The organism is Actinocorallia aurea, assembly GCF_054783995.1.
Map to the genome: position 1 here is coordinate 505,868 of NZ_BAAGPQ010000002.1, position 56,621 is coordinate 562,488.

Genomic DNA, 56,621 nt, shown 5'->3' on the forward strand with positions numbered 1-56,621 from the left:
GCGCCGACCCTCGACCAGCCGGTCCTGCCGCTCGTGTCCACGACCGCGCATCCCGTCGTCGACCCCGAGCGGGGCTGCCTGTGGTCGGTCAGCCGGGACGTGATCTCCGGGGCGGTCTCCGTCATCCGGTACGACGGGGTGGGGCCGCGCGTCGAACGGTGGCTCGTGGAGAGCGCGTCGCTGCCGCAGTCCACGCACACGATCACCCAGACGCGGGACTGGCTGATCCTCGCGGACACCGCGTACAAGGTCGACGTCCAGGAAATCTTCGGGGCGGACCGGACGGTGGCCAACAACCCGGACGGGCCGGTCCTGCTGATCCGCAAGGACGATCTCGTCGCGGGCCGCCCGAGCGTCCCGTGCAAGGAGTTCCGCCTCGCCCCGGAGGTCAACCACTTCTACGCGCGCTACGACGACTCCGACGGCGTCGAGATCCTCATGGAGCACTCCCCGGGGGTGGACATCGGGATGTACCTGCGCGAAGACGACGTCGACGCCTACGGCCGCCCGATCGACCCGGCGCTGCGCGGCATGTACTGCCACGGGATGAGCCCGACCGTCACCGCGCTGCTGCGCTTCGACCCTTCGAGCGGCCGGATCACCGAGCGGGCACGCGCCCAGGACCCCGCGCGCTATTGGCAGGCGGAACTCTCGGCGATCGACTGGTCGTTCGAGGGCCAGCTGGCGCCGACCGTCCACCACCTGATCTACCTGGGGTTCCATCCGGAGGCGATCAACCAGAGGGCGCTGGCCAACTACGGCGACAGGATCGACCGGAGCGCGTTCCCCGAGGCGGAGACCCCGTCGATCCTCGTCACGCACGACCGGGAGTCGTTGAAGGCGCTGCACGAGTGGACGTTCGCCCTGGACGACTACCCGACCTCGCCCTCGTTCGTCCCGCGTTCGCCCGGTGCGGGAGGTCGCTCCCGTTATGCCGGGGCTTCGCCGGGCGGCCACGACGGCTACCTGCTCGTCCTGGTCCACAACGACGACCGGTTCCGCCTCGAGCTGTTCGACGCCGCCGACGTCGCGCGCGGGCCCGTCGCCGTTCTCGCCCCGCCGCCGGGCCGCACCGTGCCGTTCATGATCCATTCGGCCTGGATGCCGGAGGCCCGCACCGCGCCGGACGTCCCGCGCCACCATTTCCGCGACGACCTCGACCACCGCCTCGACGCGCTGCCCGAACCACTGCGCGCCGCCGCCCACCGCGTGGCCGAACTGCTGCCCTGAACGGCTGATGGGCGGATCAGGACGCCTTTGTCCTGATCCGCCCATCTGTGCCAGAGAAGCGCTCCCCAGCGCTCACCCCTCCCCAACACCCGATGAGACGCCGCCCGCGGCCGGAAGGTTCGGAGGGTTCGCCCGGAATCTCTGGACGGAACCCGAACACCTCGGCTCCAGCGGACATATGGCCCCGGGTGCCCGGGAAGCGGAGACGGTGAAGAGCGCCGATTCGTCCTCTCCTTGGCCATCGCCGAGCCCGACTGCGGGCCGGGACGGCCAAGGAGGGACCTACTGCTCGCACCCGTTTCAGGGCGCGTTGTGCTGTGCCGGCCACCGCCCCTCAGGCGGCGGGCCGGATCGGGGGGAGGTGCTTGTTACGGGTTGAAGATGCTCACGCCGCCAGGGCCGACGAGCAGCCCCAGGACGATGAGCACGATGCCCAGCAAGATGTTCCGCTGAGCAATCAGCACGTAGATCCCGTAAATCACCAGAACCACTGCAATGAGCCACAAAATAGTACCCATACCTTCTTCGTAACCGTTTCGAGATCTGTCAAACGTGATTCGACCCCGAAGGGGACACAGCACACATCGCATGAGAGCGTGGTACGCGATCAAGACAACGATTGAGGGGAGCATCATGCCTCTGGAAGGCGAGTACGCGCCGAGCCCGTTCACCCAGGCCGCAGAGCAGGTGGAGGTGTACGAGCGGACGGGCGGCGCGGAGGGCAACACACTGGCCGGCAAGCCCGTCATCATCCTGACGACCCGGGGCGCCAAGACCGGCAAGATCCGCAAGACGCCGCTCATGCGCGTCACCGACGGGAAGAGCTACGCCGTCGTGGCCTCCATGGGCGGGGCGCCGAAGCACCCCGTCTGGTACCACAACATCGTCGCCGAACCCGACGTGCTGCTCCAGGACGGGCCGGAGCCGCGCGAGTACCGCGCCCGCCTGGCCGAGGGCCTGGAGCGGGACCAGTGGTGGCAGCGGGCGGTCGAGGCCTGGCCCGCCTACGCCGAGTACCAGACGAAGACGGACCGGAAGATCCCCGTTTTCATCCTCGACCCCGCCTGACGCGACGGCGCGGGCACCTCGCCGGTGCCCGCGCCACTTGACAGCGCGGATATCTTCGATATATCGCTAGCACATCGCTGACATATCGAAGGAGTCGCCATGGCCGACCGCCGCGGCACGAAGCCCTACCGCACCGTTGTGCTCCGCAAGGAGCAGCTCACCCCGCACATGGTCCGCGTGGTCGTGGGCGGAGACGACCTGAAGCAGCGCTTCCAGGCCGGGGCCTTCACTGATCACTACGTGAAACTCCAGTTCCCGCGCGCCGATTCCCCGGTGCCCTTCGATCCCTCGGTGATCCGGGAGACGCTGCCACGCGCCGAGTGGCCGATCACGCGCACCTACACGGTCCGCGCCTGGGACGCGGAGTCCGCCGAACTGACCCTCGACTTCGTCGTGCACGGCGACTCGGGCATCGCCGGACCGTGGGCCGCCTCCGCAGAGCCCGGAGACGAGCTGTGGCTGGCCGGGCCGGGCGGGGCCTACCGCCCGTCGGCCGACGCCGGATGGCACCTTTTCGCGGGCGATGAGAGCGCCGTGCCGGCCATCGCCGCCTCCCTTGAGCAACTCCCCGAGGGCGCCACCGCCATCGCCTTCCTGGAAGTCGAGTCCGCCGAGGAGGAAGTGCCCCTTCCGTCACGCCCCGGCCTCACCGTCACCTGGCTGCACCGGGGCGACACCCCCGTCGGCGAGAAGCTCACCGCCGCCGTCGAGGCCCTCGACTTCCCGAGCCGAGACGTCCAGGCCTTCGTCCACGGCGAAGCCGGCCTCGTGAAGGCCCTCCGCCGCAACCTCCGCGTCACCCGCGACCTCCCCCTCTCCCAGCTCTCCATCTCCGGCTACTGGCGCCTGGGCGCCGACGAAGACGGCTGGCAGTCCTCCAAGTCCACCTGGAACGCCCAGGTCGAAGCCGAAGAATCCGCCACCCTCTCCTCCTGACCCCCACCGAAGCCCGCTGCCCCGCAGCGGGCTTCCCGCTTTCCCCAAGACAGACACCCACCCCAGCGCGAACCCTGAGGCTGATCACGGGGCCGGGCTTCTCAAAGGCGCGGCGAAGGCGGCGAGGGGCTGAACTTCACGCACGACCGTCGCTGATCGCGGGGCCGGGCTTCCTGAAGGCGCAGCGAGGGCGGCAGCGGGGCCGGCCTGCACACGCGACTGCCGCCGATCACGGGGCGGAGCTTCTCAAAAGCGCAGCGAGGAGACCGGTGCGCTGGGCTCCCGAACGACTGCGGCCGATCACGGGGCGAAGCTTCTCAAAAGCGCGGCAAAGACGACCTGCGTAACGGACGCTCCGGCACGTCGGCACATTCGCGACTTGGCGGTTGGCGACTTGGTGCGGGAACTTCCCGAAAGGGTCGGATACCACCAAACCCGTTTACCTAAACAAAAGGGAGTTTTTTCCCTGAGGTGGACGGGGGGCGTGGGGGGGCGGAGCCCCCCCACATCGGGGGTCTGGGGGTCGCCCCCCAGAAAGACCAAAGGGCCGGCGCGCGAAGCAGCGAAGCTGCGAGCACACCGACCCTCGGACCTTTGGTAGCGGGGACAGGATTTGAACCTGCGACCTCTGGGTTATGAGCCCAGCGAGCTACCGAGCTGCTCCACCCCGCGTCGTTGTGTTCAAAGACTATGGGGTGGAGCAGGGTTACGCAAATCAGTTGGTGGGTGATGGGCTGGGGGTGGTGGTGGGTTCGGTGGCGTTCGGCTCGGTGGTTTCGGCCTTTTTCTGGACTTCGACCAGGTTGTTGATGGCCTGGCTGAGTTTGTCCTGGGCGTCGGCGTACTTCTTCAGGTCGCCGCTCTTGAGCGCGTCCTGAGAGTCCTGGAACGCCTGCTTGACCGCGTCGATCGCCTGCTGGAGCGACGGCGACGTGCCCGGCGCGGTCTCCGGCCGGTCGGTCGTGTCGTCGCTCTTGGGGACGTCGGTGCCCGGTTGCAGCACCTGTTGGAGCGCGTCCTCGAAGGTGGTCGCGAAGCCGATCTTGTCGCCGAAGCTGACCAGGACCCAGCCGAGCACGGGGTACTTCGCGCCGGTCGCGGACTGCTGGTACACCGGCTGGACGTACATGAACCCGCCGCCGAACGGGAGTGTGAGCAGGTTGCCGTAGACCACCTGCGTCGTGCTTCCGGCCGGACGGTTCAGGACGGGCGCGACCTGGTCGTTGCCCTTGAAGGTGTTCTGCATCTGCCCCGGGCCGAGGATCGACACCTCGCGTGGCACTTGGAGCAGGCGCAGTTCGCCGAAGTTCGCCGAGCTCGGATCGCTGTTCGCGGCAAGGAAGCCCGACAGGTTCGTCCCGTTCCTAGAGACGTAAGTGGACGTGAGGGAGAATCCGGGCTGTTCCGGCTCTGCCTCGTCCTCGCGCGACGGCATCTGGAGCGTCAGGTAGAACGGCGGCTCGGTGATGCTGGCCTCCGTCGGGTCGACGGGGATCTCCCAGCTGTCCTGGCCGTCGTAGAACGACGACGGGTCCGTCACGTGGTAGCTGCGCAGGACGCTGCGCTGCACCTTGAACATGTCCTCGGGGTAGCGGACGTGCGAGAACACCTCGCCGCCGAGGGTCTTCTCCAACTCGGCCTTGCTCTTGACGGTGCCGGGGAACGCCTTCTGCCAGGTCTTGAGGATCGGGTCGTCCTCGTCCCACGCGTACAGCGTGACGGTGCCGTCGTAGGCGTCGACCGTGGCCTTCACCGAGTTGCGGATGTAGTTGATCTCCGAGCCGGGCTGCCGGCCGACGGCCTGCCGCTCGGTGTTGGAGTCCCGCGTGGTGTCCTGCAGGTTGATCCGCTCGGAGTACGGGTAGCCGTTGGAGGTCGTGTAGCCGTCGACGACCCACACGATCCGGCCGTCGGCGACCACCGGGTAGGCGTTGCCGTCGACCGTCAGCCAGGGGGCGGCCTTCTGGACGCGCTCGCGGGGGTTCCTGTCGTACAGGATGCGCGACTGCTCCTTGATGTCCCCGGACAGCAGGATGTTGCGGTCCCGGAACTTCAGCGCGTACGACACCCGGTTGAAGAAGGAGTCCATGCGGACGCCGCCGGTGCCGTCGTAGGTGGTGCGGGGGCCGTTCGGGTAGTCGAGTTCCTCCTGGACGCCGACGATCGAGTAGTCCGGGGACTGCTCACCGAAGTAGACCTGGGGCTTGTCGATGGCGAACTGGCACTCGTTCGCCTTCGTCTTCACCTCGCAGGACTGCGGCATGTCCGAAGCCGTGTAGACCGGGCCCTTGCTCTGCGGGTCGACGGTGTTGCCGGGGGCCGCCACGAACCCGTAGCCGTGCGTGTAGGTCAGGTGCTCGTTGACCCAGCCGGACTGGCTGCCGGGCGGGCCCGTCAGCTCGCGGACGGCGATGAGGGTGTCCTGCGTCTTGCCGTCGGCGTCGGGGTAGCGGTCGATGTCGAGCGGGTCGGAGAAGGTGTAGTAGCCCTGGAGCTGCTGGTTCTGGCGGAACGTCGGCGACAGCAGGGTCGGGTCGAGCAGCCGGACGTTCGGGATCGTCTCGGAGTACTTCTCGACCTCTTCTGCGTCGGGCTGTTTGGTGGGCGCGTAGTTCTGCTCCTGCACGCCGGCGACGCCGAACGCCTCCCGCGTCGCCTTGATGTTGCGGTCGATGTAGAGGCGCTCCTTGGCCAGCTCGTTCGGCTTGACCTGGAACTGCTGGATGATCAGCGGGTAGACGCCGCCGACGAGGACCGCCGACAGGACCAGCAGGCCGAAGCCGACGCCCGGCAGCATCATGCCCTTGCGCCAGATGTTGACGAAGAACAGGATCGCGCAGATGAGCGCGATCGCCGCGAGGATCGTCTTGGCCGGGAGGACGGCGGTGACGTCGGTGTACCCCGGGCCCGTCACCTTGCCGCGCTCGGAGTAGGCGAGGCCCCAGCGGTCCAGCCAGTAGGCGATGGCCTTCAGCAGGACGAACAGGCCGACCAGGACGGACAGGTGCGCGCGCGCCGAAGGCGACGCCTTGTCTCCCGGGCCCTGAAGGCGCAGCCCGCCGTACAGGTAGTGGACGGCCACCGCGGCCAGGACCGACAGGACGACCATGACGAACAGGAAGCCCATGATCAGCCGCAGGAACGGGTACGTGAACACGAAGAACGACACGTCCATGCCGAACTGCGCGTCCTTCTCACCGAAGCTCGTCCGGTTCATGAAGGCGAGCCACGTGCCCACCTGGCCGGCCGCCGACAGGCCGGTGAACAGGCCGATCGCGCCGAGCAGGGAGAAGAAGACCGCCTTGCGGTGCGGATCGACCGCCGCGCGGTAGCGCTCAAGGCCCTGCTGCTCGACCGACACGGGCCGGTAGGCGGGCCGCAGCCGGTAGGCGATCACCATGTTGGCGCCCACCGCCGCGGCCATGAGCAGCCCGCCGAGCACGAACAGCAGCACACGGGTGCGCAGCTGGGTCGTGAAGACACCGGAGAAGCCGTCGCCGAGCGAGCGGTACCAGAGCAGGTCGGTCCAGAAGCCCGTCACGATGAAGAAGAGGGCGACGATTACGGCCAGCGTGATCAACACCGGCGCGAGCAGCCGCGGTCTCCCTTCGGGGACACGCCGCCCGCCCGGGCGTGGGGTTCGGAAGCTCACCGCTTCCCTCCGATTCCTCAAGTTCCAGCCAGCACTATGAGCAACTTACCGACATCCCGCGCGGTTCCCGATCCAGGCATCGGCTCGGCAACGGAAGAATGGCCGCATGACCCCTCTCGAAGAGACCGTGCGGAGCATCGAGGCGCAGACCGGATGGGACGGCCCGCCGCGGCTGTTCGCGCTCGTGGAGACAGGTGAGCTGCTGCGCGCGCAACCGGAACTGGCCGAGCAGCTCGGCCTCTCCCCGGACGACGCGCTCACCGCCGTCGACCAGGGCGATCTGGAGGACGGCGACATCGGCGCGCTGCTGCCCGGGATCGTGTGGCCGCCGAACGTCGCCGGGGTCGCGCTGGCGATGGTCCGGGTGACGCTGCCACCGGAGGTCGAGGAGGAGATCCCCGCGGACGGCGACGCCGTCGAGTGGGCGATGCGCCATCCGCGCCACGAGGAGCTGCGAATCGTCGCGGGCGCGCTGCGCGACGGGGCACGGCACGCGGTCCTGCGGATCCGCAGCCACGAGGAGGAGCTCCTGTCGGCCGAGGACCTCGTCCCGGACGTCACCGACGCGCTCGCGCAGACCCTCCTGCCCGACGAGGTCTGACGGCCCGGCCGGGATCACCCGGGCCGGGTCGTGTGCTTGTGCTGTGCCGAAGAAGGTGCGTCAGCAGGCGGGGAGCTGGCCCTTCCCGTCCTGCAGCGCCTTGAGGCTCTTCACCGCGCTGTCCATCGTGTCGGCCTTGATCAGGCGCAGGCCGTCGGGAGCGGCGGACTTGGCTTCGGCGCAGTTGCCCTGCGGGACGAGGAAGTCGGTGGCCCCCGCGTCGCGGGCCGCGATCATCTTCTGCTGGATGCCGCCGATCGCGCCGACCTCGCCGTCCGCGGTGATCGTCCCGGTGCCGGCGATGAACTTGCCGCCGGTGAGACTGCCGGGGGTGAGCATGTCGTAGATCGCGAGGGAGAACATCAGGCCCGCGCTCGGCCCGCCGATCTCTCCGACGTTCATCTTCACGTCGATGGGCAGGACGAACTTGTCGACGAGCTGGACCCCGATCACCGCGCGCTTCTGGCCGTCGGCGGTGGTCTCCCCCATCGTCAGCTCGGACTTGCTCTCCTTGCCGTCGCGCACGATCGTCAGGGTCACCTTGTCGCCGACCTTGTAGTGCGCCAGCTTGTCGGTGACCTCGGTCGCCTTGGTCACCTTGGTCCCGTCCACCGAGATGATCTTGTCGCCGGCCTTGAGGACGCCCTCGGCGGGCAGGCCCGCCTGGACCTTGCCCACGTAGGTCTCGCTGCCGAGCGGCTTGCCCATCTGGGTGAGCGCGGCGGCGACGGCCGTCTCCTGGGAGTCGGCCATGAGGACGGTGTTGGCCTCCTCGACCTGCTCCGCCGTCTCCCCGGGCGGAAAGATCGTGTCCATCGGGACGACGGCGCGCTTCGGGTCGATCCAGTCGCGCAGCGCCCGGTACAGGGTCGGCGGGTTGTCGGGGTCGCCGGTGTAGGCGACGGTCGTGAAGTTCAGGTGGCCGTCGTCGGGATAGGTCTGGGCGTCGACGATCTCGATGAGCGGCTTCTTGGTCTCCGGGTTCACCCCGAGGGTGTTCAACGTCGGGCCCGGCTGGAGCGAGACGTACGGCACCGGCAGGACCGCGCCGACCAGGGCCAGGAGCAGCACCACCACGGCGACGACGGAGAGGGTCAGCGCCCGCCGGTGCGGGAGCTGCCCGCGGAGCGACTGCACGACGTTGGAGACCATGCGCGCAAGCCTACGACCACCTCACAGCCTGTGCGCCAACCTTCGTTTGCGCACCGCCCCCTCCTCGGAGGTCCCCCGCACACCGTCCAGTCCAGACGATGGAGGGGGTTCGCGCCGTTGACGACCCCCGGGCGACCACCGCCTCTATGAGGTGGACGGTTTCCAGGGATCTGGGTCGCGCGTTGGTGACCCGGCCCGCTGCCAGCAGGTCCGGAGCCCTGTTCAGGGCCTTGGAGGGACGAGGAGACGGGGTCCCTGTCGGGCGAGATTGATCGCGGCGTTCAGGTCCCGATCTCTCTGCAACCCGCACCGGTCGCACTGGTAGACCCGCCGGGAGAGGGGGAGTTCCGTGGCGCGGTGTCCGCAGGCCGAGCAGGTCTTCGACGAGGGGAACCACCGCTCGGCGTGCACCACGGTTCCATGTCTCCAGTCGGCCTTGTAGCCGATCATCTGGGCCAGGGCGGCGAAGGAGGCGTCGGTGAGAGCCTTGGCGAGCCTGCGATTGCCCATCATGCCGCGGATGTTCAGATGTTCCAGAACGAGCTGGTCGTGGTTGTTGACCAGCAGGTTGGACACCCGGTGCAGCAGGTGTCCGCGGATCGCGGCGGTCTTGGCCTGGAACTCCCGCACCCCCGCAACCGCCCGCCCATGGCGCTTAGACCCGGGCTCTTTTCGGGTCAGGCGGCGCTGCCTCCTCGCGAGCCCCTCCTGGCGGCGCTGGAAAGTACGGGCCGCTGGAACGCGGAGGACCTCCTCTCCCTGGTCGGTGGCCGCAACGACCAGATCGTTCAGCCCGAGGTCGACGCCCACCCACCCGCGGCCCCGAGCTCCTGCGTCGCGTGGCGGGTGGTGACGGGAGGCGTGCAGGTCGGGAGCCGCCACGGTGATGGCGATCGCCCACCTGTTGCGCCGCCATCGGACGGTCACCGAGCAGATGCGGGTGCGGGGAGTGCCGTCTGGGCCGGGGCGCAGGAGCCGCCGCAGTCGGCGGGTGTCCTCCTTCACTCCGATCAGCCCGAGCTTCGGCAGCCGCACCGCCCGCGGCCTGTCCGTGGCACCGACCTTGATGGCGTCGTTCTTGTTGCGGATCCGAAAGCTGTACGGCGTGCGGTTCTTCTTCTTGAAGACCGGGAATCGCATTCGCGGCCCCGACCGGGCACCCGACCGGGAAGCTGAGAACGCCGCCAGAGCGGCCGCCAGATCCGTGACGGCCTCCTCGAACAGGACCGCCGGGATCCCCAGATGCCAGGTGTGGCCTCCCAAGTCCAAGGCCTCGCGCTTCCAAGCGTTCACCGCGTTGATCAAATCGAATCGCGACCATGGCACCACCACCTCGAGATCGACCTCGCGCGCGGCGAGCTGGTCCTTCACCAGAGCGAGAACCCGGTTGTAGGCGGAACGAGCGGCTCCCCCGGCCGTCCGCAACAAGTCATCCTGAGCGGCCGTGGGGGTGAGCGTGAGCGAGAACGTCACCATGCGCGACATGTCCATCACACTACACACCGCGACTAGAACAAGCGATCGAAATCCCGAAAGTGGATCCCGTCGCTCAGACGATCGATGGTCGGCTCATCCGTCGGGCCTCAGCAGGCGCCGACCCACTCCGACGTGCCGTCGGTGAAGTGCTGGTGCTTCCAGATCGGCACCTCGTGCTTCAGGTCGTCGATCAGGCGGCGGCACGCCTCGAAGGCCTCGCCGCGGTGCGCCGCGGCGGCCGCGACGACCACCGCGTGATCGCCGATCGCCAGATCGCCCACCCGGTGGACGGCGGCGAGCGCGACCACGGGGATGTCGGCGGCGACCTTCTCCATCACCTCGCGCAGCCGGTCCAGCGCCGAGGGGTGCGCACTGTAGGAGAGCGCGGTGACGGCCTTTCTCTCGGTGCCGTCCTGGGCGTGGTCGTTGTCGCGGACCGTGCCCGCGAAGAACGCGGTGCCGCCCGCCGCGGCGTCCTGCACCGCGGCGACGACCTCGTCGACGGACAGAGGCGTCTCGCGGATGTCCAGCAGTCGGATGATGCTCACGAGGAGAAAATACCGCTAGATCCTTCGGCGCTTGCGGGCGCGGCGGACCGCGGCCGCGGCGCCGATCACCGCGACGGTCGCGCCCGCCGCCGTCGCCATGGTCGCCTCCTTGCCGCCGACCCGGCGCCCGACGACCGCGTGGCGCCCCGCGGATTCCGCGAGCATGGCCCGCAGCGCCGCCTCGTTGTCGTGCTCGGGCTTCCAGCCGGACGCGCGCAGCTTGGCGCAGTCGACCACCCATGGATAGACGACGTAGTGCAGGTCGGTGGCGGGCGCGGGGGTGAGGCCGAGGCGGTGCAGCCGCTGCGCGGTGCCGAAGGTGAGCGAGGCGGGCAGCTCGAACCCGGACTTCCCGGTGATCTTCTCGACCTCCTCGCCGGTGAGCGAGCCCTCGCACCCGACGGCGATGGCTCCGGACACCTCGCCGAGCGCCGCGAGCTCCAGCGCCGAGACGAGATCGTCGACGTGGCAGAACTGCCAGCGCGGCTCGACGCCCTTGGCCCGGAGCAGCCTGGGTGCCTCGAAGTGCCGGGTGACGACGGTGTCCACGCCGGGCCCGGCCAGTGAGGCAGGCCGCACGACGGAGATCCGGAGGCCCGGGTGCAGTCGGCTCGCCGCGAGTTCCTCGATCTCCAGGAAGTCGCCCGCGACGGAGGTGTCGGGCTCCGCCCTCAGCGGGGCGCTTTCCGGCAGGGGCAGCGGATTGTCCTCGGAGGCCCCGTACACGGCGGCGGAGCTGAGCAGGATCGCGTCCTTGACGCCCGCACCCGCCGCGCAGGCGATCACCGTCTGGGCGCCTCGGACGTTGTAGGTACGGCGTTCCTTCGGATCGGTCTCGGGCGAGCGGTCGACGTCGACGTGCACCAGGACGTCCACGTCGGAGAGGCGCCGGGCGAGCGCGGGGTCCCGGATGTCGACGACGCGCCAGACCGCTCCGGGCACGTCACCGCGCCTGCCGTCGAGGGCGATCACCCGCTCGAACCTGCCGGACGCCGCCAGGCGCTCGGTCAGGGCCTGTCCGATTCCGGACGCCGCGCCCGTGACTGCGACTGTCCGTCGGTCCCCTGTGCTCATGGCGAACGCCCCCCTATGCGGCCACGGCTCGCTCCGGAAAGCGACTACCTTTGAGGTTATGGCCTTTCCCCGCAGCCTAAGGCGATTCTGATGGGCGACACTCCTTTCGGCTTCAACCGACCCGGCGACGAGGACGGAGACGACAAGCCCAACGACCCGTTCGGTATGGGTTTCGGCATGCCCGGTATGCCCGGTGGCGGCGGTGACATGTCGCAGTTCGCCGACATGCTCCGCCAGTTCGCCGACATGCTCAGCGGCATGGGCTCCGGCGGCTCCGGCCCGGTGAACTGGGAGATGGTGCGCAACATCGCGCGCCACCTCGTGGTGGAGGCGGGCGACCCGTCCGTCGTCGACGCCGAGCGCCGCCAGGTCGAGGACGCGCTGCGCCTCGCCGACCTGTGGCTGGACGAGGGCACGACCCTCCCTGCCGGGATCCGCTCTCCCAAGGCGTGGAGCAGGTCCGAATGGCTGGAGGAGACCCTCCCCGTGTGGGAGAAGCTGGTCGACCCGATCGCCGAGCGGATGACCGAGGCGATGGGCGGCGCGATGGGCGGCCCCGAGAACATTCCGCCGGAGATGGCGGCGATGGCCGGGCCGCTGATCGGCATGGTCCGCCAGATGGCCGGCGCGATGGTCGCGGGCCAGGCCGGGCAGGCGCTCGGCGCGCTCGCCAAGGAGATCATCGGGTCCGCCGACGTCGGCCTCCCGCTCGCGCCCGAGGGCGTCGGCGCGCTGCTGCCGTCCGGCGTCGCGGCCTTCGCCGAGGGCCTGGAGATCCCGGCCGACGAAGTGCGGCTGTACCTCGCGCTGCGCGAGGCCGCCCACCAACGGCTGTTCGCGCATGTGCCGTGGCTGCGCCCCGCCCTGCTGAGCGCCGTCGGCGACTACGCGCGCGGCATCAACGTGGATCTGTCGGGCCTTGAGGAGAAGATCTCCGGGCTCGACCTCAGCAACCCGCAGGCGATCCAGGAGGCCCTGGGCGGCGGCGAGATCCAGCTCACGCCGGAGGAGACCCCCGAGCAGAAGCTCGCGCTCTCCCGGTTGGAGACCCTGCTCGCCCTGGTCGAGGGCTGGGTCGGCGTCGCGGTGTCGGCCGCGGCGACGAACCGGCTGCCGAGCGCCGACAGGCTCGCCGAGGCGATCCGCCGGCGCCGTGCGACCGGCGGCCCCGCCGAGCACACCTTCGCCGCGCTCGTCGGCCTGGAACTGCGCCCCCGCAGGCTCCGCGAGGCCGAGTCGCTGTGGCAGTCGGTCACCTCGCTCAAGGGCGTGGACGGCCGGGACGCCCTGTGGAGCCACCCCGACCTCATGCCGACCGCCGGCGATCTGGAGGATCCGGACGCGTTCCTGCACTCCTCCGGCGACGAGTTCGACCTGTCCCAGCTGGAGGGTCTGCCCCCCGCGGAGGATCAGGGCGGAGACCGGACCGGAGACCAGGGCGAGGACAAGGGCGACGAGCCGGGTCCGCGTTGAGCGTGCTGCACACCGACGCCGTCCGGGTGCTGACGGGCTGGCGGGCCCCCGAGCCCGCCCAGGAGGCGATGCGCGAGGAGTTCCTCGGCCACCTGTCCCGGTATCCGGACGGCATGTGGCGGGCCTGTCGGCCCGGCCATCTGACGGCGAGCACCCTGGTGCTGAGCGCGGACAGGTCGCAGGTGCTGCTCACCCTGCACGCGAAGCTGAAGATGTGGCTCCAGATGGGCGGCCACTGCGAGAGCGGCGACGCCACGCTGGCCGCCGCGGCGCTGCGCGAGGCGACCGAGGAGTCGGGGATACCCGGGCTCGTGCTCTCCTCCACGCCGGTGCAGCTCGACCGTCATCCGGTGCCGTGCCATCCTGGAGGCTCCTGGCATCTGGACGTGCAGTACCTTGCCGTCGCTCCCGAAGGGGCACGGCACGCGATCAGCGCGGAGTCCGACGACCTGCGCTGGTTCGACCTCGACGCGCTGCCCGACCTCACCGATGCCGCCCTGCGCTCGCTGGTCGCGCGCGCCGCGGTCGCCGGCTGAGGGGGATCAGCCCGTGGCCTCCAGATGGGGGGCCGCGGCGACACCCTCCAGGTAGCCCCTGGCCCGCTCCGTCTTCGGATAGCGGTTGACCAGGCCCCAGAAATAGGCGTTGTGCGTGGGTTCGAGCAGGTGGGCGAGCTCGTGCACGATCACGTAGTCGACGACCCAGGCGGGCATGCCGCGCAGCATCGTGGAGATCCTTATGCTGGCGTCGTCAGGCGTGCACGAGCCCCAGCGGCTGCGCTGGTTGGCGGCCCACCTGACACTGACGGGCTGCGCCGCGCCGTCCAGGTAGCGGGCCGACAACCGCCTGGCACGGTCCAGCAACTCCTCGTCACAGGACGGGGGACGGGATTTGCGCTCACGGCCCTCCAGACGCTGGAGGATGCGGGCGATCTCGTATTCCTCCTCGGCCTTCGTCAGGCGGGAGGGCAATAGCACGATCGTTTTGTCGCCGTCGCGGTATGCCGACACTGTTCTCCGGCGTCGGGCGCTACGGCGGACCTCGACGTTGGGGGGCACATGCGCAACCGTAGCCGAAAGTTTCGGTTTTCCACAGGCCCGGACCAACGTTTGCCCAGGTAAAACCTGACAAACGCCCCTTAACACCAACGGTTTTCCACAAGCTACTGACCTGCATGGGCTAAACGTGATATACAACACTCCCCGCCCCTAGAGGTAAACTCATACTTACGTCTCCACCGTCACGTTGTGGCGGGAACGAGGCGGGATCGCGGAGAATGAGGCCGTGAGCGACCTACCCCTGCGCGCCGTGACGCGAACCGCCAAGCTGGCCGCCCTCCCCCTGGGCTTCGCCGGCCGCACCGCTCTCGGCCTTGGCAAGAAGACCATCGGACGGTCCGCCGAGGCCGTCGCCAACGAGATCCAGACCCGCACCGCCGAACAGCTCTTCAAGGTCCTCGGGGAGCTCAAGGGCGGGGCCATGAAGTTCGGGCAGGTGCTGTCGATCTTCGAGGCGGCCCTGCCACCGGAGATCGCCGGGCCCTACCGCGCCACCCTCACCAAGCTCCAAGAGGCGGCGCCGCCCATGCCCGTCACCACGGTGCACCGGGTCCTCGCCGAGAACCTCGGAGAGAACTGGCGGGACGAGTTCCAGTCCTTCGACGACAAACCCGCCGCGGCCGCCTCCATCGGCCAGGTCCACAAGGCGGTGTGGAAGGACGGGCGCGAGGTCGCCGTCAAGGTCCAGTACCCGGGCGCGGGCAAGGCCCTGATCAGCGACTTCAACCAGCTCGCCCGGGTCGGCAAGCTCATCGGGGTCCTGTTCCCCGGCGCCGACATCAAGGCGATCCTCGACGAGCTGAAGGTCCGGGTCCGCGAGGAACTCGACTACACCGTCGAGGCCGCCTCCCAGTCCGCGTTCGCCAAGGCATACTCCGGTGACCCCGACTTCCTCGTGCCCGAGGTGATCGCCCAGTCCGGCACCGTCCTGGTCACCGAATGGATCTACGGCACCCCGCTGTCGCAGATCATCGCCAAGGGCACCAAGGAGCAGCGGGACAGGGCCGGGCTGCTGTTCGCCAGGTTCCTGTTCTCCGCGCCCGCGCGCTGCGGCCACCTGCACGCCGACCCCCACCCCGGCAACTTCCGGCTCATGGACGACGGCCGCCTCGGCGTCATCGACTTCGGCGCCGTCGACAGGCTGGAAGGCGGCCTCCAGGAGGAGATCGGCACCCTCATGCGGATCGGCACCCTCGGCTCGCCCGAGGAGATCGTCGAAGCGTGCCGCGCCGAGGGCATCATCCGCGACGGCGTCGAGGTCGACGGCGAGGCGCTCGCCGCGTTCATCGAACCGCTCGCGGTGCCGATGAAGGCCGAGACGTTCCAGTTCAGCCGCGAATGGCTGCGCGACCAGGCCGCCCGGGTCACCGACCTGCGCCCCGACAACGTGGTCCGCTACCTCAACCTCCCCAACGACTACGTCCTGGTCCACCGCACCATCGGCCTCGGCACCGGCGTCCTCTGCCAACTCGAATGCGAAGGCCCCTTCCGCGCCGAGGCCATCCGCTGGGTCAAGGGTTTCAGTGTCTGAGTCTGATTGCGCCGCCTCCGGCGTCGCGTGATCGGGCGCTTAAGATCCCTGGACTGCCCCTCCGGCCCTTGGGGGCCTACCGGGCAGCCCAGGGGCGCCCGATCACTGGTCCTCGGCCCCGGGGGGCCTGCGGCGTGCGACTTGCGCGGTGCGAAAGGCTGGAAAGCAGTGAGGCACCCACCTCTTTTGGCGGGTGCCTCACTGTCTTTTCAGCGGCCGATCAGCCTGCGGAGGCCGCTCATGCGGATCCTCGCCTCCTGGCGGGTGGCGCGGCCGGTGTCGACGGCGGCCTGGCGCAGCGCCTCGCGGCGGCTGCGGCGGACCTGGGCGGCCCACTGGAGCGCGGCCACCTCGTCTTCGAGCCGGCGTATTCGGTCGTGGTAGATCTCTTCAGCGATCAAGCTCATGGTCTTGGCTCCCGTACTGGGGGCGGGGGCCGGGCGGAAGCCCGGCACCCGCGCTTCGGTGCGCCGTGCGGCGCGGAGGTCGGTCGGTCCGGTGGTCATCAGGCGGCCACTTCGGTCTGGGCGGGGTTCTTGCGCGGACGGCCCCGGGGCCGCTTGCGCGCGACGATCTCGCCGCGGACGAACAGCTCGCCACCCCACACGCCCCACGGCTCGCGCCGCTCGACGGCGCTGGCGAGGCAGCTCTTGCGGACCGGGCAGTCCACGCAGAGCGCCTTGGCCAGCTCCACGTCGGCGGGCGCCTCGGCGAAGAACAGCTCGGGGTCGGTGCGGCAGGGCAGCTCTTCGATGGCCGCGAAGCTCGGCTGGGGCCCCTGGATGAGGTTCACCCTCAGTCCTCTCGTTGGATCTCAACGTCTTTGTCGTCGGGGTATCTCGGGCGGCCGTTCCCTGGCGGAATGAGCTTCGGGAAACAAAAAGGCCGCGGATCCGGTGCTCGGATCCGCGGCCTAGAAGCTCACACTCGGTCGTCTAGACCGGTGGCCTCCAGCTATACGGAGCCATTGCACCGAACTTGTCCTGTCGGACACGCGTCAGCAGGGATTCGCCGCCATCAAGCGCCGATCCATAGCCGAACTGCTCTCCATGCCTCACGGCGGGGGCGCAGACGATCTGCGGGAAGGCGGCGGCGTCAACGGGCATGCCGTTGCCCAAGGTCGGTTCGACCACGGGCCGGGCGCTGACGGTCAGGTTGCCGATGGGCATTTTGATCGTGTTCCACATGACGCTGTCACCTCCTTCAGAGGGTCCGGGCCGCGCGCTGAGCGCGGGGCTGTTCCAGTGCTGCGAAGAGCCTACGAGAAGACTCGAGAAGTCTTCAACCTATTTTTGAGCTGGGGTTTCTCACTATCTCGAAAGAAAATCGAGCCCCTCAGAGGTCGCTGACGCGGACCAGGCCCTCCTGCGCGACCGAGACGACGAGGTCGCCCGTCTGGGTGAAGACCTGGCCGCGGGCGAACCCCCGGGCTCCGCTCGCCGAGGGCGTCTCCTGCACGTACAGCAGCCATTCGTCGGCGCGGAACGGCCGGTGGAACCACATCGCGTGGTCGAGGCTCGCCCCGACCGTCCGGTTGTCGCCCCAGGCCAGTCCGTGGTTGACCAGGACGGTGTCCAGAAGCGTCATGTCGGACGCGTACGTCATGAGGCAGACGTGCAGGGTCGGGTCATCGGGGAGCTTGTCGTTGACCTTGAGCCAGACGACGGACTCGGGCGTGGCCAGTTCCGGCTTGCCCTTGGCCTCCCACGTCAGCGGGGTCGCGTGCCGCAGATCGAACGGCCGGTGCGCCATGAACTGCTCGGCGATCTTGGCGCCGAAGAGCTTCGAGAACCGCTCGAAGCCGGTCGGCAGCGTCTCGGGGTCGGGCGCGGCCGGCATCGGCGTGTGGTGGTCCGGGCCGTTCTCGGGCACCTGGAAGCTCGCCGACAGCGTGAAGATCGCCTTGCCGTGCTGCACGGCGACGACCCGCCGGGTGGAGAAGGACCTGCCGTCGCGCACCCGGTCGACGGTGTAGACGATCGGCACGAGCGGGTCGCCCGGGCGGATGAAGTAGGCGTGCAGCGAGTGCACGTGCCGGGCGATCGGCACCGTGCGGGTCGCGGCGACCAGCGCCTGACCCGCGACCTGGCCCCCGAACACGCGCTGCTGGCGGTCCTCGGGGCTTCTGCCGCGGAAGATGTCGTCCTCGATCTGTTCGAGGTCGAGGATGTCCAGCAGGTTCTGCAGAGCCGTGTTCACCCCGCCAGTCTGGCAAACCCGGCGACATGCCGACCCCTCAGGGGGGCGCGACGTACGTCTCACCTGGGGACTCGCCGCGGCACAGGGCGAGCACCGCGGTGTCGTACTTCTCCAGCTTCACCGCGCCGATCCCGCCGATCCCCGCCAGCTCGGCCCGGCTGCCCGGCTTCCGCTCGGCGATCGCCTGGAGGGTGGCGTCGGTGAACACCACGTACGGCGGCACCTTCTGGACCTTGGCGGTCTCGGCGCGCCACTCCTTGAGCGCCTCGAGCAGCGCCTCGTCGACCTCGGCGGGGCAGCTCTCGCAGCGGCCCAGCTTGCGCTCGACCGCGCGCAGCAGCGACCTGCCGCACACCCGGCACGGCTGCGGCCCGCGCGCCTTGGGCGCCCGCGCGGCCCGCTCCACCCGGGGCGGGAGCGGGGTCGAGGAGCCGGGCGCGATGCCGTCGAGGAACCTGCTGGCGCGCCGGTGCGCCCGCTGGCCGGGCGAGCGGGCCGCCGACCACGACAGGGTCAGATGCTCGCGGGCGCGGGTGATCCCGACGTACAGCAGCCGCCGCTCCTCCTCGATCTGCTCGGGGGTCTCGGCATAGATGATCGGCAGGGTGCCGTCGGCCAGGCCAGCGAGGAACACCGCGTCCCACTCCAGGCCCTTGGCCGCGTGCAGCGAGGCGAGGGTCACGCCCTCCAGCGGCGGCGCGTGCTGGGCCGCGGCCCGCTCCTCCAACTCGGCGACGAACCGGGCGAGCCCGGCCTCCGGCTCGGCCATGGCCATGTCCTCGGCCAGCTGGGCGAGGGCGGCCAGGGACTCCCACTTCTCCCGGACCGAGCCGCGGCCCTCCGGTGGCCGTTCGGTGAACCCGCATCCGGCGAGGACCGCGCGCACCTGGTGGATCAGGCCCAGGCCGTCGAGTTCGGCGTCGCCGCCCGAGCGGGCCGCGCCGCGCAGCCGCACCACCGCCTCGCGGACGGCCGGGCGCTCGAAGAACCGCTCCGCGCCGCGCAGCACATAGGGCACACCCGCGTCGGCGAAGGCCTGCTCGAAGACCTCGGACTGGGCGTTGATCCGGAACAGCACCGCGATCTCGCGGGCCGGGACCCCCGACTCGATCAGGCGGGCCGCGCGCCGCGCGACGTCCTCGGCCTCGTCCAGCTCGTTGGCGTAGGAGGCGTGCGCCGGGGCGGGGCCGGACGGGCGCTGGGCGATGAGCTCCAGCTTCTGCCGGGAGTTCTTCAGCACCTCGTTGGCCAGGCCGACGACCTCGGGGGTGGACCGGTAGTCGCGGACCAGGCGGACGACGGCGGCGTCGGGGTACTCGCGGGTGAAGCCGAGCAGGTAATCGGGGGTGGCGCCGGTGAAGGAGTAGATCGTCTGGCTCGGGTCGCCGACCACGCACAGCTCGCGCCGGTCGCCCAGCCAGGCCTCCAGCAGCAGCTTCTGCAGCGGGTTGACGTCCTGGTACTCGTCGACGACGAACGAGCGGTACTGGCCGTGGACCTCGCGCCGCATCTCGGGCGACTCGAGGAGCAGCCCCGCGGTCAGCTCCAGCATGCCCTCGAAATCCAGAAGGTTGCGCTCGCGCCTCAGCTCCTCGTACATGACGTAGAGGCGGGCGATGTCCACGACGTCTACGCCAGGGCTGCGGCCCGCCTTGGCGACCGCCGCCGCGTAGTCCTCCGGCCTCGTCTGGGTGACCTTGGCCCACTCGATCTCGCCGGCGACATCGCGCAGTTCGGTGCGGCCCAGCGCCGTCAGCCGGCAGGCGCGGGCGGCGTCGGCGAGCAGCGGGAACTTCGACTCGATCAGCCGCGGCGGATCGCCGCCGACGGTGCGCGGCCAGAAGTACAGCAGCTGCTTGTAGGCGGCGGCGTGGAAGGTGCGGGCCTGCACCCCGGGTGCCCCGAGCGCGCGCAGGCGGCCGCGCAGCTCTCCGGCGGCCCTCGTGGTGAACGTCACCGCCAGCACGTTCTGCGGCTTCACCGCGCCCGTGATGACCGCATAGGCGATGCGATGGGTGATCGCGCGGGTCTTGCCCGTGCCGGCACCGGCCAGGACGCAGACCGGCCCGCGGACGGCCTCGGCGACCGCCCGCTGCTCGGGGTCGAGGCCTGCCAGCACCCGTCGCGCGTCCATGCGTCACATCCTTCCAGCCGGCACCGACAGAACGCGCCCGCCCCAGGGCAGGAATTCAGGCGGTCTCCCGCGCGTTCGGTCCTCTGGCAGGATTTGCCGGGCCGTTCCCCGTACGTGACCGGACGGTTCCCCTGAGCGAAAGGACCCCGATGAGCGCCACCGGCCAGCTCACGATGTACACCACCCAGTGGTGCGGTTTCTGCAAGCGGCTGAAGAGCCAGCTCGCCCGCGACGGCATCGCGATGCACGAGATCGACATCGAGCAGGACCCGAAGGCCGCGGAGTTCGTCGCCAGCGTCAACGGCGGCAACATGGTCGTGCCGACCGTGATCGCCATCACCCCGGACGGCGAGGAGCACGTCCTCACCAACCCCAGCGCCAAGACCCTGAAGGGCCTGATCGGGGCGGCCTGACCCCGGACGTGACGTGCGGCGGGCGCGGGACCGCGCCCGCCCGTCACAACCCCCAGCTGCCGGGGAGATCCGCGCCGTACCAGTTCTCGATCAGCTGGCGCGCGATGGAGACGCGGCCGGGCAGCAGGAGGTCGCGGCTGAGCGCGGCCGCCTTGAGCTCGTCGCGCGTGTACCAGTGCGCCTCGGCGATCTCGCCCGGATCGAGCTTGAGCTTCGCGCCCGCCTCGGTGCGGCAGGAGAAGCCCATCATGAGGCTCTGCGGCATCGGCCAAGGCTGGCTGCCCAGGTAGCGGATGTCGTCGACGACGAGGCCGACCTCTTCCTTGACCTCGCGCGCCACCGCCTGCTCGATCGACTCCCCCGGCTCGATGAACCCGGCGAGGACCGACGCGCGCCGCTCCGGCCATGAGACGCCGCGGGCCAGCAGCACCCTGTCGTCGGTGTCGGCGACCAGCATGATGACCGCGGGGTCGAGCCGCGGGTACTGCTCGCCGCCGTCCTCGGTGCACACCCGCACGTGGCCCGCCGCGATCGCCTTGGTGGGCGCGCCGCAACGGGGGCAGAACTGGTGCGCCCGGTGCCAGGCCGCCAGGGCGACGGCCTGGGTCATCAGGGTCGACTCGAGATCTCCGAGCAGGGCCCCTATGCGGCGCAGACCGGTCGGCTCGGCGTCGGGCAGGTCCTCCGGGATCGGGGCGCAGACCGCGAAATAGGCGATCCTGTCCTCGTCTATGCCGAGAAGCACGCGCTGGCCCTTGGGGGCCGTCCTCGACGGGACGTACACCAGCTCCGGACCGTCGTTCATCCGGACCGGGACCTTGCCCTCGTCGTCGACGACCAGGACGCGGGAGCCCGCCCACGCGGCCGCCACCCAGTCCTCGTCCCTGCGCCGCTCCGACATCCGGTCAAGGGCCCCACGGGCCAATGCCAGCCACCCCAGCGTCATGTACCCAACTCCTTAAAGCCGCAACCAACCTAGCGCCAGCACAGGGGTGTCTACGCTGGGCAGGTGGCGCTTTACATCGACCCGCCCATCTGGCGGGCCAGGGGACTGCTCTGGTCGCACCTGATCAGCGATGTCTCCTTCGCGGAACTGCACGCCTTCGCCGAGCGGCTGGGCGCTCCCCGGCGCGCCTTCGAGCGCGATCACTACGACGTGCCCGAGGAGGCGTACGCGGCGGCCGTACGGCTCGGCGCACGGGAGGTCGGCTGCCAGGAGCTGCTCGGGCACCTGCGGCGGTCCGGGCTGCGGCGCCCCAAGTTCGCCGCGCCCGGCTCCTCGGTCGCCCCGACGGGCTGAGCGGCCTGCCTAGCCGCGCAGGGTCGCGAGTTCCGCGGCGAGGTTGGCGCGGGCGGCCGCGTCGAAGCGGGCGCGGGCGGATTCGGTGTGGAAGAGCGCCGGGAGGCCGAGCAACTGCTCAAGGACGGCTGTGCGGCCCAAGGCGAAGTACTCGTCCGGGACGAACGAGTACTCGGCCCTGACGGCAGCGGTGTAGGCCGTATAGGCGGCTTCTTCGGCGGCGAGGATGGCGAGGTCGGCGTCGCACAGGACCTTTCCGTCGGCGTCCTGCGGGTCGTGCGTCTTGGTCATCCGCACCAGCGCCGCCACGTGCGCGGCCCGGGCGGGGTCCAGGGAGGTGTCGGCGAGCATCCGTTCGGCGAGGCGCGCGCTGCGCTCCTCGTTGTCGTCGCGCTGCGGGTCGTAGACGGCGTCGTGGAACCACGCCGCGAGCCGCACCGCGTCGGGGTCTCCGGCCTCCCCGACCAGCTCGTCGACGAGGTCCAGCACCGCGACCAGATGCGCGGTCGTGTGGTAGCGCCGATGCGGTTCGGCGTAGCGCACCAGCAGTTCCTCGCCGAACGCCCGCGCCTCGGGCCCGACGAGCGCCATCCAGCGATCGAGGAGATCCATCGGGTCAATATCCCACGCGGGGCGGGCGCGGGTCGTTAGAATTAGGCAAGGCTTACCTAACGGGACCGGTATGCCTTGCGTGGCCGGCCTGTCCTGTGCAGCCGGTATGCCCTTTTGGGCCGGTTCGGGTTGTTCATTCGATTTTTCCGCGGGGCGCCGACTCGCCCCGCCGCGAGGGGGACGGGTGCGGCTGTTCGTGATCGCCGGGAAGGCCACCGACTCGGTGCTGGCGGGCTTCCTGCCCGCGGCCGGGCGGCTCGGCCTCGACGTCACGGTCCTCACCGACCGGCCGGAGCAGTACCCGGGGCACAGGGTGGTCGCCTGCGATGTGGCGGACTTCCGCGAGATCGTGCAGCACGGCCGCCCGGACGCCTACTTCTCCAACGGCGACTTCCTCCAGACCCCCACCGCGCTCGCCGCCGAGTTCCACGGCCTGCCCGGCAAGGACTGGAAGGCGACCCTGCGCTGCAAGAACAAGAGCCTCATGCGGCGCCACCTCGGGGACGTCTGGGCGGCGCCCTTCCCCGTCCCCGACGACGCGCCGTACCCGCTCGTCGTGAAACCGCGCGAAGGGGTGGCCAGCGAAGACGTGGTCCTCGTGCGCACGCCGAGCGAACTCGCGGCCTTGCCCGAGACCGGACGTCCGATGGTGGCCGAGGAGTATCTGCCCGGACGCCTGCACACGCTGGAGACCCTCAACGGGCAGGTGCTCGGCTCTTTCGCCACCACCCTGTCCCCTGAGCCCTACTTCATCGAAGAGCGCCTGGACTGGGCGCCGCCTCCGCCGGAGACCCCTCAGGTCCTCGCCGCGCTGGACTCCCTCGGCGTCGGCTTCGGCGCCTGTCACACCGAGTTCGTCGTGCACGAGGGGCGTGCCCGGATCATCGAGGTCAACTACCGGATCATCGGCGACCACTGCGACTTCCTGCTCGCCGACCTCCTCGGCAGGGACGTCTTCGCCGACGTCCTGCTGACCCATCTCGGACGCCCGCCCGCCTTCGTGCCCCGCCCGTCGGGGGCCGCGACCGTGGAGTATCTGGTCGCGAACAGGTCGGGCACCCTGACGGCCGCGCCCGCTCCGGGGACGGTTGTGGACAGGGATGTCTCGGTTACCTACCGGCCACAGCGGAATATTGGTGATGTGATCATCCAGACCAATACAAACCGGGATTATCTCGGCACCGTTCAGCTCGTCGGCCCCGACCGCGCGGCCGTCGACGCGGCGCTCACCCGCTTCCGGCAGGCCCGGGCATGGGCCGTTGGCTGAGGCGGAGTTCGCGGCGCGGGTGCTCAACGCCCTCGTCCGCGAGGGGTACGTCCGTGCGCCCGCGCACGCCTCCACCGAACCCGACGGCTTCCTCTCCGACGCCAAGGTCTCCGGCGGCGTCTCGCTGGCCGAACTCGCCGAACTGGTCCGCGCCGAAGCCGCCGAGGACGACGACGTCGAAGGGTTCCTCGCCGAGTGCGCCGAGGCCTACCGGGCCGAAACCGCCGACCTACCTGCGGTCCGCCCCGGGATCACCCGCCACGACGCCCTGGCCGCGCGCCTAGGGCACCCGGTTCATCCGCTCGGAAGGGCCAAGGCCGGGCTCACGGCGGCTGAAGTCGCCGCGTACGCGCCCGAATACCAGCCGACCTTCGAACTGGCGTGGACGGGCGTGACCGGGGGCGTCCTCCATGGGGAGCTGCCTTCGTGGTGGCCTTCGGCGGCTTCCCTTGGACTGCCGGGGGACGCGGTGCCCTTCCCGGTGCATCCTCTGACCGCTGCCAAGGGGCTCGTCCCTACCGTGGCGGAGACCCGGGTTTCCGCCGCCCCCACCCTTTCCATGCGCACTCTCGCGGTGACCGGCACCGACCACGTCAAAGTGCCGCTGCCCACGGCCACGCTCGGCCGCAGGAACGTGCGCTCGATCAAGCCGGGCACCCTGGTGGACGGCGCCCGCGTGCAGCGGCTGCTGGCCCGGATCGCCGACGCCGAGGGCCTGCCCGTCCTGCTCGCCGACGAGCAGACCTACGGGCACGCCCACGACCCGAACCTCGCGTTCCTCGTGAGAAGGCTGCCCGTCTCCGACGCCGTCCCCGTCGCCGCCCTACTGGCCCGCACCCCCGAGGGCCCTTACGTCATCGAGGAGGTGTCCTCCGGCGACGTCCGGGGGTTCTTCGACGCCTACCTGCGCACCCTGTTCGCCTGGAACGTCGCGCTGTTCGAGCGGCATGGGATCGCGCTGGAGGCGCACCAGCAGAACGTCTCGGTCACCCCGCGCGGAGAACTCCTGCTCAAGGACAACGACGGGGCGATGCTCGCCTCGGGCGTCTTCGAGGACCCCCGCATGGTCGGCGGCCTGGAGGCCCGCGCCCGCGTCTTCGTCACGATCACCCTGCATCTGTGCGCGGGGGCGCTGGCGTTCGGGCTCGCCGAACGCGGCCTGCTGCCTCTGCCCGCGGCCTTGCGCCTCGTCCGGGACCGCCTGGACGAGACCGTCACCGACCCCTTCCTTCGCGCCCGCACCCTCGAAGCCCCCCGGCTGCCCTCCAAGGCCATGCTCACGGCGGGGACCCTCGTGCCCAAGGCACGGACCGGCTCCGCCGACATCAACAAACACTACGGCCCGCCGGGCCCCAACTACCTGAGGGAGCTTCCGTGCCGCTGACCGCGACCGCACCGACCGGGACCAGCCCGGCCGACGCGGACGAGGCGACCGCCACCGCTCTGCTGCACTGCCTCGTCCGGGAGGTCAGCGGCCCTTCCGGACGGGCCGCCGCCGACGGCGACACGCTCGTCGTCCGCCTCGGCCGGACCACCCTGACCGCGCGGCTGCCCAGACCGTCCCACGGGCCCTCGCTGCGGCTCTCAGGACCGTTCCTGCGCGACGGGGAGGAGATCGGCTGGTACGAGGTCGCCGAACTCGTCGCGGCCGAGCTGAGCCGCTGGACGGGCCTGCCTAACCCCGAGTTCCTCGGCCAGGTCGTCAACAGCCACCAGGCGATGACCGCGATCCTGCGCGCCCGCGCCACCGTCCCGGCGAGCCCCCTCCTCGCCTCGGAGCAGGCGCTGTTGGCCGGGCACCGCTACCACCCGTCGCCCAAGGCCCGCCAGGGGGCGCCCGCGACCTGGCTGCGGTACGCGCCGGAGACGGGCTCCCGCTTCCGGCTGGGCCTGCTCGCGGCCGACCCGGGCGTCCTGTGCGGCGAGGGCGACTTCTCCCCGCTCGCCCCCGAAGGCCTGCTTCCGGTGCACCCGTGGCAGTGGCGGCTGCTCGCCGGCAACCCCGTCCTGCGCCGCGCCCTCGACTCCGGGGTGCTGCGCGAGGCCGGCCAGGGACCCGAGGCCGCCCCCACGTCGTCGGTGCGCACCGTGCTCACCCACGGCGAGCGGGTCTTCGCCAAGTTCAGCCTTGATGTGCGGATCACCAACTGCGTCCGCAAGAACGCCTGGTACGAACTCGACTCCGCGCCCGCGCTCACCCGGCTGCTGAAGCCGCTCCTCGGCGACGACCTCCTCGGCGAGCCCGCGTACCGCACCGTCGCGCTCGCCGACCGGAACCTGTACGAGGGCCTCGGCGTCATCCTCCGGGAGGCCGCCCCTTCCGAGGCGGTCGTGGCCGCCTCCTTGGCCGACCCCTGGGCGGGCTTCCTTCCCGAGGGCGTGGACCCGCTGGAGTACTGGACGGCCTACGTGCGCATCGTCGCGCTGCCCGCCCTGCGGCTCTTCTTCGACCACGGCGTCGTGCTGGAGCCCCACCTCCAGAACGTCCTGATCCTCCACGACCCCGCGGGCCTCCCGTCACGCGCCGTCTTCCGCGACCTGGAAGGCACGAAGCTGCTTCCCGGACCGTCCTTGGCGGAGCTGGATCCCGCCATCAGGGAGTCGGTCGCCTACGACGAGGAACGCGGCTGGAACCGCGTCGCCTACTGCCTGTTCGTCAACCACCTGGCCGAGATCGCGGGCGCTCTCGCAGACAGGGACCCCGCTTGTGAGCCGTCCCTGTGGCGCGCCCTGCGCACGGTCCTCGGCGAGTTGCCTTCGCACCGGCGCCTGACCGACCTCTTGGCGGGGAGCCCTCTGCCGGGCAAGGCGAACCTGCTCACACGCTGGTCGCGTTCCCCCGACCGGGCCGCCCGCTATGTTTCGGTACCGAACCCCATGGGGGATCAGCGAGGACTCCGGCTACATGCGAGGTCCATCCCGGTGTGACAGGGTGGAAAACGGAAGAAGGACCAGCCGCTCCCGAGGGGACCGACCGTGCTCGCACACCTCCGCCCGGCCATCGACCTCCTTTCCGGCACCGCGCGGGTGATCCGCGACGTCGGCGCTCTCCAGCCCGTCGGGCCGCGCGACCTCGCCCGGCTGCCCCTGCAGGCCGCCCGGTTCGGCGCCACCCCCGCCCTCGCCGGTGCGGCGTCCGCCCTGCGCTTCCCCGCCCGCGTCGCCGTCGCCGACGAGAAGGGCGCGGTCACGTACGGCGAACTCGAAGCGCGCGCGGCCGCCCAGGCGACCGCCTTCCGCGGCCTCCTCGACGCAGACGCCCGGATCGGCGTCCTGTGCCGCAACCACCGCGGGTTCGTCGAGGCGGTCCTCGCCGCATCCCGGCTCGGCCACGACGTCGTCCTGCTCAACACCGACTTCTCCGGGCCGCAGCTCGGCGACGTCCTGGCCGCCGAGGGCGTCGGACTGCTCGTGCACGACGCCGAGTTCACCGACGCCGTCGCCGCCTCCGGATACGACGGGGCCCGCGTCATCGCCTGGCACGACGGCCCCGTCACCGTCCCGACCCTCGACGACCTCGCCCGCGGGCCCGCCGAACCCCTCGTCGCCGGACGGACCGGGAAGATCGTCCTGCTCACGTCCGGAACGACCGGACCGCCCAAGGGCGCCGCGCACACGTTCGGGCCGTCCGCGCTCCTCGCCCAAGGCCTCGGCCACCTCCTGCGCGTCCCCCTGCGCTCGGGAGAGCCGATCCTCGTCGCGCCGCCGCTCTTCCACGGGCTCGGATTCACCTACCTCTCCGTCGCGCTCGGCCTCGGCTCCCCCCTCGTCCTGCGCCGCCGCTTCGACGCCGCCGAGGTCCTCAAGACACTCGACCGGCGGGCCGTGAGCGTCCTGGTCGCGGTGCCGCTCATGCTCTCCCGCCTCCTCGACGCGCCCGCGCGGCGCAGGCCGCAGGCGCTGCGGATCGTGCTCTGCGGCGGCGCCGCCCTGCACCCCGGCCTCTCCGAGCGCTTCACCGAGCGGTTCGGCGACGTCCTGTACAACGCCTACGGGGCCAGCGAGACCGGCTGGGCGACCATCGCCACCCCCGCCGACCTGCGCGCCGCCCCCGGCACCGTCGGCCGCCCCACCCTCGGCACGACCGCGCGTGTCCTCGGCCCCGACGGCCGCGAGATGCCCCCAGGGGAAGTCGGCACCCTTCACCTCGATGCCGGGCTCGACTTCGGCGGCTACACCGGCGGCGGCGACAAACGGCGCGTCGACGGCCTCATCGACACCGGCGACCTCGCCCACACCGACCCCGAGGGCCGGATCTTCATCGACGGCCGCGCCGACGACATGATCGTCTCCGGCGGGGAGAACGTCTTCCCCGGCGAGGTCGAAGACCTCCTCGAAGCCCACCCCTCCGTCGCCGAAGCCGCCGTCACCGGCGTCGAGGACCCCGAGTTCGGACAGCGCCTCGCCGCCTGGGTCGTCCCCACCGCCGACGCCGACGTGACCTCCGACATGCTCAAGGCGCACGTCCGGGCCCGGCTCGCGCGCTACAAGGTCCCGCGGGACGTCCATTTCGTCACGGAACTGCCCCGTACCACGACGGGCAAGGTCAAGCACGGGGTGCTCCAGGATCGGTGATCCGGTGGCGCTTTGCCGTCACTTGCGGTAGATCAGAGGCATGAGCGAGGTCACCGTGGAGTTCCCAGAAGACGTGCTGGAAGCCGGAGCCGAACTGGGCGAACCCGTCGTGGACCAGCCGGACCCCCGCCGCCGCACCCTGCTGCTGATGATCGTCGTCGATCTCGTCGCGGTCGTCGTCCTGGGCGTCGGGGCCGCCTTCGCGCCGACCCTCCACCTCGCGGTGGCGGGCGTGTGGGCGGTGCTGATCCTCGCCCTGCTCGGCCACGCCGCCGTCCAGGCCACGCGGCGGCGCGCCCTCTCCGACTCGTCCGTCGCGCTCTTCGAGAACGGCCTCGTGCACGCCACCGAGGACGGCCTCACGCCGCTGCCGTGGTCGTCGGTGAAGATCGCCTACCTCACCCCGGGCAAGCGGCTCATCCTCCACCTGGAGGACAACACCTACTTCACCCTGAAGGCCCCGGTCCGCAACCTGCCCCTCATCGAGGCCGCGATCCGCGCCGGCGTCCCCCGCGACCAGATCCGCCGCGGCCTCCCGCCCAAGAACCTCGCCGCTCTCTGACCCTCCCGGCCGCCCCGCTCCTGGCCGCCCCGCTCGCGCCCGGCCCGCCGCCTCCCGGTCAGAGCTCCCACCCGGCCTCGCGCGCCTCCCGCCTGGCCCGCCTCCCGCGCACGCCCACCACCCGCGACAGCTTCCCGACGGCCGCCACCCGGTGTCCACCCTCCACCCGGCAGAACCAGAAGGCCCCGGCCGGTTCCGCTCCCCGCTCATGCGCCGAGCGCTGATCCAGGTGCAGCCCCGTCCCATGCTCCGGGCACACCGGCCAGACCTTCCACGTCTTGTCCATGACCGTCTCCTGGAGCGCGTCCGCAGCCCACCAGAGCCAGATCCCGGCGTCCCCCGCGTACGACCTCGTCGAGGGCCCCCGTGAGAACCCGCCGTAGGCGATCTGGGCAAGCATGTCACCCGGCTCGAAGTACATGACGGTCACCGGCTCGGTGAACCCCTGGCACTGCGCGTCCCTGCCGACGATCGCCGCGGCCTCCTCGATCGCCGCCCGCCGATCCGCCGCCGCCCCGAACCCCGGGTCATGGTCGATCAGGTCCAGCAGCCGAGCCGCCGCCTCCCGCATCGCCGACCCGTCCAGCCCAGCCTCAAGAATCCCCCGCACCACCTCATACAGCCTTTCACCCCTCTCCTCATCCTCACCGTCCCTCTCGGCCCCCTCGTCCTCCCACAGTCCCCCCAGCACCTCCCACGCCAACTCCACCGCCGCCGCCCCCACCTCCCCATGGTCGCGCAGCCCCGCGAACACCACATCCGCCACGTCCAGCCCTGCCTTCCCCTCCTCCCCACGCCCCTCACCCACCGGACACATCAACCACTCCACCCCCTTCCCACCACCCCACTCCCATCCTGCCCCGTCCGCCATCGACCGCTCCCCCCGCTCCTCATCCACCACGAACCACTCCCACCCGTCCCCACCCACCACGACCACTCCCTCTTCGGCCACCCACCCATCCGCAACACACCCAAACCAACCCAAACGCAACAAGCAACCCCTTTACCCCCCCGGGTCCACCGCCCGGGAACCACGGCGAGAAGGCACAGCCGCGCGGCACACCCCGGAAGCGGCCCGCCCTCCACCGAGACACGGCCCAGAAGACGCGCGATCGCGCCGCCCGACAGCCCAGGCACCCCGGCCACGTGGCGGCCGACGCCCCAGCCAACACGGGCCGCATAGTGGCCACAGCCCGGCAGACACGTCGTCGCGCCGGCCGACCGCCCGGGCAACACGGGCCGCATGGTCACCAACAGCCGTGATGCGTGGCGGCCGACAGCTCGGGCAGTGCGGACCGCGTGGTGGCCAACGGCCCGGGAGACGCGTGGTGTGTGGCGGCCGACGGCCTGGGCGACACCGGCCGCGTGCCGGCCGACGGCTCGGGAGGCACGTGGTGCGTGTGCGTAATGGCCGACTGCCCGAAAGCTGCGTGGTGCGGGCTGCATGGCGCTTGTGCGGATGGCGCGAGGGCGCGGAGGGGGCGCCGCGGGAGATGCGCGGGGAAGCGCGGTCACCGGTGGCGCGCGGAAGAGGTGGGAAGTGCGTAATGGGTCAGGCGACGAGGGCGGAGTCTCGGGCGGCGCGGCAGAGGCGGGCGAGGTCGACCAGGGCCTGGGAGCGGCGTTGTTCCAGGGGGCGGCGGTCGCCGGGGTCGGCGGCGGCGAGGGTGTCGAGGACCAGGGAGAAGACGGGCCAGTCCTCGGGGGCGATGAAGCCGCGCAGGTCGTAGCCCTCTTCGGCGGCCTGCTCGAAGTCGACGTTGTGCAGGAGCGTGCTCAGGGCGCGCTCGGCCGCGACGACGCCGATCCGCATGGCGAGGGCGGCCGGCGAGGGGGACGTCTCGGTAGAACCCACGTTCGAGAGCCTATCGAACACGGGTTCGCCCTTTCAACAGTACGTTCGAAGATCAGTGCGCCGTCGCGTGGACGAACGCCCGCGAACCAGATGTCTTGGACCGCTTGATCTCGCCGCCCGCCGCGACGACCAGCGCGCGGAGGTCGGCCTCGGAGAGGTCCGGGTCGGCGACGACGATGCCCGCGCCCGGCCGGGCGACCCTGACGAGTTCGCGCAGCACCGCGCCCGGGTCGGCGGCGGTGCCGAGCGCGTCGTGGCAGAGCAGGAGCGTGAAGGTCCGGTCGAGGTAGGGCAGCGCGGCGGCGTCGCCCCGCTGGAACGTGATGTTGGTGAGCGCGTCCCGGTCGGCCCGGCGCTTGCCGTCGGCCAGCATCTCCGGCGACTCGTCCAGCGCGGTGATGTGCCGTACCCGCCGCGCGAGCGTCCGCGACACCTCGGCCGCCCCCGCCCGTACCTCAAGGCACACGTCCTCAAGGTCCAGCTCGGGTTCGGCGTACCCGCAGAACTCCCGCGCGGCCGCCGTGACCGTTTCCTCGCTCATCACCGTCACGCCGCCTCCCGGGTTTCTCGTTCAGAGGAATATGCCCCGAACCCGCCACAGAAAGCTAGTCCGGTGAGAAGGATCACCCTTCACCCCGATGGTCTGACCGACCACCCCATTCATGAACAAAGCGCACATTCACACGAAACCACCCCCCGTGTCCAATTGTGGACGCCTCCCCAGCTCCGAGCACCGACCGCTGCGCGCCGCACCCCGCAGGCCCATCCGGCGCAGCACCGTCCCGGCGGGAGCCCGCGCTCGCCTGTGCGTGGCCGTCCCCTGGATCGGAACTGTAGGCGTGCGTCAGCCTGGGGCCTGTGGGAGGGCCGTGAAGAGGGCGGCGAGGGCGGGGGCGTCGGGAAGGTCGGTGGGGCGGAGGGTGGTGTTGGCGCGGACGTAGTGGAAGGCGGCGGAGACGTGGTCGAGGGGGACGCCGGCCAGGGCCGCCCATGCGATGCGGTAGGCGGCGAGCTGGATGACCAGGTGGGCGCGGGCCTCGGGTGGGGGCGGGGAGCCGGTCTTCCAGTCGACGACCTCGTAGCGGTCGCCGTCGCGGAAGACCGCGTCCATGCGGCCGCGCACGAGGCGGTCGCCGATCCGGGTCTCGAAGGGGATCTCGACGTCGACGGGTTCGCGGGCCGCCCACTCCGACTCCTCGAAGCGGGCCTGGAGGAGCGCCAGGTGTGCGTCGCCGTCCAGCGCCGCTTCTTCGAGGTCGTCGTCGGCCGCGCCGAAGAGATCGTCGGGGTCGACGAGGCGCTGCTGGCCCCAGCGGGTCTCCAGCCAGCGGTGGAAGGAGGTGCCGCGCCGCGCGAACGGCGCGGGTGGCCGCGGCATGGGGCGGCGGATCTGCGCGGCGAGCTCCGCCGGGTCGGCGGCGAGCGCGACGAGCGAGGTGACCGTGAGCTTGTCCGGAAGCTCGACGGTGAGGCCGTTGACGCCGCGGCCCTTGTCCCGCTCGGCCAGCAGCAGCTCCACGTCGCGCGCCCAGGCGCCCAGCCGGGCCCGGTGGGCGCCTTCGAGGTCCGCGGTGGACGTCCAGGGCGCGGGGCGGCCGACCATCGCGTCGCGGACGAAGCGCGCCCCTTCCAGCAGCGGCCCCTCTCCGAGGGGCGGGGCGGGCCAGCTCCGCGTCTTCGGCTCCGCGAGCAGCGGGTTGTGCGCGGACTCCTCGGGCTCGGGGGTCCAGACCCACTCCGCGTCCGCGCCGTCCCTGATCTCCTCCAGGAAGGGCGAGGGCCCGAGCGGCTTCGCCGAGCCGCCCCACCGGTAGCCCGTGGCCACGAGGAGTTCCGCGGCACGTGTGACCGCGACGTAGGCGAGCCGCCGCTCCTCACGGAAGTCCCGTTCCGCGCAGGCGTCGTCGAAGGCCGCCAGGTCCTCCTTCTCCAGTCCGGGCAGCGCGGGCAGCTCGGCGTGGTCGCCGCGCAGCGGGAACGGGATCATCCGCGGGTTGGTGGTCCAGCGGGTGGAGCCCGCCGGCGGCGTCGGGAACACCGAGCCCTTGCCCGGATTGCCGTTCTTCAGCGGCGTGAACGACAGTCCCGGCACGAAGACCACGGGCCATTCCAGCCCCTTGGAGGCGTGCACGGTGAGCAGCTTGACGCTCTCGGCCTCGCTGACGCGGCCCGCCTCCAGGCCGAACTCCTCGGTCTCGGCCGCCGCGAGGTAGGCCAGGAAGGCGCCTGCCGTCGGATCCTCGTTGTCGCCCGCGAACGCCGCGGCGGCGTCCACGAAGGCGTCGAGGTCGGCGCGGGCGGTGACCGGGTCGAGGCCGGAGCGGGCGGCCACCTCGATGTCCAGGCCGAGGACCCGTTCGATCTCCGTCACCAGGTCCGGCAGGGGCAGATGGGCGTGTCTGCGCAGGTAACGGAGCTCGTCGCGCAGCCGCAGGAGCCGCCGCAGGCCGTCGGGCGAGTAGGCCTCGGCAGGGCCCGGGTCGTCGAGCGCGTCGACCAGGCTGCCCTGCTCCTCGCCCAGTTCCCGGACGAGCTGGGCCAGCGGATCCGCGGCCTCGGCCGGCGCTTCGGGCTCCGGGAGGTCCTCCCGGGTGATGTCGCGGCGCGCCTCCCGTGCGAGGTCCCGCGCGCGGCGGCCGAGGGCGACGAGGTCGCGCGGGCCGATCCGCCAGCGCGGTCCGGTGAGCAGCCGCGCCAGCGAGGCGCCCGCCGAGGGGTCCTGCATGACGCGCAGGGTCGCGACGACGTCCTGCACTTCCGGGACGGTGAGCAGCCCGCCGAGCCCGACCACTTCGACTTTGATGTCCCGCTCGATCAGCTTCTGCCTGATCAGTGGGAACTGGGCGCGTTTGCGGGCGAGGACCGCTATGTCGGAGGGCTTCACCTGCTCGTCGGTCTCGGGATCGGCGGCGGCGAGGAGTCGCGCGATGCGCGCGGCGATCTCCTCCGCCTCGTCTTCGACGGTCGGCAGGAGCGCGCACTCGACCCGGCCGCGCCCCCTGCGCGATTCGGCGGGCCGCAGCGGCGACACCCGGCGCATCTCTGCGCGCAGTTCGGCCTGCACCCGGGCCGCGGCGTCCAGAATCCGCTCGCCGTTGCGGAAGCTGCGGGTCAGCTCCCGCATCGGCGCCTCGCCGCCGCCGGGTATGGGGAAATCGCGCGGGAAGCCCAGCAGGTTCCCGGCCGACGCGCCGCGCCAGCCGTAGATGGACTGGCAGGGGTCGCCGACCGCGGTGACCGCGTGCCCGCCGCCGAACAGGGACTTGAGCAGGACGAGCTGGGAGTGGCCGGTGTCCTGGTACTCGTCCAGCAGGACGACCGGGTAGCGCGAGCGCTCGATCACGCCGACCTCGGGATGCCGCTCGGCGATCCGGGCCGCGAACGACATCTGGTCGCCGTGGTCGACGACCTCGCGGCGCCGTTTGGCCCGCGCGTAGGCCTCGATGAGCGGGAGCAGTTGCTCGCGCGCCGCGTGCTTGTCCAGTACCTCCCGCTGCTTGGCGAGGGGCTTGGCGAGCGCGGCGAACCGCTGGGCCAGCCACTCCCCCACGCGCTGGACGTGCTCGGGACCCCGCAGATGCTCGGCGAGATCGCCGGAAAGGCCGATCACCGCCCGGGTGACGGTGTCGGGCGTCCAGTCGATGCGGTCCATCGGGCCGTCGTGGGCGTCGACGACCCGCGTGGCGATCTGCCAGGCGACGGCCGGGGAGATGAGCCGCAGGGTCGGCTCCAGCCCCTCGCGCAGCGCGTGGTCACCGAAGAGGCGGGCGGCGTAGGAGTGGTAGGTGGAGACGGTGGGTTCGCCGTCGAGCAGTTCGGGCTCGACGAGATCGGGATGCTCGCGCAGGCCGTCCAGCCGCTTGCGGACGCGGGAGGCGAGTTCGGCGGCGGCCTTGCGGGTGAAGGTCAGGCCGAGGACGCGTTCTGGCCGCACGAGCCGGTTCGCGACCAGCCACACCACACGCGCCGCCATCGTCTCGGACTTGCCCGACCCGGCCCCGGCGACCACCGCCATCGGGCCGAGCGGCGCGCGGATGACCGCGGCCTGTTCGTCCGTCGGCTCCGGCAGCCCCAGCCGCCGCGCCAGTTCCCCCGGCGTGATCACGCCGCTCACCCCCTCTCCGCGAGCGCCGGCCGCTCGGCCGGCGATCCCGATTCAACACCCGCGCGACGACGGCCGCAGAAAGTTGTCCACAGCCCCCGATCGCGACTTGACCGTGAGTCAACACCGAGGGTCCGACAGAATCGCGGCCCCTCCAGGCGCTCCCCAGCGCGCTAGGAACCGACTTCGCCGCCGTTCTCATGGACGGGGCAGCAGGACTGGACGGGACACGTCCGGCACTTCTCGTTGGCCGTCGCCTGGAAGACCGGCGAGGACATGCCCTCGGCCACGATCTCCACGAGCTTCTTCGGCCACGCGGGATCGGCGTCCTCGGAAGGCGGCGGCTGCGACTGCTCCCGCGCCTTGCGCGCGAAGGCGGCCTTGCCCACCTGGACGAGCTTGGCCCCGCCCGGCTCCAGCAGCCCGTGCCGGGCGAACGCGCCCAGCATCACCGCGTACTGGTAGACGCCGAGCTGGGGATTGCGCTCGAGCTGGTCGGCGGGCACGGGCTGGCCGCCGGTCTTGATGTCGATGATGACGCCGCGGCCGTGCGCGTCCCGTTCGGCCCGGTCGATCCGCCCCCGGATGATGACCCTGCCGAGGTCGACCTTGAACGACTCCTCCAGGGCGACGATCTCGTTGGGGTTGTCCCGGTGCCAGGTCAGGAACTTGTCGACCATCTCGGCGGCCTGCGCCCGCTGCTTCTCTCCGTACCAGGCGCTCCGGAAGTCCAGTTCGGACCAGATCTCGTCGAGCCGCCGCGCGAGGTGCCGCTCGGTCACCTCCGGGACGGAACCGGCGAGTTCGGCGACGGCGTGGATGACCTTGCCCATCGTGCTGTACTCGCCGGGGCCGCCTTCCTGCGCGCCCACCGCGGACGTGAGCAGCCAGCGGAGGCCGCAGGTGGTGAACGTCTCGACCTGCGACGGGGAGACGGCGATCTGCTCGTCCGCGGGGAACGCGGGACCGGGATCCGACAGAGGCGTGATGGCGTACCAGCCGTCCGGACCCGCACCGCGTACCTGCGCGCGTGCCAGCCGGGCGAGGTGGGCCGCGGCCGCGCGGCGCAAGGCGAGCGGCCTACCCGGGTCGGCGACCGACGAGCGGAGGTCGGCGACCAGGGCGGGCAGGGAGAGCCAGCGGGTCTTCTCTTCCGGCCGGACCTGCTCCGCGCCTCCCGGCACCAGTTCGTTGAGGAACCTCGACGGCCTCTCCTCGGTGTCCTCGCCTCCGACCGCCGTCACGACGAGGCGCTTGCGGGCGCGGGTGACGGCCACGTAGAACAGCCGCCGCTCTTCGGCCATCATCTTCGCGGCCAGGGTCGCGCCGGAGACCGGGTCGAGGAGGTCCGGGCCCTCGATCATCTCCTCCACCCCGAGGAGGGAACCGCGCAGCCTCAGGTCCGGCCACAGGCCTTCCTGGACCCCGGCCACGGCCACGACGTCCCATTCGAGGCCCTTGGCGCGGTGCGCGGTGAGGATCTTGACGGTCTCGCCGTCGGGCGCCCGGTCCGCGAGCGTGTCCCCGGCGATCTCCTGGTCGGCGAGGTCCTCCACGAAGACCAGCGGTCCGCCCTTGGGCAGCCGGTCGACGAACCGGGCGGCGCGGTCGAACAGCGCGACGACCGCGTCGAGGTCCCGGTCGGCCGCGGCGCCGCGCGCCCCTCCGCGCTGGCTCTCGGCGAGCCAGCGGTCGGCGAGCCCCGACTGCTCCCAGACCGCCCACAGCACGTCCTCGGCGGTGCCGCCGGTCTCCCGCGCGGTCTGGATCAGCGCCGCGATCCGTTCCGCCGGGGCGCGGACCTTCTCGTGCACGAAGATCAGCTCGCGGGCGTCGTCGAGTGCCGCAACAAGGAGTTCGGCGCTGCCGCGGGTGCCCTTGGCGAGCTCTTCGAGGTCGCGCAGCGCGCGCCGGAGCCGGCGCATGCCGAGCGCGTCGGCGCCACCCAGGGGGCCGGTGAGCAGCTCCTCGGCGATCCGCTCGGTGAGGTGGCCGGGCCGCAGCGCCGCCCGGAGCACCATGAGCAGGGGCCGCACCGCGGGCTCGTTGTAGAGCGGGACGTCCTCCGCCGAGGCGCTGACCGGCACGCCCGACTGGACGAGCGCCCGCCGCAGTCCCGCGACCTGGTGGGCGCCGCGGACGAGCACCGCGCACCGCGACCAGGGCACGCCCTCCAGCAGGTGCGCCCGGCGCAGCTCGTCGGCGACGACGGCGGCCTCCTGGCTCGCGCCGTCGGCGACGACGACCCGCACCTCGCCGGGATGCGCGCCCTCTTCCTCCCCGCCGCCGGACGGCGTCTCCGCCGAGGGCACCAGGGAACGGTGTTCGGCGGGGCCCGGAAGGCGACGTGCCACGCGTCGGCTGGCCTCCAGAAGGTGCTCGGGCATCCTCCGGGAGACCTTCAGCGGAAGGACGGGCGCGGGAGAGCCGTCGAAGCGGGGGAACCGGGTGGAGAAGTCGAGGATGCCCCGTACGTCGGCGCCGCGGAAGGCGTAGATGGACTGGTCGGGGTCTCCGACGGCGACCAGGTCCCGGCCCCCTCCCGCGAGCCCTTGGAGCAGTGCCTCCTGCGCCGGGTCGGCGTCCTGGTACTCGTCGACGAACACGGCGTCGTAGGCGGCCCGCTCCCTACGGCGGACCTCCTCGTCGTGCGTGAGCAGCCCCGCCGCCTCACGGATGATCTCGGCGTAGTCGTAGGACTGGGCGGGGTCGAGCGCGAACCGCTGGTCGTAGCGGACCATGAACCGGGCGACCGCGGTCCAGTCGTCGCGGCCGTTCTCCATGCCCAGCTCGTACAGCCTGCCCGGGTCGATGCCGCGTTCCTGGGCGCGGGAGACGAAGTCCCGCAGTTCCTCGGCGAACCCTCGGGTGTCCAGGGCGGGGTGGAGCCTCTCGGGCCAGCCCTTGGCGCCGTCGTCCAGCTCACCCTTGAGCAGGCGCCTTATCTCGAGCAGCTGCTCGGGGCCGGTGAGCAGGCGCGGCGGCTCCAGGTCGTCGAGCACGGCCTGACGCCGCAGCAGCGCCCAGGCGTAGGAGTGGAAGGTCAGGGCCAGCGGCGAGCGGGTGGTCGCGCCGAGCCTGCCGTTGATCCGGTGCCGCAGTTCCTCGGCGGCACGGCGGCTGAAGGTGAGGACCAGGACCCGCTCCGGGTCAGTGCCGCGCCGCTCGATCCGGTCGACGACGGCCTCCACGATCGTCGTCGTCTTGCCCGTTCCGGGCCCGGCGAGCACCAGCAGCGGCCCGCCGGAGTGCGCGACGACCGCGCGCTGCGCGGAGTCGAGGACGGGCGCCTCCACCCGTGCCGGACCGACGCCGGGACCACCGCGACGCACGAGCCGGTAGGGAGAGGAGACCACCCTGGAAACTCAAGCAGAAGATCCGGGCTGGTTGGGCCAGTGTGCACGGACGCGCCGAGGTTCATCCCGGAAAACCACCGTGAATCACCGTGAATCCGCGGCCGGGAGCGGAGCGGGGGACGGATGTGACAGCGCTTGTCGCATCCGTCCCTTCCGGTCCGTCAGCGGTAGTAGGGCGTCGGCGACGGGCTGTTGAGGGAGGTCCACAGCGCCTCCGCGCGCGCGGTGAGGGGGTGCGCCGGGCCGAGGACCTTGTGGCAGTCGGTCTTGAGGGCGGTGGCGATCGCGTGCGCGCGCGGGAACTGGCCGACGGCCTGGTTGGCGAGACCCAGGAGAAGCCGGGTCTCCAGGGTGTCGGGGTGCTCGTTGCCGAGCAGTCGGCCGCGGGCCGTGGCGGTGTCGAACGCGACCGAGAGGGCCTCGGCGTGGCGGCCGAGGGAGTGCAGCGACCAGCCTTCGGTGTTGCGCGCCTCCTGCGTCTCGGCGTTCTCCGGACCGAAGATGCGGCCGCGGTCGCGGGCGACGCCCTGGGCGATGGGCAGGGCCTCCAGCGGCCGGCCGACCGTGTAGAGGATCTTGCCGACGAGCAGCCAGCTGCGCAGGGTCCGCGGGTGCTCGCCGCCGAAGACGCGGGCGCGCGCCTGGGCGACGGTCCGCGCGACGGCTTCGGCCTCCTGCCCTCGCCCGGACAGGTACAGCGCCGAGGCGAGGATGTTCCGGCTGCTCAGGGTGTCGGGGTGCTCGGGGCCCAGGAGCTGCGCGCGCCCGTTGGAGGCCTGCTCGGCCGCGGTGATCGCGTCGTTGAAGCGGCCTTCGTGGCAGTAGCGCGCGGCGCGGCTGTGCAGCTGGTCGTACTCGGCGGCCGGGGTCGGGGGCGGCGTGTGCGAGGAGACCGGCGGGAACGGGGACGCCTGCGGGACCGACGGGGCCGAGGGCACCGACGGCGCAGCGGGAGCCGGTGCGGCATGGTGCGCGGCCGGGGCGGCCGCGGGCGGCACGGCCTGGACGGGGCCGAGCGCCTTCAGCCGCCGCACGATCTCGGCCGCGTCGGCGGGCCGCTCGGCGGGTTCCTTGGCGAGCATGTCCAGGACGAGCCTGTCGATCTCCGGCGGCACCGCGGGGTTGTGGTGCCGCGGCCCCTTCGGCTGGTACTTCAGGTGTCCCTGGACGAGTTCCTCAAGGCCCTCGTCGATCGGGAACGGCGGCTTGCCGCAGAACAGCTCGTGGAACATGCCGCCGAGCAGGTACACGTCGGTGCGCGCGTCGATCTCGCGGCCGAGGAACTGCTCGGGCGCCATGTAGACGGGCGTGCCGAGGACGCCGCTGCCGGTCAGCCCGGTGGCCGAGGACAGGTGCTTGGCGATGCCGAAGTCGCAGAGCTTCGCCCGGCCGCCCTCCACGACCATGACGTTCGCGGGCTTCAGGTCGCGGTGGACCACGCCGCGGGCGTGGGCGGCGCCGAGCGCGTCGGTGATCTGGATCGCCAGGTCGACCGCCTGGTCGAGCGGGAGGCCGCCCGGGCGCGACTCCAGCAGCTTGTACAGGTCGCGGCCGTTCAAGAGCTCCATGACCAGGTAGAGCACGTTGTCGTCCACGTCGATGTCGTGCACGACGGTGATGCCGGGGTGCTGGAGCGTCGCGGCGAGCCGCGCCTCGCGCAGGAACCGGGCGACGCCCACCGTGTCCTGGTCCGGCGCCTGGGGCAGCACCTTGACCGCGACCTCGCGCTCAAGCCGGGTGTCCATGGCCTTGAAGACCTGACCCATCCCGCCTTTGCCGATCTGCTCTCCGAGCCGGTACCGGCCGCCGAGAACCACCCCGTCCGTCATCGCTCTCTCCTCCCCGAGCCTAGGACGCATGATCGCACCAACCAGGCGTCATATGGGTCGCCATCGGCAAACATCCGACCTGGCGGTCCCGCACGGTTTCGACGCCGGATATCCCGTTCTGGATCGCTGTTCGGGCAGGTGAGATCCGGCCCTTGGCGGCCTCTCGACGGCTCCGATTACCCGCGGTCATCGGGGACAGGGCATGATGCGCCGGGGGGTTTCGCCCCACAGTCGAGGGGAGAGTCCTGCATGCCGGAGTCGCGTGAGTCGTGCGTGGTCGCGCTTGACGTGGGCGGCACGCGGATGAAGGCCGGGCTCGTCGGGACCGACGCCCGGGTGATCACCGAGCGGCTGTACGACACCGGTAGGGAGGACGGCCCCGCCGCGGTGACGCAGCGGCTGGTCGGCGCCGTCCGCGACCTGTCCGCCCAGGCCCGCGAGCGGGACCTGCGGACGTCGGGAGCCGGCGTGGTGATCCCCGGCATCATCGACGAGGCCGACGGCGTGGTCCGCTCCTCGGCGAACATCGGCTGGATCGACTTCCCGCTGCGCGACCACCTCTCCGCGCACACCGACCTGCCCGTCGCCATCGGCCACGACGTGCGGGCCGGCGGCCTCGCCGAGTCGGTGCTCGGCGCGGGCAAGGGCGAGACCGACCTGCTGTTCCTGGCGCTCGGCACCGGCATCGCCGGCGCGATGATCCTTGAGGGGCGCCCGTTCAGCGGCGGCGGGTACGGCGGAGAGATAGGCCACATGCTGATCGAGCCGGGCGGATTCCCGTGCGGCTGCGGTTCGCTGGGCTGTCTGGAGACCGTCTCCTCCGCCTCTGCCGTCGGTCGGCGATACTCCGAGCGGGCAGGCCGCAAGGCCGCGGCGCACGAGGTCGCCGCGCTCGTCGAGGCGGGCGACCCGACCGCCCTCGGGGTGTGGCAGGACGCCGTGGAGGCCCTGGCCACGGCCATCCTCGCCTACATGACGATCTGCGCCCCGGCGCGCGTGGTGATCGGCGGCGGGCTCGCGCAGAGCGGCGAGACGCTGCTGGCCCCGCTGCGCGAGCTGGTGACGGCCCGGACCACCTATCACCGGCCGGTCGAGATCGTGCGCGCGTCCCTCGGCGACCGGGCCGGGCTGCTGGGCGCGGCCCTGATCGGCGGCGCCGCGGTGCCCCAACGGTAGATTGGGAATGTCCCAGGCCATGACTCGGTTATGCCTGGGCGAACAGCGCGCCCCATCCCGGCATTGGAGTGAAACGTGTCCCTGCCACCGCTGGTCGAGCCTGCGGCCGACCTGACCCGTGACGAGGTGAACCGCTACTCGCGGCACCTCATCATCCCCGATGTGGGGATGACCGGGCAGAAGCGCCTGAAGAACGCCAAGGTGCTGGTCGTCGGTGCCGGCGGCCTCGGCTCGCCCGCGCTCATGTACCTGGCCGCGGCCGGCGTCGGCACTCTCGGCATCATCGACTTCGACATCGTCGACGAGTCCAACCTCCAGCGGCAGATCATCCACCGGCAGGCCACGCTCGGCCTGCCGAAGGCGGAGTCCGCGGCGGCCACCGTGCGCGAGATCAACCCGCTGATCGAGATCGTGGTCCACAACACCGCGCTGGACCGCGACAACGTCATGGAGATCTTCGCCCAGTACGACCTGATCGTCGACGGCACCGACAACTTCGCGACCCGCTACATGGTCAACGACGCGGCGGTCCTGCTCGGCAAGCCCTACGTCTGGGGCTCCATCTACCGCTTCGACGGCCAGGCCAGCGTGTTCTGGGCCGAGCACGGCCCGTGCTACCGCTGCCTCTACCCCGAGCCCCCTCCCCCCGGCATGGTGCCCTCGTGCGCCGAGGGCGGCGTGCTCGGCGTGCTGTGCGCCTCGATCGGCTCCATCCAGGTCAACGAGGCCATCAAGCTGCTCGCGGGCATCGGCGAGCCGCTGGTCGGTCGGCTGATGATCTACGACGCCCTGGAGATGACGTACCGCTCGGTCAAGGTCCGCAAGGACCCCGACTGCCCGCTGTGCGGCGAGAACGCCACCATGACCGAGCTGATGGAGGACTACGACGCCTTCTGCGGTGCGGTGTCGGTGGAGGCCGCGGACGCGGCCCAGGACTCCACGATCACCGTGCAGGAGCTCAAGGCCTGGCAGGACGCTGACGAGAAGATCTTCCTCGTCGACGTCCGCGAGCCGAACGAGTACGAGATCGTCAGCATCCCGGGCTCGACGCTGATCCCCAAGGGCGAGTTCCTCAACGGCAACGCGCTGGAGCTGCTGCCCCAGGACCGCAAGATCGTGCTGCACTGCAAGTCGGGCGTGCGCTCGGCCGAGGCGCTGGCCGTGGTGAAGCAGGCCGGCTTCGCCGACGCCGTGCACGTCGGCGGTGGCGTGCTGGCCTGGGTCCGCCAGATCGACCCGAGCCTGCCGTCCTACTGACGGTCCCGGCCGCGGCCCCTGCCGCACCGGTGAGACACAGGTGAGAGAGCCCCGCGGGATTCCCCGTGGGGCTCTTCGCATTCCGGCGACCGAGATCCCCCCGCCGTGCGACCGTGCCCTTCAGGGCACGCTGTCCTGGGCGGAGCCGATGGGCCGGCCGACGATCCGCTGCAGTTCCGCCACATAGGTGCGGAAGGCCGCGCGGCCCTCCTCGGTGAGGGAGAGCCACGTGCGCGGGCGCTTGCCGACATGGCCCTTGCGGATCACGACGTAGCCGGCGCCCTCCAGCGCCGCGGCCTGCTTGGACAGCACCGAGTCGCTGACCTCCACCGAGTCGCGGACGAAGGAGAACTCCGCTTCCTGCGCCGCCGCGAGCAGCGACATGATCTGCAGTCGGACCGGCGCGTGGATCACCGGGTCGAGCGGACTCATGAGATCACCTTCCCCTTGCTCAGCCGCAGGACGAGCGCTTCGGCCGGCCGGGTCGTCACCAGCAGGTACGCCACGGCCACTCCTCCGGCGGCGAGCTTGCGGCCCGGCTCGGCGAGGCCGTCGAACACCAGGTAGTGCGTGCCGAGTGCCAGCGCCGCCGCGAGCAGGAGCCAGCCGACGTACACGGCGGACGCGGCGGGTGTCCACGTCTCCTTCGTCCAGCGGACCCGGGCCCAGCGGTTGATCAGGAAGGACACGAGCGCGCCCAGCGCGGCGATCCCGCCGAGGCCGAGCACGAAGAACCGCCACCCGAAATCGTCGTCGAGTCCGATCTCGAAGACGGTGATCAGAGCGGCGCAGCCCGCCGGATACCACAACGGCAGCTGCTGCCGCGTATAGGCGCTCTGCTGCGTCCTGCCTATCTGGGCCAGGGCCTCTTCGGGCGAGATCTCACTCATGGCACGCACCTTTCGGGGGGACGGCGCCCTGGCCTGAACCCTGCGGCGCCTGCTCGGCACATTCTCTTTCCGCTTTGGAAAGTACCTTCCACTTTCCCAACCGTCAAGTACTTTCCATGGCCGGTCTCCGATGCGGTCCGCCCGCGCGTGGCAGGATCGGTCCATGCCCGAACACGAGGAAGGCCAGGTCTCCGGTGACGCGGCGCGCTCCTACGCCGACCTGGTCCTGGACCTGGTGGAGCGCATCCCGCCCGGGCACGTCATGACCTACGGCGACGTCGCCGAGTACCTGGGCGTCGGCGGGCCGCGGCAGGTCGGCCGGGTGATGGCGACCTCGGGCGGAGCCGTGCCGTGGTGGCGGGTGATCCGCGCCGACGGGCGGCTCCTGCCCGGGCACGAGCGGCGCGCGCTGACCCAGTACGCTCGCGAAGGGACGCCGCTGCGCACCGAAGACCGCGTCGACCTGCGGCGGGCCCGATGGCAGGGCCCGCTCCCCGGGATCCGGTGAACGGGTTTCCCGAAGCCCCCTCGGGTGAGAAGGCGAACATGATCAAAGCCCCACGCGCGGTCGCCGTGCTGCTCGCGCTCGCCCTGGCCTCGGGCTGCGGCGGCACCTCGCCGGGCCGTTCCCCCGCACCTGAGACGCCTTCGCCCACGCCGACGGTGACGACGCCGGCGCCGCCGCTCGAACTCGACTCCAGCGCGCTGGACGAGGACTTCAAGCGCTACTTGAAGGGCCGGTCCAGCGCGGCGGGGATCATGGCGGTCGACCGGGTCACCGGGCAGTCCTACGCGTTCGGCGAGGACGAGGAGTTCGTGACCGCGAGCGTCGCCAAACTCGACATCGCCATGGGTCTGCTGCTGCGCCGCCAGAAGGACGGTGACGGCCTGTCGTCCTCCGAGCGCGACGACCTGAAGATCATGATCCGGAACTCCGACAACGAGGCGGCGGACCGCTCGTTCGTCCGCGCGGGCAGCGCCTCCGGCGTCAACTCGTCGGACAGGCGCTTCGGCCTGAAGGACACGACCGCGATCGACGCCTCCTGCCTTGACCTGCTGTGCTGGAGCCTCACCACGACGACGCCGGCGGACCGCGTCGAACTCCTGGAGCACCTGTTCACCGGACCGCTCGACGAGGAGAACCGCGCCTTCGTGCTGGAGCAGATGGCTGCGGTGCAGGAGGACCAGCGCTGGGGCATGCGCGCGGGCGCGGCCGAAGGCGACAGGCTCTACGTCAAGAACGGCTGGATGACCCACGCCCGTGACGGCGAGCGCTGGGCCATCAACAGCACGGGCCGGATCGAGGGGCACGGCCACGACCTGCTCATCGCGGTGATGACCAAGCACAACCCTTCGGAGGGCTACGGCATCGAGACCGCCGAGCACATGGTCGCGAAGGTCGCCGAGGCGTTCCGCGCCACGACCCCCGACGTCCCCGCCGGCTTCGCCGCCCCCTTGCCTGGCAACACGGCGGTGGAGTCCGTCCCTCCCATCGCAGTGCCGTGAGGCGTCAGACGGGCACCGCCTCGCGTTCCGGGGCGGCCTGGACCTCTTGCGGGGTCTCCTCCCGGATGCCGTACCTGCGGTGGAGCCGGGCGAGCGGCCCGGGAACCCACCAGTTGGCCGCGCCGAGGAGCCGCATGGTGGCCGGGACGAGCAGCGCGCGGACGACCGTCGCGTCGAGGACGACCGCGATGACCATGCCGACGCCGGTGAGCTTCATGAAGCTGATGCCCGAGGTGGCGAAGGCGGCCACCACGACGACGAACAGCAGCGCCGCCGTGGTGATGATCGAACCGGTCCGCTGAAGACCGGTGGCGACGGCGAGGGTGTTGTCTCCGGTGAGGTCGTACTGCTCCCGGATGCGCGACAGGAGGAACACCTCGTAGTCCATGGAGATGCCGAAGAGCAGCGCCAGCATCAGGATGGGCATCGAGGGCGAGACGTCGCCCGTGACGGTGAAGTCCAGCGGCCCGGAGAAGTGCCCGTCCTGGAAGATCCAGACGATCGCGCCGAAGGTGGCGGTGAGGGACAGCAGGTTCATGATGATGGCCTTGACGGGCAGGAGGACCGACCCGAAGGCGAGGAACAGGAGCACGAAGGTGGCCGTCCCGACGATGCCCGCGAGGAGCGGGAGCCGCGGGCCGAGGCTCGCCAGCTGGTCGTGGAGGGTCGCCGAGACCCCGCCGACGTACGTCGTGCCGGGGGCGGGGACTTCTCTCACCCTCTCGACGACGTCGCGGGCCCCCTCGGAGTAGGGACGAGCCGCGTACGTGAGCTGGATTCGGGTGACGTCACCGGACCTCCCCTCGATCCGGCCTCCTTCCACTCCGGGCACTTGGGTCAAGGCGGCCAGGTAGGAGCGCCCGGCGGCCTTGTCCGCCCCTCGGACGGCCACTTCGATCGGGTTGACGGCGTTGCCCGCGAAATCCCGCAGCAGCGCCTCGGCGACGGACCTGCTCTCGGTCCCCTCCGGGAGGACCCTGGTGTCTATGCCGCCCCAGGCGATGCGCAGGAACGGCGAGCCCAGGGCCAGCAGCAGAGTGACGATCGGCAGGGCGACGAGGAGAGGCCGCCGCATGACCACGTCGGCGAGCCGTCGCCACCGGTGCCCGGGCCCGGCCGCGGTACCGGGGCGCGGGCGCGCGCGCCTGCCGTTGACCCGCGGTCCGAGGACGGACATGAGCGCGGGCAGCACGACGACGGCGGCGAGCATGGCGACCAGGACGGTGGCGACGCCGCCCATGCCCATCGAGCGCAGGAAGGACTGCTCGAAGACCAGGAGCCCGGCGAGGGAGACCGCGACGGTGACGCCGGACACGAGGACGGTGCGTCCCGCGGTGCCCATCGTCCGGGCCGCGGCGGTCTCCACGTCGCCGTCGGCGCGGGCGAGTTCCTCGCGGAAGCGCCACACCATGAAGAGCCCGTAGTCGATGGCGAGGCCGAGGCCGAGGAAGGTGGTGATGGAGATCGAGAAGGTCGAGACCTCGGTGAGGCAGGTGAGGACGCGCAGCGCGGTGAAGGACCCGAGGATCGCGACGCCGCCGATGACGAGCGGAAGCGAGGCCGCGACGAAGCCTCCGAAGATGACGAGCAGAAGCACGAGGAGGATCGGCAGGGAGATCTCGTCGACCGAGGCGATGTCCTCCGCGACGCGCGTGTTGATCGCGTCTTCCACCGCGACCTGCCCGCCGATCTTGACGGGCAGCCCTCCGGCGTCGTGGAGCAGCGGTTCTATGGCTCCGTACTGGTCGGTCCGCTCCTGCGGCGTGCTGCCGGACAGGGTGAGCACGGCGTAGGTGGACTTCCTGTCCTGGCTGACGAACTGCGGGAACCCTGTGCTCCAGTAGGTGGCCGTCGAGGCGACCTTGTCCTTGGGCAGCCTGTCCAAGGAGAGCGTTACGGCGGCCTCGGTCGACACGTCTGAGGGTGAGCCCTCGTAGAGCACGACGATGTCCGGCTCCCCGCGACCGAACGTCTCCTCAAGCAGCTTTCCCGCCTTATGGCTCTCGCTGCTCGGCGTGTCGAACCCGCCCGCGGTGGTCAACCCCCCGAACACCCCGGTGCCCCAGCCCCCGAAGACCAGGACGACGGCGAGGGAGAGCCAGAGGACGGGCTTGCGGCGGCGGTGGACGAACCGCCCCCAGTTCTCGAACATCCACTGATCCTCTCCCTGCGCGGCGGACTACCCGTGCAGGAAGGTAGCGAAGTCGTCACCCTCCGTGCCATGACGCGGGAGAGTGGGCATGGCGGGCGAGGGGCGGAATCGGCCGCTCAGGCCGACTTGCGGCGAGGCGGCTTGCGGGCCGCGGGCTTCTTGGCCGCCGTGGTCTTCTTCGCGGTCTTCGTGACCGTTCCGGTGGACGCCTTCCCTGCGCCCTCCGCGCGGCTCTTCTTGGCCGCCTCCACGCTCGCCCTGAGGGCGGCGAGCAGGTCGGTGGCGGCGGGCTCCTCCGAAGGCATCTCGGGCTGGACGACCTCGCGCCCTTCGGCTTTGGCGTCGATCACCGCCTGGAGCGCCTCCCGGTAGGCGTCCTTGTACTCCGCGGGATCGAAGTCCGCCTGCATCGACTCGATCAGCGAGGACGCCATCTTGAGCTCCTGCGGGCGCACCTCTATGCCCTCGTCCTTGAACGGGAAGTCCGCCTCGCGGACCTCGTCCGGCCACAGCATCGTCTCCAGGACGAAGACGCCGTCGCGGACGCGCAGGGTCGCGAGCGCCTCGCGGGAACGCAGCGCCACCTTGACGACGGCGACCTGGCCCGACCCCTCCAGCGCGTCCCTCAGCAGCACGTACGGCTTGGCGCCCAGGCCGTCGGGCTCCAGGTAGTAGCTCTTGTTGAAGTAGATCGGGTCGACCTGCTCGACAGGGGTGAACTGGAGGACGTCGATGCGCCTCGACGTCGTCAGCGGGAGGTCCTTGAAGTCCTCGTCGGTGAGGACGACCATCTCGCCGGAAGGCAGCTCGAAACCTTTGGCGATGTCCGCATACGGCACTTCTTCGCCGTCGATCTGGCAGACCCTTTTGTACTTGACGCGGCCGCCGTCCGTGCGGTGCACCTGGTGGAAGGCGACGTCACGCTGCTCGGTGGCCGAATACAGCTTCACCGGTATCGTCACCAACCCGAAGGAGATGGCGCCCTTCCAGATACTCCGCATAACGGGCACCTACCCACCGTAAGGCGTTCGATTCGGGCAGTTGGGTACGAACATCCCCGTGGATGTGCTGGAGCCCATGCTGGCGACCCCCGGAAGGATGCCGGACGACCTCGACCGCTGGGCTCTGGAGCTCAAGTGGGACGGGGTGCGCGCCATCAGCCGCCTGGAGCACGGCCGCGCCTTCGTCTACGGCCGCCGGGGCACCCCGATCACCGCCTCCTACCCCGAACTCGGCTCGCTGGCCGACCTCCTGCCCGGGCACAACGCGGTCCTCGACGGCGAGATCGTCGCCTTCGAAGGAGGCAAGCCCTCCTTCGCGCGGCTCCAGCGCCGGATGCACGTGCGCGCGCCGACGACGGCCCTGGTGCGCGCCGTGCCCGTCAGGTACGTCGTGTTCGATCTCCTGCGGCTCGACGACCGGTCGCTCCTCGACGTCCCCTACATCGAGCGCCGCGCCGCCCTGGAGGAACTGGAGCTCGCCGCGGGGCCCGTGGAGGTGCCCCCGCACCTGCTCGCCGAGGACCGCGAGCAGGTGGACGAGCTGCTGGCCTACACGGCTGAGGAGAACCTCGAAGGGCTCGTGGCCAAGCGGTTGGACTCCCGGTACACGCCCGGCCGCAGGAGCGGCGCCTGGATCAAGATCAAGAACCTGCGCACCCAGGAGGTCGTGATCGTCGGCTGGCGACCGGGACAGGGCCGCAGGCACGGGTCCGTCGGCTCCCTGCTCTGCGGGGTGCACGTCGACGGGGAGCTGCGCTTCACCGGGCACGTGGGCACCGGCTTCACCGACGACTTCCTCGACGAACTGGCCCTTCTACTGAAGCCCCTGGAGCGCTCCACGACACCCTGCAGCGGAGAGATACCGCGACCCGTCGCCAAGGACGCCCACTGGGTGGAGCCTCTTCTCGTCGGAGAAGTCGCCTTCACGGAGTGGACCCCGGACGGACGCCTCCGCCATCCTTCCTGGCGCGGCCTCCGCTCGGACAAGGATCCCGCGGAGGTGGTCCGTGAATAAGGCCGATCCCAACAAGGTCTCTGTGGTCATCGAGGGCAGGACCCTGTCTCTGTCCAACCTCCACAAGCCGCTCTATCCGCACTTCACCAAGGGCGAGGTGATCGACTACTACTCACGGATAGCGCCCGTCCTCCTCCCCCACCTGCGCGATCGGGTCGCCACCCGCATCCGCTACCCCGACGGGGTGGACGGGCTGCGCTTCTATGAGAAGAACGCCCCGCAAGGCACCCCGGACTGGGTGCGGACGGAGACCGTGGCCACGCCGGGAGGCCGGAGCGGCACGGTCGACTTCGTGGTCGTCGACGACCTCGCGACCCTCGTGTGGTGCGCCAACCTCGCCGCGCTGGAGCTGCACGTGCCGCAGTGGCGCGTGGGCCGCGGCCCGGACCTCGTGGTCTTCGATCTGGACCCCGGAGCCCCCGCGACGTTCTCGGCCTGCTGCGAGGTCGGCCTTCTCCTGCGCGACCTCCTGGCCGAAGAGGGCCTGGACGCCTACCCGAAGAACAGCGGCAAGAAGGGCCTCCACCTCTACGTCCCGATCGAGGAGGGCCGGGTGGGCGACACCAGCGCTTTCGCCAAGAAGGCCGCGGAGCGCCTCGCGAAGCAGCATCCGGGACTCGTCGTGAGCAAGATGGACAAGAGTCTCCGCCGAGGCAAGGTGTTCGTCGACTGGTCACAGAACAACCCCTCCAAGACGACGGTGGCGCCCTATTCACTGCGCGCCGGACCCGAGCCTCACGTCTCCACCCCTCTCACCTGGGAGGAGGTCGCCGAAGGCGAGCCGGTGCCCTGCACGGCCGAAGACGTCCTGGTCAGGGTGGCCGAGAAGGGAGATCTCCTCGCTCCCCTCGCAGCCGGGTGAGGACCGCACGAACACACGCGCTGTTGCCGAAAACCCGCACACGATCGGTCACCCTCCGCCACCATGGCGGGCATGGACTTCGACGTCATCGTGCTCGGCGGCGGCACCTCCGGCTCCCGCATAGCCGCCGGCCTGGCCGACGCGGGCCGCACGGTCGGGCTCGTGGAGTGCCGCACCGTCGGCGGCGACCGCATCCGGGAGCGCTGCGCCGCGCTCCAGCAGTCGGCCGAGCGGGGGGACACCTGGTCGCGGGCGGTGGCGCTGCGGGCCCTGGCCGGCCATCCGCCCCGGCTTCCGGCGGGGGCGACGGTCCTGGAGGGCATCGGCCAGATAGCCGGCCCGGGCCTCGTGCGGGTCTTCGGCCCGGAGGACGCCGCCGCGCACGGCTGCCGCGACCTGGTGATCGCCACCGGCAGCGAGCCGCTGCTCCCCGTCGTCCCGGGCCTGCTGGACGTGCCCACGTGGACCACCGCGGAGGCGCTGGGCGGCTTCGGCGTCCCCCGCCGCCTCGTCGTGCTCGGCGACGACCCCGAAGGCTGCGAGCTCGCTCAGATCTACGCCACCTACGGAAGCCACGTCACCCTGGTGACCGACGAGCCCAGACTGCTCCCCCGCGAGGCCCCCTTCACCGGGGAACTCTTGGCGGAGATCCTTCGCCGGACCGGTGTGCGGGTGGTCACGGACGTCCGCCCTGCCCAGGCGGAGCAGACCGAACACGGCGTGCGCCTGCTGCTGTCGGACGGCACCGACCTCTTCGCCGACCGCCTCCTGCTGGCAGCCGGGCGGCTCCCCCGGGCGTCGGGGCTGGGGCTGGAGAACCTCGGCACGACCACCCTGGAGGCCGACGAGCGGTGCCGGGTCCTGGAGGGGGTCTGGGCGGCGGGCAGCGTGACCGGCCACCGGCACGCCTCGCTGGAGCAGTCCCGGGTCGTCCTGGACAACCTCCTCGGGATGGAGCGCACCGCGGACTACCGGGCGCTGCCCCGCACCGTCCAGACCAGCCCGCCGGTGTGGGCGGCGGGCGCGGCGCCCTCCGAGGCGCTGACGACGGCCGGCCGGGATCTGTCGGCGACCGTCCGGGCCGCGCTCTCCCCGGGCGTCGTGGGCCGGGTCGAGCTGTACGCCGACACCCGGCGCGGCGTCCTCGCCGGGGCGGCGGCCGTCGGCCCCGGAGCGCCGGACTGGATGGCCGAGATCGCCCTCGCCATCAGGGCCGAATTGCCCGTGGCCGCCCTGGCCGATGTGGTCCGCGCCGTCCCGACGTACGGTGAAGCCATAGAGCCCTCGCTCCGGGAGCTAGCCAGGTGACCAGCGACGCAGGAGGACCGATGCCCGATCCGCAGATCTTCGACGCGACGCCCGAGGACGAGGAGATCGAGCTCCAGGAGGACGCCCGGGAGGACGAACTGGAGCAGGAGGAGCCGGTGCCGATGGAGGCCGATCCCGCCGACACCCATGAGCAGCGCAAGGAGGTCGGTCTGGACGAGGACGAGTACCGTTCGGGCTGAACCGCGGCGTCTCGCGCTCTCCTCGGCGGGCGCCGTCACGCGCCTGCCACTGGGACACAGGTGACCATCGCAAGCATTGCAGATAGGTGACCAGCTAGGTTACCGACGCGTAGGATGATGGGATTGGGCAGCGGCACACCCAGGGCCGCTCAAGTTTGTTCCAGTACCAAGAGGAGCATGGTCGTGACCGCAACTCCGGACGCCCGGCCCCGGGGCACCCGGCTGCCGCGGATGGCCCGCAGACGGCAGCTGCTCGGCGCCGCTCAGGAGGTCTTCGTGGCGCAGGGTTACCACGCCGCGGCGATGGACGAGATCGCGGAGCGTGCCGGAGTGAGCAAGCCCGTGCTCTACCAGCACTTTCCCGGCAAGCTCGAACTGTACTTGGCGCTGCTCGACGAGCACGCCGAGGCCCTGGTGACGACCGTCCGCGACGCGCTCGCCTCCACCAGCGACAACAAGCTGCGCGTCCAGGCCAGCATGCAGGCCTTCTACGACTTCGTGGCGGGCGACGGCGAGGCCTACCGCCTGGTCTTCGAGTCCGACCTGCGCAATGTCGCCCAGGTGCGCGCGCGGGTAGAGCGTGCCAACCACAAGTGCGCCGAGATGATCGCCAAGGTGATCCAGGAGGACACCCGCGCCTCGGTGGACGAGGCCTACCTGCTGGGCATCGGCCTGGTCGGCATGGCCGAGGTCAGCGCCCGGTACTGGCTGTCGCAGCAGAAGGCGATCCCCAAGGAGACCGCCGAGAGCGTCATCGCCCGGCTGGCGTGGCGCGGCATCTCCGGCTTCCCCCGCCCCGCCGAGTCCCCCTGAGGCCCGGCGGTCCGCGTCAGCGGCCCGCGGCGTCGCGCACCAGGGGCGTCATCAGTTTCTCGACCGCCTTGTAGGGCAGCCGGACGGACACGACCCGGCACGCCTGCGAGTGCTCCTCGGTGCCGAGGTACAGGTCCGCCCTGATCCCGGTCTTCTGCAGGACGGGCCGCAGCACCTCGTCGAGGGTCGCGGCGTGCAGCTTCAGCGGCGCTTCGGCGAAGCAGGCCGCGGCCTGCTCGCCGGCCGCGGCGGTGATCTTGTCGGTGAGGGCGGGCAGCGACGTCGCCGGGAACATCCGGCGCGCCCCGATGTCCGCCCCGCTGCGCAGGTCGACGGTGGCCGAGAAGCGGGTCCAGAAGTTCTTCGTCCAGTTGCCGTTCGCGATGTCGGCGGGCTCGACGGAGTACTGGTAGGCGACCGAGAGCAGGTCCTCGGTCTGGAGGCCGATCTTCGTCTCCAGGCGCAGAATGTCCCGGCCGGTCCGGGTGGGCCTGGCCTCGGCGAGGTGCCGGTCTATGGGTGCGCGGAGGGTCGCGTTGACCTTCGCGGCCACGATCGGGTCGGCGATCCCGACGACGGTAGGCACGGTCACCCGCTCGGTGGTGGTGTCCTCCTGGACGAACCGGACCTCCACCTCGGCCGGAGGCGCCGCCTGCACGACCGCAGGCAAGGGCAGGGGGTCGGGCACCCCGTCGGAGGCCGAGTAGACCAGGAACGCCGCGGCGCCCGCGATCACCGCGGCGGTGGTGACGATGGTGGCCTGGACGACGCCGATCCTGCCGAGCAGGCCGCGGCTGCCGATCTGACTGGCGAGGCTCGTCACCTGGCCGGAGGCCGTCGCCCCCATGCCGGCCGCGAGCACGAGCCCGCCGCCGAACCCTGCCGCGGCGGCGAGCGCGGTGGCTCCGCGCCTTTCCCAGTGCCGCCCGTAGGCCTTGCGAGCCACCTTCTCGACCTGCTTGACGAAGGCGAACGCGTCGACGGGCCGCTGGGCCGGGAACTTGGCGAGGCCGCGCACGGTGAGTTCGCGCAGGTACTGCGGCACCCGCTCGACGGGCGGGGCGGTGTTCTGGTGCTGCTGCTGGAGGTCGGCGAGGTCGTAGGCCTCGAACGGCCTCATCCCGGCGAGGCACTCGAAGAACACGCAGGTGGCCGCGTACACGTCGGTCGCGGGTGAGGCGGGGCCTCCGGTCCACTGCTCGGGCGCCATGTACGAGGGGGTGCCCGCCCGTCCGGTCTCCCCGTCGGGGACGGCGATCCCGAAGTCGACGAGCTTGCTGGCCCCGTCCGGCCCCACGATGACGTTCGCGGGCTTGTAGTCGCGATGGACGATGCCGGAGGCGTGCGCGGCCCCCAGGCCCAGGAGGGAGCCCTTGAGGACGTACAGGGCCGCCACAGGTTCGAGGTGGCCGTGCTTGTCGAGGACGGCCCGCAGGCTGTGGCCCTCGACCGCCTCCATGACGATCGCGGCCTCCTCGCCCGGGCCGTCGAGGACCTGGTGGACCTTGGCGACGTGCGGGTCGTCCAGCGAGGCGAGGGTCACGGCCTCCGCCTTGAGCAGTTCGGGCCGCTGGGTGACGTACTTGATCGCCCGATACGTCCCGGTCATCTTGTCGACTGCGAGGACGACCCGGCCATGGGCGCCGCTGCCCAGTTCGCGGATCTCGTCGTAACCGGGCGCCTGCCAGCTCATCGTCGTCCTCGGAAGGGGGAGTAGGGGATCTTGCCGGGGTCCATTGTCCAGAAAATCCGTAACCGGTGTGGCCCAGATGGGGTTGACTCGTTTGGCTAAGTACATTAGCTTTTTAGCTATCAACCTTAGCCAAGGAGGCTGACATGACCGAGTACCTCAATGTCGAAGGCGGACGGATCTCCTACGAAGTCTCCGGAGAAGGGCCCCTTATCGTCCTGACTCATGGCATCGGCGACCGGCGCCAGACCTACCGTCATCTCTCGAAGGCCCTGGTGGAGGCCGGCTACCGCGTCGCGTCGGCCGACCTGCGCGGACACGGAGACTCCGAGCCCGGCTTCTCCTCCTACACGCGGACCGACACCGCCGAAGACCTCCTCGCCCTGGTCCGCCACCTGGACTCCGGCCCCGCCATCCTCATCGGGCAGTCCTTCGGCGCGGGCGCGGCGGCGATCGCGGCCACGGCGTCGCCCGAAGAGGTCACCGCCATCGTCATGATCGGCCCCGGCGTCCGCGCGCCGAAGATCCACCTCCGGGACGTCAACGCCCGCTTCGTCAAGGCCCTCGGCCTCCTCGCCCTGTCCGCGCTCCTGCGCAGCCTCGGCTCCTGGCGGCGGTACCTGAACCTCGCCTACCCCGGCGCCCGCGCTGCCGACCACGACGCGGAGATGGCCGCGCTCTTCGCGAACCTGGGCGAACCCGGCCGCATGAAGGTCTTCTCGACGATGATGACCGGGGCCGGCGGCGACTCCGCGGCGGTCCTCGCGCGGGTGCCGGTCCCCGCGGCGGTCATCATGGGAGGCATGGACCCCGATTTCCCCGATCCCCGCGCCGAGGCCGTCGACCTGGCGGGCGTGCTCCCGCGCGGCGAGGCGGTGATCGTCGAAGGTTCCGGGCACTACCCGCACGCCCAGCACCCCGCGGAGACCGCCGAGGCCGTCCTGGCCTTCCTGAAGGCCCACGCCGTTGCCTAGGGCCGGCCTGTCCGCCGGGGCCGTCGTGGACGTCGCCGTGGCCCTCCTGGACGACGAGGGCCCGGCCGCGCTCACCCTGGCGGGCGTGGCGGGACGGGCGGGCGTGGCCACCCCGTCGCTGTACAAGCACGTGCGCAGCCTCGGGGACCTGCGCATCCTGATCTCCGTGCGGGTGCTGGAGGATCTGGCCCGGCTGGGGTCGGCGGCCCTGCTCGGCCGTTCCGGAGACGAGGGGATCCGGACCATCATGGGCGCTTATCGCGACTACGTCCGGGAGTATCCGCACAGGTACGCCGTCATGATCCAGCAGCCGGAGCCCGCCCTGGCCGAGGCCGGGGCCCGCCTCGTGGAGGTCTTCTTCGCCTCGCTGCGCTCCCGCGGCCTCGACGGCCCGGACGCCGTCCACGCCGTCCGCTGCATCCGCGCCGCGGTCCACGGCTTCGCCACACTCGAGGCGTCGGGAGGCTTCGGACTGCCCGAGAAGACCGACGAGAGCTTCGCCCTGCTCACCGAGATGATCATCGCCGGACTGCCGTCGGGTCAAGCGGTCAGTTGACGTTCAATCGCCGTCCTGACAGCGTGATTTTCTGCTATGGCGGGGAGCACGGGGCAAGAGGTACACTGTGTTGCAGAGTGTGACCGCGCGCCCCGCCGTTCCCACGCGACACCGTTCCGACGACATCAGTCGTACGACAGCGGCCGTCCACGGGATCGGCGCCACCCCGCGTACGCGGTCCACGCCGAAACGAAGACCGACGGCAGGTCCCTCCCGCGCGAGCGCGCGGCCGGATACCAAGGCCTTTGCAGCGCCGCGCTCCCAACGGTGCTTCCGGGGTAATTGACCGCCGTCCTACTACGGAGGCTGGAAGCCCTGACTACCTTCACCGAACTCGGGGTCATCCCCGAAATAGCCGATGCCCTCGCGACCGAGGGCATCACCACACCGTTCCCCATCCAGGCCCTCGCGCTGCCCATCGCGCTCGGCGGCCAGGACATCATCGGCCAGGCGCGAACCGGCACGGGCAAGACGCTCGCGTTCGGCATCCCGCTGCTCCAGCGGATCACCCACGGCGGCAAGTGCCCCCAGGGCCTCGTCGTGGTCCCGACCCGTGAGCTCGCCATCCAGGTCCACGACGACCTGACGCTGGCGGGCGGCAAGCTCGGCACGCGGGTGCTCTCGGTCTACGGCGGCCGGGCGTACGAGCCCCAGATCGAGGCGCTGAAGGACGGCGTCGACGTCGTCGTCGGCACCCCGGGCCGGATGCTCGACCTGGTCAAGCAGCGGCACCTCGACCTTTCGCAGGTCTCGGTGCTGGTGCTGGACGAGGGCGACCGGATGCTCGACCTGGGCTTCCTGCCCGACATCGAGCGGATCGTCGCCAAGGTCCCGGCGGAGCGCCAGACCATGCTCTTCTCGGCGACCATGCCGGGCGAGATCGTGACGCTGTCGCGCAGGTACCTGACCCGTCCGACGAACGTCAGGGCCGAGTCCCACGCCGAGTCCGAGGCGCAGCCGCAGGTGCGGCAGATCGTCTGGCAGGCCCACCAGATGGACAAGCCGGAGATCCTCGCCCGGATCCTCCAGGCCGACGGCCGGGGCCTGACCATGGTGTTCTGCCAGACCAAGCGCACCTGCGACAGGCTGGCCGCCGACATGACCCAGCGCGGCTTCGCGGTCGCCGCGGTCCACGGCGACCTCGGCCAGGGCCAGCGCGAGCGGGCGCTGCGCGCGTTCCGGCACGGCAAGATCGACGTGCTGATCGCCACCGACGTG

The 56,621-nt window shown here is 71.2% G+C and carries 51 protein-coding genes and 1 tRNA gene (2 of these 52 running past the window's edge); 26 read left to right on the forward strand and 26 right to left on the reverse strand.

All coding sequences use genetic code 11. The features are described from left to right. Positions 1 to 1,230, forward strand: partial view of a carotenoid oxygenase family protein gene (locus ACYVOM_RS02590; RefSeq protein WP_460301554.1) — the 3' portion only. 438 nt of this gene lie to the left of the window's left edge; only the last 1,230 of its 1,668 coding nucleotides appear in the window; its start codon lies beyond the left edge, outside the window; the stop codon is at positions 1,228 to 1,230. 368 nt (positions 1,231 to 1,598) lie between these two features. On the opposite strand, the gene ACYVOM_RS02595 is transcribed toward ACYVOM_RS02590, so the two are convergent. Further along, the gene (locus tag ACYVOM_RS02595; RefSeq protein ID WP_460301555.1) at positions 1,599 to 1,748 is read right to left on the reverse strand and encodes a GPGG-motif small membrane protein; all 150 of its coding nucleotides are present in this window, start codon (positions 1,746 to 1,748) and stop codon (positions 1,599 to 1,601) included. Between the two features lie 115 nt (positions 1,749 to 1,863). Between ACYVOM_RS02595 and ACYVOM_RS02600 the strand changes: the two genes are divergently transcribed. Next, on the forward strand, positions 1,864 to 2,298 hold the full coding sequence (locus ACYVOM_RS02600; protein WP_460301556.1) for a nitroreductase family deazaflavin-dependent oxidoreductase: 435 nt from the start codon (positions 1,864 to 1,866) through the stop codon (positions 2,296 to 2,298). 99 nt (positions 2,299 to 2,397) lie between these two features. Continuing rightward, positions 2,398 to 3,234, forward strand: a complete 837-nt coding sequence (locus ACYVOM_RS02605; protein ID WP_460301557.1) for a siderophore-interacting protein — start codon at positions 2,398 to 2,400, stop codon at positions 3,232 to 3,234. 595 nt (positions 3,235 to 3,829) lie between these two features. Here ACYVOM_RS02605 and ACYVOM_RS02610 read toward each other — a convergent pair. Both ACYVOM_RS02610 and ACYVOM_RS02615 read right to left on the reverse strand, forming a co-directional pair. Next, positions 3,830 to 3,906, reverse strand: a tRNA-Met gene (locus ACYVOM_RS02610). Positions 3,907 to 3,949: 43 nt separating this feature from the next. Further along, a complete protein-coding gene (locus tag ACYVOM_RS02615; RefSeq protein ID WP_460301558.1) occupies positions 3,950 to 6,817 on the reverse strand; it encodes a UPF0182 family membrane protein in 2,868 nt (955 codons plus the stop codon). A gap of 175 nt (positions 6,818 to 6,992) precedes the next feature. On the opposite strand from ACYVOM_RS02615, the gene ACYVOM_RS02620 reads away from it, so the two are divergent. Beyond that, the gene (locus tag ACYVOM_RS02620) at positions 6,993 to 7,487 is read left to right on the forward strand and encodes a PPA1309 family protein (protein WP_460301559.1); all 495 of its coding nucleotides are present in this window, start codon (positions 6,993 to 6,995) and stop codon (positions 7,485 to 7,487) included. Positions 7,488 to 7,547: 60 nt separating this feature from the next. Here ACYVOM_RS02620 and ACYVOM_RS02625 read toward each other — a convergent pair whose 3' ends face one another. The 4 genes from ACYVOM_RS02625 to ACYVOM_RS02640 all read right to left on the reverse strand — a co-directional run bounded on the left by ACYVOM_RS02625 (position 7,548) and on the right by ACYVOM_RS02640 (position 11,737). Beyond that, complete coding sequence (locus tag ACYVOM_RS02625) at positions 7,548 to 8,639, reverse strand: YlbL family protein (protein WP_460301560.1); 1,092 nt, start codon at positions 8,637 to 8,639, stop codon at positions 7,548 to 7,550. A gap of 222 nt (positions 8,640 to 8,861) precedes the next feature. Beyond that, the gene (locus ACYVOM_RS02630; protein ID WP_460301561.1) at positions 8,862 to 10,124 is read right to left on the reverse strand and encodes an RNA-guided endonuclease InsQ/TnpB family protein; all 1,263 of its coding nucleotides are present in this window, start codon (positions 10,122 to 10,124) and stop codon (positions 8,862 to 8,864) included. 98 nt (positions 10,125 to 10,222) lie between these two features. After that, entirely contained in the window at positions 10,223 to 10,663 is a 441-nt protein-coding gene (locus ACYVOM_RS02635) for a molybdenum cofactor biosynthesis protein MoaE (protein ID WP_460301562.1), read from the reverse strand. 15 nt (positions 10,664 to 10,678) lie between these two features. Further along, positions 10,679 to 11,737, reverse strand: coding sequence for an NAD-dependent epimerase/dehydratase family protein (locus ACYVOM_RS02640; RefSeq protein WP_460301563.1), 1,059 nt, complete (start codon positions 11,735 to 11,737; stop codon positions 10,679 to 10,681). A gap of 90 nt (positions 11,738 to 11,827) precedes the next feature. Here ACYVOM_RS02640 and ACYVOM_RS02645 point away from each other — a divergent pair, with 90 nt between their 5' ends. Both ACYVOM_RS02645 and ACYVOM_RS02650 read left to right on the forward strand, forming a co-directional pair. Then, on the forward strand, positions 11,828 to 13,210 hold the full coding sequence (locus ACYVOM_RS02645; RefSeq protein ID WP_460301564.1) for a zinc-dependent metalloprotease: 1,383 nt from the start codon (positions 11,828 to 11,830) through the stop codon (positions 13,208 to 13,210). Next, the gene (locus tag ACYVOM_RS02650; RefSeq protein ID WP_460301565.1) at positions 13,207 to 13,746 is read left to right on the forward strand and encodes an NUDIX hydrolase; all 540 of its coding nucleotides are present in this window, start codon (positions 13,207 to 13,209) and stop codon (positions 13,744 to 13,746) included. The genes ACYVOM_RS02645 and ACYVOM_RS02650 overlap by 4 nt, the downstream gene beginning before the upstream one ends. A gap of 6 nt (positions 13,747 to 13,752) precedes the next feature. Here ACYVOM_RS02650 and ACYVOM_RS02655 read toward each other — a convergent pair whose 3' ends face one another. Then, positions 13,753 to 14,187, reverse strand: coding sequence for a M48 metallopeptidase family protein (locus ACYVOM_RS02655; protein WP_460301566.1), 435 nt, complete (start codon positions 14,185 to 14,187; stop codon positions 13,753 to 13,755). Between the two features lie 307 nt (positions 14,188 to 14,494). Between ACYVOM_RS02655 and ACYVOM_RS02660 the strand changes: the two genes are divergently transcribed. Continuing rightward, positions 14,495 to 15,799, forward strand: a complete 1,305-nt coding sequence (locus ACYVOM_RS02660) for an ABC1 kinase family protein (protein ID WP_460301567.1) — start codon at positions 14,495 to 14,497, stop codon at positions 15,797 to 15,799. Between the two features lie 209 nt (positions 15,800 to 16,008). Here the strand turns inward: ACYVOM_RS02660 and ACYVOM_RS02665 are convergent, their stop codons facing one another. The 5 genes from ACYVOM_RS02665 to ACYVOM_RS02685 form a co-directional block, all read right to left on the reverse strand. Further along, positions 16,009 to 16,206: a hypothetical protein gene (locus ACYVOM_RS02665; RefSeq protein ID WP_460301568.1), complete on the reverse strand. Its 198-nt coding sequence runs from the start codon at positions 16,204 to 16,206 to the stop codon at positions 16,009 to 16,011. Between the two features lie 98 nt (positions 16,207 to 16,304). Then, the gene (locus ACYVOM_RS02670) at positions 16,305 to 16,583 is read right to left on the reverse strand and encodes a WhiB family transcriptional regulator (RefSeq protein WP_460302336.1); all 279 of its coding nucleotides are present in this window, start codon (positions 16,581 to 16,583) and stop codon (positions 16,305 to 16,307) included. Positions 16,584 to 16,734: 151 nt separating this feature from the next. Beyond that, positions 16,735 to 16,986, reverse strand: coding sequence for a hypothetical protein (locus ACYVOM_RS02675; protein WP_460301569.1), 252 nt, complete (start codon positions 16,984 to 16,986; stop codon positions 16,735 to 16,737). A gap of 148 nt (positions 16,987 to 17,134) precedes the next feature. Further along, a complete protein-coding gene (gene tesB, locus ACYVOM_RS02680) occupies positions 17,135 to 17,998 on the reverse strand; it encodes an acyl-CoA thioesterase II (RefSeq protein WP_460301570.1) in 864 nt (287 codons plus the stop codon). A gap of 37 nt (positions 17,999 to 18,035) precedes the next feature. Next, the gene (locus tag ACYVOM_RS02685; RefSeq protein ID WP_460301571.1) at positions 18,036 to 20,132 is read right to left on the reverse strand and encodes an ATP-dependent DNA helicase UvrD2; all 2,097 of its coding nucleotides are present in this window, start codon (positions 20,130 to 20,132) and stop codon (positions 18,036 to 18,038) included. 149 nt (positions 20,133 to 20,281) lie between these two features. Here ACYVOM_RS02685 and ACYVOM_RS02690 point away from each other — a divergent pair, with 149 nt between their 5' ends. Then, positions 20,282 to 20,545 carry a glutaredoxin domain-containing protein gene (locus ACYVOM_RS02690; protein ID WP_460301572.1) on the forward strand — a complete coding sequence of 88 codons (264 nt, stop codon included), beginning with the start codon at positions 20,282 to 20,284 and terminating at the stop codon, positions 20,543 to 20,545. Positions 20,546 to 20,588: 43 nt separating this feature from the next. Here ACYVOM_RS02690 and nudC read toward each other — a convergent pair whose 3' ends face one another. Further along, positions 20,589 to 21,491 carry an NAD(+) diphosphatase gene (nudC, locus tag ACYVOM_RS02695; protein ID WP_460301573.1) on the reverse strand — a complete coding sequence of 301 codons (903 nt, stop codon included), beginning with the start codon at positions 21,489 to 21,491 and terminating at the stop codon, positions 20,589 to 20,591. 63 nt (positions 21,492 to 21,554) lie between these two features. On the opposite strand from nudC, the gene ACYVOM_RS02700 reads away from it, so the two are divergent. Then, positions 21,555 to 21,845 (forward strand): DUF4031 domain-containing protein, encoded by a 291-nt coding sequence (locus ACYVOM_RS02700; protein ID WP_460301574.1) that lies wholly within the window; start codon positions 21,555 to 21,557, stop codon positions 21,843 to 21,845. Positions 21,846 to 21,854: 9 nt separating this feature from the next. On the opposite strand, the gene ACYVOM_RS02705 is transcribed toward ACYVOM_RS02700, so the two are convergent. After that, complete coding sequence (locus ACYVOM_RS02705) at positions 21,855 to 22,457, reverse strand: HD domain-containing protein (RefSeq protein WP_460301575.1); 603 nt, start codon at positions 22,455 to 22,457, stop codon at positions 21,855 to 21,857. A gap of 184 nt (positions 22,458 to 22,641) precedes the next feature. Here ACYVOM_RS02705 and ACYVOM_RS02710 point away from each other — a divergent pair, with 184 nt between their 5' ends. The 5 genes from ACYVOM_RS02710 to ACYVOM_RS02730 are packed head-to-tail and all read left to right on the forward strand — an operon-like array spanning position 22,642 to position 28,861. Next, positions 22,642 to 23,724, forward strand: coding sequence for an ATP-grasp domain-containing protein (locus ACYVOM_RS02710; protein ID WP_460301576.1), 1,083 nt, complete (start codon positions 22,642 to 22,644; stop codon positions 23,722 to 23,724). After that, on the forward strand, positions 23,717 to 25,108 hold the full coding sequence (locus tag ACYVOM_RS02715; protein WP_460301577.1) for an IucA/IucC family protein: 1,392 nt from the start codon (positions 23,717 to 23,719) through the stop codon (positions 25,106 to 25,108). The genes ACYVOM_RS02710 and ACYVOM_RS02715 overlap by 8 nt, the downstream gene beginning before the upstream one ends. Next, complete coding sequence (locus ACYVOM_RS02720; protein ID WP_460301578.1) at positions 25,099 to 26,652, forward strand: IucA/IucC family protein; 1,554 nt, start codon at positions 25,099 to 25,101, stop codon at positions 26,650 to 26,652. Before ACYVOM_RS02715 ends, ACYVOM_RS02720 begins: the two co-directional genes overlap by 10 nt. 48 nt (positions 26,653 to 26,700) lie before the next feature. Continuing rightward, positions 26,701 to 28,299: an AMP-binding protein gene (locus ACYVOM_RS02725; RefSeq protein WP_460301579.1), complete on the forward strand. Its 1,599-nt coding sequence runs from the start codon at positions 26,701 to 26,703 to the stop codon at positions 28,297 to 28,299. 40 nt (positions 28,300 to 28,339) lie between these two features. Then, a complete protein-coding gene (locus tag ACYVOM_RS02730; RefSeq protein ID WP_460301580.1) occupies positions 28,340 to 28,861 on the forward strand; it encodes a hypothetical protein in 522 nt (173 codons plus the stop codon). A gap of 58 nt (positions 28,862 to 28,919) precedes the next feature. On the opposite strand, the gene ACYVOM_RS02735 is transcribed toward ACYVOM_RS02730, so the two are convergent. The 6 genes from ACYVOM_RS02735 to ACYVOM_RS02760 all read right to left on the reverse strand — a co-directional run bounded on the left by ACYVOM_RS02735 (position 28,920) and on the right by ACYVOM_RS02760 (position 40,003). Then, on the reverse strand, positions 28,920 to 29,813 hold the full coding sequence (locus ACYVOM_RS02735; RefSeq protein WP_460301581.1) for a hypothetical protein: 894 nt from the start codon (positions 29,811 to 29,813) through the stop codon (positions 28,920 to 28,922). Between the two features lie 600 nt (positions 29,814 to 30,413). Further along, positions 30,414 to 30,716, reverse strand: coding sequence for a hypothetical protein (locus ACYVOM_RS02740; protein ID WP_460301582.1), 303 nt, complete (start codon positions 30,714 to 30,716; stop codon positions 30,414 to 30,416). 52 nt (positions 30,717 to 30,768) lie between these two features. Further along, on the reverse strand, positions 30,769 to 31,257 hold the full coding sequence (locus tag ACYVOM_RS02745; RefSeq protein ID WP_460301583.1) for a class I SAM-dependent methyltransferase: 489 nt from the start codon (positions 31,255 to 31,257) through the stop codon (positions 30,769 to 30,771). A 303-nt stretch (positions 31,258 to 31,560) separates the two neighbouring features. After that, entirely contained in the window at positions 31,561 to 34,821 is a 3,261-nt protein-coding gene (locus tag ACYVOM_RS02750) for an ATP-dependent helicase (RefSeq protein ID WP_460302337.1), read from the reverse strand. Positions 34,822 to 34,991: 170 nt separating this feature from the next. Next, complete coding sequence (locus tag ACYVOM_RS02755; RefSeq protein ID WP_460301584.1) at positions 34,992 to 38,174, reverse strand: ATP-dependent helicase; 3,183 nt, start codon at positions 38,172 to 38,174, stop codon at positions 34,992 to 34,994. Between the two features lie 161 nt (positions 38,175 to 38,335). After that, on the reverse strand, positions 38,336 to 40,003 hold the full coding sequence (locus tag ACYVOM_RS02760; protein WP_460301585.1) for a serine/threonine-protein kinase: 1,668 nt from the start codon (positions 40,001 to 40,003) through the stop codon (positions 38,336 to 38,338). 249 nt (positions 40,004 to 40,252) lie between these two features. Between ACYVOM_RS02760 and ACYVOM_RS02765 the strand changes: the two genes are divergently transcribed. Continuing rightward, positions 40,253 to 41,179 carry an ROK family protein gene (locus ACYVOM_RS02765; RefSeq protein ID WP_460301586.1) on the forward strand — a complete coding sequence of 309 codons (927 nt, stop codon included), beginning with the start codon at positions 40,253 to 40,255 and terminating at the stop codon, positions 41,177 to 41,179. A gap of 75 nt (positions 41,180 to 41,254) precedes the next feature. Continuing rightward, complete coding sequence (moeZ, locus tag ACYVOM_RS02770) at positions 41,255 to 42,436, forward strand: adenylyltransferase/sulfurtransferase MoeZ (protein ID WP_460301587.1); 1,182 nt, start codon at positions 41,255 to 41,257, stop codon at positions 42,434 to 42,436. Positions 42,437 to 42,556: 120 nt separating this feature from the next. On the opposite strand, the gene ACYVOM_RS02775 is transcribed toward moeZ, so the two are convergent. After that, positions 42,557 to 42,868 (reverse strand): winged helix-turn-helix domain-containing protein, encoded by a 312-nt coding sequence (locus ACYVOM_RS02775; RefSeq protein WP_460301588.1) that lies wholly within the window; start codon positions 42,866 to 42,868, stop codon positions 42,557 to 42,559. Next, the gene (locus tag ACYVOM_RS02780; protein ID WP_460301589.1) at positions 42,865 to 43,326 is read right to left on the reverse strand and encodes a hypothetical protein; all 462 of its coding nucleotides are present in this window, start codon (positions 43,324 to 43,326) and stop codon (positions 42,865 to 42,867) included. Before ACYVOM_RS02780 ends, ACYVOM_RS02775 begins: the two co-directional genes overlap by 4 nt. 163 nt (positions 43,327 to 43,489) lie before the next feature. Here ACYVOM_RS02780 and ACYVOM_RS02785 point away from each other — a divergent pair, with 163 nt between their 5' ends. Beyond that, entirely contained in the window at positions 43,490 to 43,834 is a 345-nt protein-coding gene (locus ACYVOM_RS02785) for an MGMT family protein (protein ID WP_460301590.1), read from the forward strand. Between the two features lie 38 nt (positions 43,835 to 43,872). Next, positions 43,873 to 44,832, forward strand: coding sequence for a serine hydrolase (locus ACYVOM_RS02790; protein ID WP_460301591.1), 960 nt, complete (start codon positions 43,873 to 43,875; stop codon positions 44,830 to 44,832). Positions 44,833 to 44,836: 4 nt separating this feature from the next. Here ACYVOM_RS02790 and ACYVOM_RS02795 read toward each other — a convergent pair whose 3' ends face one another. Then, positions 44,837 to 46,984, reverse strand: coding sequence for an MMPL family transporter (locus ACYVOM_RS02795; RefSeq protein ID WP_460301592.1), 2,148 nt, complete (start codon positions 46,982 to 46,984; stop codon positions 44,837 to 44,839). Positions 46,985 to 47,100: 116 nt separating this feature from the next. Further along, a complete protein-coding gene (gene ku / locus ACYVOM_RS02800; RefSeq protein WP_460301593.1) occupies positions 47,101 to 47,985 on the reverse strand; it encodes a non-homologous end joining protein Ku in 885 nt (294 codons plus the stop codon). Positions 47,986 to 48,025: 40 nt separating this feature from the next. Between ku and ligD (ACYVOM_RS02805) the strand changes: the two genes are divergently transcribed. The 5 genes from ligD (ACYVOM_RS02805) to ACYVOM_RS02825 all read left to right on the forward strand — a co-directional run bounded on the left by ligD (ACYVOM_RS02805) (position 48,026) and on the right by ACYVOM_RS02825 (position 52,183). Beyond that, positions 48,026 to 49,000 carry a non-homologous end-joining DNA ligase gene (ligD, locus tag ACYVOM_RS02805; RefSeq protein WP_460301594.1) on the forward strand — a complete coding sequence of 325 codons (975 nt, stop codon included), beginning with the start codon at positions 48,026 to 48,028 and terminating at the stop codon, positions 48,998 to 49,000. Continuing rightward, positions 48,993 to 49,862 (forward strand): non-homologous end-joining DNA ligase, encoded by an 870-nt coding sequence (gene ligD / locus ACYVOM_RS02810; protein WP_460301595.1) that lies wholly within the window; start codon positions 48,993 to 48,995, stop codon positions 49,860 to 49,862. The genes ligD (ACYVOM_RS02805) and ligD (ACYVOM_RS02810) overlap by 8 nt, the downstream gene beginning before the upstream one ends. Positions 49,863 to 49,934: 72 nt before the next feature. After that, complete coding sequence (locus ACYVOM_RS02815) at positions 49,935 to 51,170, forward strand: FAD-dependent oxidoreductase (RefSeq protein WP_460301596.1); 1,236 nt, start codon at positions 49,935 to 49,937, stop codon at positions 51,168 to 51,170. A 20-nt stretch (positions 51,171 to 51,190) separates the two neighbouring features. After that, on the forward strand, positions 51,191 to 51,370 hold the full coding sequence (locus ACYVOM_RS02820) for a hypothetical protein (RefSeq protein WP_460301597.1): 180 nt from the start codon (positions 51,191 to 51,193) through the stop codon (positions 51,368 to 51,370). A 183-nt stretch (positions 51,371 to 51,553) separates the two neighbouring features. Next, the gene (locus ACYVOM_RS02825; protein ID WP_460301598.1) at positions 51,554 to 52,183 is read left to right on the forward strand and encodes a TetR/AcrR family transcriptional regulator; all 630 of its coding nucleotides are present in this window, start codon (positions 51,554 to 51,556) and stop codon (positions 52,181 to 52,183) included. A 16-nt stretch (positions 52,184 to 52,199) separates the two neighbouring features. Here ACYVOM_RS02825 and ACYVOM_RS02830 read toward each other — a convergent pair whose 3' ends face one another. Continuing rightward, positions 52,200 to 53,876 carry a serine/threonine-protein kinase gene (locus ACYVOM_RS02830; RefSeq protein ID WP_460301599.1) on the reverse strand — a complete coding sequence of 559 codons (1,677 nt, stop codon included), beginning with the start codon at positions 53,874 to 53,876 and terminating at the stop codon, positions 52,200 to 52,202. Positions 53,877 to 54,019: 143 nt separating this feature from the next. Between ACYVOM_RS02830 and ACYVOM_RS02835 the strand changes: the two genes are divergently transcribed. From ACYVOM_RS02835 to ACYVOM_RS02845, 3 genes are all read left to right on the forward strand, one after another. After that, positions 54,020 to 54,847 (forward strand): alpha/beta fold hydrolase, encoded by an 828-nt coding sequence (locus tag ACYVOM_RS02835; protein WP_460301600.1) that lies wholly within the window; start codon positions 54,020 to 54,022, stop codon positions 54,845 to 54,847. Then, positions 54,840 to 55,403 (forward strand): TetR-like C-terminal domain-containing protein, encoded by a 564-nt coding sequence (locus tag ACYVOM_RS02840; protein WP_460301601.1) that lies wholly within the window; start codon positions 54,840 to 54,842, stop codon positions 55,401 to 55,403. The genes ACYVOM_RS02835 and ACYVOM_RS02840 overlap by 8 nt, the downstream gene beginning before the upstream one ends. A 282-nt stretch (positions 55,404 to 55,685) precedes the next feature. After that, on the forward strand, positions 55,686 to 56,621 hold the 5' portion of the coding sequence (locus ACYVOM_RS02845) for a DEAD/DEAH box helicase (protein WP_460301602.1). The gene runs 606 nt beyond the window's last position; 936 of the gene's 1,542 nt are visible here — the first part of the coding sequence; the start codon lies at positions 55,686 to 55,688; its stop codon lies off the right edge, out of view.

Bases quoted from the DNA above. Each gene is read 5' to 3' on its own strand.
- ACYVOM_RS02600 (WP_460301556.1), top strand. From the start codon at position 1,864: ATGCCTCTGGAAGGCGAGTACGCGCCGAGCCCGTTCACCCAGGCCGCA.
- ACYVOM_RS02835 (WP_460301600.1), top strand. From the start codon at position 54,020: ATGACCGAGTACCTCAATGTCGAAGGCGGACGGATCTCCTACGAAGTC.
- ACYVOM_RS02820 (WP_460301597.1), top strand. From the start codon at position 51,191: ATGCCCGATCCGCAGATCTTCGACGCGACGCCCGAGGACGAGGAGATC.
- ACYVOM_RS02645 (WP_460301564.1), top strand. From the start codon at position 11,828: ATGGGCGACACTCCTTTCGGCTTCAACCGACCCGGCGACGAGGACGGA.
- ACYVOM_RS02760 (WP_460301585.1), bottom strand. From the start codon at position 40,003: ATGACGGACGGGGTGGTTCTCGGCGGCCGGTACCGGCTCGGAGAGCAG.
- ACYVOM_RS02790 (WP_460301591.1), top strand. From the start codon at position 43,873: ATGATCAAAGCCCCACGCGCGGTCGCCGTGCTGCTCGCGCTCGCCCTG.
- ACYVOM_RS02745 (WP_460301583.1), bottom strand. From the start codon at position 31,257: ATGAGCGAGGAAACGGTCACGGCGGCCGCGCGGGAGTTCTGCGGGTAC.
- ACYVOM_RS02685 (WP_460301571.1), bottom strand. From the start codon at position 20,132: ATGGACGCGCGACGGGTGCTGGCAGGCCTCGACCCCGAGCAGCGGGCG.
- ACYVOM_RS02675 (WP_460301569.1), bottom strand. From the start codon at position 16,986: ATGTGGAACACGATCAAAATGCCCATCGGCAACCTGACCGTCAGCGCC.
- ACYVOM_RS02795 (WP_460301592.1), bottom strand. From the start codon at position 46,984: ATGTTCGAGAACTGGGGGCGGTTCGTCCACCGCCGCCGCAAGCCCGTC.
- ACYVOM_RS02775 (WP_460301588.1), bottom strand. From the start codon at position 42,868: ATGAGTCCGCTCGACCCGGTGATCCACGCGCCGGTCCGACTGCAGATC.
- ACYVOM_RS02605 (WP_460301557.1), top strand. From the start codon at position 2,398: ATGGCCGACCGCCGCGGCACGAAGCCCTACCGCACCGTTGTGCTCCGC.
- ku (WP_460301593.1), bottom strand. From the start codon at position 47,985: ATGCGGAGTATCTGGAAGGGCGCCATCTCCTTCGGGTTGGTGACGATA.
- ACYVOM_RS02665 (WP_460301568.1), bottom strand. From the start codon at position 16,206: ATGAGCTTGATCGCTGAAGAGATCTACCACGACCGAATACGCCGGCTC.
- ACYVOM_RS02595 (WP_460301555.1), bottom strand. From the start codon at position 1,748: ATGGGTACTATTTTGTGGCTCATTGCAGTGGTTCTGGTGATTTACGGG.
- nudC (WP_460301573.1), bottom strand. From the start codon at position 21,491: ATGACGCTGGGGTGGCTGGCATTGGCCCGTGGGGCCCTTGACCGGATG.
- ACYVOM_RS02830 (WP_460301599.1), bottom strand. From the start codon at position 53,876: ATGAGCTGGCAGGCGCCCGGTTACGACGAGATCCGCGAACTGGGCAGC.
- ACYVOM_RS02765 (WP_460301586.1), top strand. From the start codon at position 40,253: ATGCCGGAGTCGCGTGAGTCGTGCGTGGTCGCGCTTGACGTGGGCGGC.
- ACYVOM_RS02815 (WP_460301596.1), top strand. From the start codon at position 49,935: ATGGACTTCGACGTCATCGTGCTCGGCGGCGGCACCTCCGGCTCCCGC.
- ACYVOM_RS02620 (WP_460301559.1), top strand. From the start codon at position 6,993: ATGACCCCTCTCGAAGAGACCGTGCGGAGCATCGAGGCGCAGACCGGA.
- ACYVOM_RS02690 (WP_460301572.1), top strand. From the start codon at position 20,282: ATGAGCGCCACCGGCCAGCTCACGATGTACACCACCCAGTGGTGCGGT.
- ACYVOM_RS02625 (WP_460301560.1), bottom strand. From the start codon at position 8,639: ATGGTCTCCAACGTCGTGCAGTCGCTCCGCGGGCAGCTCCCGCACCGG.
- ACYVOM_RS02640 (WP_460301563.1), bottom strand. From the start codon at position 11,737: ATGAGCACAGGGGACCGACGGACAGTCGCAGTCACGGGCGCGGCGTCC.
- ACYVOM_RS02705 (WP_460301575.1), bottom strand. From the start codon at position 22,457: ATGGATCTCCTCGATCGCTGGATGGCGCTCGTCGGGCCCGAGGCGCGG.
- ACYVOM_RS02730 (WP_460301580.1), top strand. From the start codon at position 28,340: ATGAGCGAGGTCACCGTGGAGTTCCCAGAAGACGTGCTGGAAGCCGGA.
- ACYVOM_RS02630 (WP_460301561.1), bottom strand. From the start codon at position 10,124: ATGTCGCGCATGGTGACGTTCTCGCTCACGCTCACCCCCACGGCCGCT.
- ACYVOM_RS02785 (WP_460301590.1), top strand. From the start codon at position 43,490: ATGCCCGAACACGAGGAAGGCCAGGTCTCCGGTGACGCGGCGCGCTCC.
- ACYVOM_RS02780 (WP_460301589.1), bottom strand. From the start codon at position 43,326: ATGAGTGAGATCTCGCCCGAAGAGGCCCTGGCCCAGATAGGCAGGACG.